49 protein-coding genes, 6 tRNA genes and 3 rRNA genes (2 of these 58 only partly in view) are annotated in these 57,671 nt (G+C 62.2%); 15 read left to right on the forward strand and 43 right to left on the reverse strand.

Annotated elements, in window-relative coordinates:
• From rpsN to JYG32_RS13215, 40 genes are all read right to left on the reverse strand, one after another.
• Positions 1 to 52: the 5' portion of a 30S ribosomal protein S14 gene (rpsN, locus tag JYG32_RS13020; RefSeq protein WP_006482884.1), read on the reverse strand. 254 nt of this gene lie to the left of the window's left edge; only the first 52 of its 306 coding nucleotides appear in the window; the start codon lies at positions 50 to 52; its stop codon lies beyond the left edge, outside the window.
• Positions 53 to 59: 7 nt separating this feature from the next.
• A complete protein-coding gene (gene rplE / locus JYG32_RS13025) occupies positions 60 to 599 on the reverse strand; it encodes a 50S ribosomal protein L5 (RefSeq protein ID WP_006477186.1) in 540 nt (179 codons plus the stop codon).
• 16 nt (positions 600 to 615) lie between these two features.
• The gene (rplX, locus tag JYG32_RS13030) at positions 616 to 924 is read right to left on the reverse strand and encodes a 50S ribosomal protein L24 (RefSeq protein WP_006477187.1); all 309 of its coding nucleotides are present in this window, start codon (positions 922 to 924) and stop codon (positions 616 to 618) included.
• Between the two features lie 9 nt (positions 925 to 933).
• The gene (rplN, locus tag JYG32_RS13035; protein WP_006482918.1) at positions 934 to 1,302 is read right to left on the reverse strand and encodes a 50S ribosomal protein L14; all 369 of its coding nucleotides are present in this window, start codon (positions 1,300 to 1,302) and stop codon (positions 934 to 936) included.
• Between the two features lie 309 nt (positions 1,303 to 1,611).
• Complete coding sequence (gene rpsQ, locus JYG32_RS13040; RefSeq protein ID WP_047899582.1) at positions 1,612 to 1,884, reverse strand: 30S ribosomal protein S17; 273 nt, start codon at positions 1,882 to 1,884, stop codon at positions 1,612 to 1,614.
• The gene (rpmC, locus tag JYG32_RS13045; protein WP_006400652.1) at positions 1,881 to 2,075 is read right to left on the reverse strand and encodes a 50S ribosomal protein L29; all 195 of its coding nucleotides are present in this window, start codon (positions 2,073 to 2,075) and stop codon (positions 1,881 to 1,883) included. The genes rpsQ and rpmC overlap by 4 nt, the downstream gene beginning before the upstream one ends.
• Before the next feature lie 9 nt (positions 2,076 to 2,084).
• Positions 2,085 to 2,501: a 50S ribosomal protein L16 gene (gene rplP, locus JYG32_RS13050; protein ID WP_006752927.1), complete on the reverse strand. Its 417-nt coding sequence runs from the start codon at positions 2,499 to 2,501 to the stop codon at positions 2,085 to 2,087.
• 2 nt (positions 2,502 to 2,503) lie between these two features.
• Positions 2,504 to 3,304: a 30S ribosomal protein S3 gene (gene rpsC / locus JYG32_RS13055; RefSeq protein ID WP_006482899.1), complete on the reverse strand. Its 801-nt coding sequence runs from the start codon at positions 3,302 to 3,304 to the stop codon at positions 2,504 to 2,506.
• Between the two features lie 11 nt (positions 3,305 to 3,315).
• On the reverse strand, positions 3,316 to 3,645 hold the full coding sequence (gene rplV / locus JYG32_RS13060) for a 50S ribosomal protein L22 (protein WP_007730533.1): 330 nt from the start codon (positions 3,643 to 3,645) through the stop codon (positions 3,316 to 3,318).
• Positions 3,646 to 3,657: 12 nt separating this feature from the next.
• The gene (gene rpsS, locus JYG32_RS13065; protein ID WP_004199273.1) at positions 3,658 to 3,933 is read right to left on the reverse strand and encodes a 30S ribosomal protein S19; all 276 of its coding nucleotides are present in this window, start codon (positions 3,931 to 3,933) and stop codon (positions 3,658 to 3,660) included.
• 10 nt (positions 3,934 to 3,943) lie between these two features.
• Positions 3,944 to 4,771, reverse strand: coding sequence for a 50S ribosomal protein L2 (gene rplB / locus JYG32_RS13070; protein ID WP_006482900.1), 828 nt, complete (start codon positions 4,769 to 4,771; stop codon positions 3,944 to 3,946).
• Positions 4,772 to 4,773: 2 nt separating this feature from the next.
• Positions 4,774 to 5,088, reverse strand: a complete 315-nt coding sequence (gene rplW, locus JYG32_RS13075; RefSeq protein ID WP_004199275.1) for a 50S ribosomal protein L23 — start codon at positions 5,086 to 5,088, stop codon at positions 4,774 to 4,776.
• The gene (gene rplD, locus JYG32_RS13080) at positions 5,085 to 5,705 is read right to left on the reverse strand and encodes a 50S ribosomal protein L4 (RefSeq protein WP_011350675.1); all 621 of its coding nucleotides are present in this window, start codon (positions 5,703 to 5,705) and stop codon (positions 5,085 to 5,087) included. Before rplD ends, rplW begins: the two co-directional genes overlap by 4 nt.
• Positions 5,705 to 6,355, reverse strand: a complete 651-nt coding sequence (rplC, locus tag JYG32_RS13085) for a 50S ribosomal protein L3 (protein WP_006482922.1) — start codon at positions 6,353 to 6,355, stop codon at positions 5,705 to 5,707. The genes rplD and rplC overlap by 1 nt, the downstream gene beginning before the upstream one ends.
• 177 nt (positions 6,356 to 6,532) lie before the next feature.
• The gene (gene rpsJ / locus JYG32_RS13090; RefSeq protein ID WP_004199280.1) at positions 6,533 to 6,844 is read right to left on the reverse strand and encodes a 30S ribosomal protein S10; all 312 of its coding nucleotides are present in this window, start codon (positions 6,842 to 6,844) and stop codon (positions 6,533 to 6,535) included.
• Positions 6,845 to 7,130: 286 nt separating this feature from the next.
• A complete protein-coding gene (tuf, locus tag JYG32_RS13095) occupies positions 7,131 to 8,321 on the reverse strand; it encodes an elongation factor Tu (protein WP_011350666.1) in 1,191 nt (396 codons plus the stop codon).
• 39 nt (positions 8,322 to 8,360) lie between these two features.
• Entirely contained in the window at positions 8,361 to 10,463 is a 2,103-nt protein-coding gene (gene fusA / locus JYG32_RS13100; RefSeq protein WP_174383385.1) for an elongation factor G, read from the reverse strand.
• Positions 10,464 to 10,586: 123 nt separating this feature from the next.
• The gene (rpsG, locus tag JYG32_RS13105; RefSeq protein WP_006477195.1) at positions 10,587 to 11,057 is read right to left on the reverse strand and encodes a 30S ribosomal protein S7; all 471 of its coding nucleotides are present in this window, start codon (positions 11,055 to 11,057) and stop codon (positions 10,587 to 10,589) included.
• A 172-nt stretch (positions 11,058 to 11,229) separates the two neighbouring features.
• Entirely contained in the window at positions 11,230 to 11,610 is a 381-nt protein-coding gene (rpsL, locus tag JYG32_RS13110) for a 30S ribosomal protein S12 (protein ID WP_006400662.1), read from the reverse strand.
• A gap of 227 nt (positions 11,611 to 11,837) precedes the next feature.
• Entirely contained in the window at positions 11,838 to 13,685 is a 1,848-nt protein-coding gene (gene recQ / locus JYG32_RS13115; RefSeq protein WP_174383384.1) for a DNA helicase RecQ, read from the reverse strand.
• A gap of 311 nt (positions 13,686 to 13,996) precedes the next feature.
• On the reverse strand, positions 13,997 to 18,244 hold the full coding sequence (gene rpoC / locus JYG32_RS13120; protein WP_174383383.1) for a DNA-directed RNA polymerase subunit beta': 4,248 nt from the start codon (positions 18,242 to 18,244) through the stop codon (positions 13,997 to 13,999).
• Between the two features lie 21 nt (positions 18,245 to 18,265).
• A complete protein-coding gene (gene rpoB / locus JYG32_RS13125; protein WP_174383382.1) occupies positions 18,266 to 22,372 on the reverse strand; it encodes a DNA-directed RNA polymerase subunit beta in 4,107 nt (1,368 codons plus the stop codon).
• A 377-nt stretch (positions 22,373 to 22,749) separates the two neighbouring features.
• On the reverse strand, positions 22,750 to 23,124 hold the full coding sequence (gene rplL / locus JYG32_RS13130; RefSeq protein WP_048252067.1) for a 50S ribosomal protein L7/L12: 375 nt from the start codon (positions 23,122 to 23,124) through the stop codon (positions 22,750 to 22,752).
• A 63-nt stretch (positions 23,125 to 23,187) separates the two neighbouring features.
• Positions 23,188 to 23,685, reverse strand: a complete 498-nt coding sequence (rplJ, locus tag JYG32_RS13135; RefSeq protein WP_027788582.1) for a 50S ribosomal protein L10 — start codon at positions 23,683 to 23,685, stop codon at positions 23,188 to 23,190.
• A 291-nt stretch (positions 23,686 to 23,976) separates the two neighbouring features.
• Complete coding sequence (gene rplA / locus JYG32_RS13140) at positions 23,977 to 24,675, reverse strand: 50S ribosomal protein L1 (RefSeq protein ID WP_006482906.1); 699 nt, start codon at positions 24,673 to 24,675, stop codon at positions 23,977 to 23,979.
• Positions 24,676 to 25,107: a 50S ribosomal protein L11 gene (gene rplK / locus JYG32_RS13145; protein WP_006753591.1), complete on the reverse strand. Its 432-nt coding sequence runs from the start codon at positions 25,105 to 25,107 to the stop codon at positions 24,676 to 24,678.
• 140 nt (positions 25,108 to 25,247) lie between these two features.
• Positions 25,248 to 25,805, reverse strand: coding sequence for a transcription termination/antitermination protein NusG (nusG, locus tag JYG32_RS13150; protein WP_006400672.1), 558 nt, complete (start codon positions 25,803 to 25,805; stop codon positions 25,248 to 25,250).
• Position 25,806: 1 nt separating this feature from the next.
• Positions 25,807 to 26,187 carry a preprotein translocase subunit SecE gene (secE, locus tag JYG32_RS13155; protein ID WP_174383381.1) on the reverse strand — a complete coding sequence of 127 codons (381 nt, stop codon included), beginning with the start codon at positions 26,185 to 26,187 and terminating at the stop codon, positions 25,807 to 25,809.
• 43 nt (positions 26,188 to 26,230) lie between these two features.
• Positions 26,231 to 26,306: transfer RNA gene (locus JYG32_RS13160), tRNA-Trp, on the reverse strand.
• Between the two features lie 59 nt (positions 26,307 to 26,365).
• Positions 26,366 to 27,556 carry an elongation factor Tu gene (gene tuf / locus JYG32_RS13165; RefSeq protein ID WP_011350666.1) on the reverse strand — a complete coding sequence of 397 codons (1,191 nt, stop codon included), beginning with the start codon at positions 27,554 to 27,556 and terminating at the stop codon, positions 26,366 to 26,368.
• A 64-nt stretch (positions 27,557 to 27,620) separates the two neighbouring features.
• Positions 27,621 to 27,695 (reverse strand) — tRNA-Thr (locus JYG32_RS13170).
• 25 nt (positions 27,696 to 27,720) lie between these two features.
• A tRNA-Gly gene (locus JYG32_RS13175) sits at positions 27,721 to 27,794 on the reverse strand.
• A 44-nt stretch (positions 27,795 to 27,838) separates the two neighbouring features.
• Positions 27,839 to 27,924 (reverse strand) — tRNA-Tyr (locus JYG32_RS13180).
• 1,779 nt (positions 27,925 to 29,703) lie between these two features.
• Positions 29,704 to 30,015, reverse strand: coding sequence for a hypothetical protein (locus JYG32_RS13185; protein ID WP_213263766.1), 312 nt, complete (start codon positions 30,013 to 30,015; stop codon positions 29,704 to 29,706).
• 202 nt (positions 30,016 to 30,217) lie between these two features.
• Positions 30,218 to 30,330, reverse strand: a 5S ribosomal RNA gene (rrf, locus tag JYG32_RS13190).
• Positions 30,331 to 30,484: 154 nt separating this feature from the next.
• Positions 30,485 to 33,366 (reverse strand): 23S ribosomal RNA (locus JYG32_RS13195).
• A 303-nt stretch (positions 33,367 to 33,669) separates the two neighbouring features.
• Positions 33,670 to 33,745: transfer RNA gene (locus JYG32_RS13200), tRNA-Ala, on the reverse strand.
• 86 nt (positions 33,746 to 33,831) lie between these two features.
• Positions 33,832 to 33,908, reverse strand: a tRNA-Ile gene (locus JYG32_RS13205).
• 63 nt (positions 33,909 to 33,971) lie between these two features.
• Positions 33,972 to 35,504, reverse strand: a 16S ribosomal RNA gene (locus JYG32_RS13210).
• Together the 16S, 23S and 5S rRNA genes with 2 tRNA genes alongside form the textbook arrangement of a ribosomal RNA operon.
• Positions 35,505 to 36,093: 589 nt before the next feature.
• Entirely contained in the window at positions 36,094 to 37,359 is a 1,266-nt protein-coding gene (locus JYG32_RS13215) for an SGNH/GDSL hydrolase family protein (RefSeq protein WP_213263767.1), read from the reverse strand.
• Between the two features lie 199 nt (positions 37,360 to 37,558).
• On the opposite strand from JYG32_RS13215, the gene paaA reads away from it, so the two are divergent.
• The 8 genes from paaA to JYG32_RS13255 all read left to right on the forward strand — a co-directional run bounded on the left by paaA (position 37,559) and on the right by JYG32_RS13255 (position 43,913).
• On the forward strand, positions 37,559 to 38,557 hold the full coding sequence (gene paaA, locus JYG32_RS13220) for a 1,2-phenylacetyl-CoA epoxidase subunit PaaA (RefSeq protein ID WP_047899576.1): 999 nt from the start codon (positions 37,559 to 37,561) through the stop codon (positions 38,555 to 38,557).
• Positions 38,558 to 38,593: 36 nt separating this feature from the next.
• Positions 38,594 to 38,878, forward strand: a complete 285-nt coding sequence (paaB, locus tag JYG32_RS13225; protein ID WP_010092957.1) for a 1,2-phenylacetyl-CoA epoxidase subunit PaaB — start codon at positions 38,594 to 38,596, stop codon at positions 38,876 to 38,878.
• Positions 38,879 to 38,888: 10 nt separating this feature from the next.
• Complete coding sequence (gene paaC, locus JYG32_RS13230) at positions 38,889 to 39,692, forward strand: 1,2-phenylacetyl-CoA epoxidase subunit PaaC (RefSeq protein WP_213263768.1); 804 nt, start codon at positions 38,889 to 38,891, stop codon at positions 39,690 to 39,692.
• 25 nt (positions 39,693 to 39,717) lie between these two features.
• Positions 39,718 to 40,281, forward strand: a complete 564-nt coding sequence (paaD, locus tag JYG32_RS13235; protein WP_213263769.1) for a 1,2-phenylacetyl-CoA epoxidase subunit PaaD — start codon at positions 39,718 to 39,720, stop codon at positions 40,279 to 40,281.
• Positions 40,282 to 40,312: 31 nt separating this feature from the next.
• Entirely contained in the window at positions 40,313 to 41,452 is a 1,140-nt protein-coding gene (gene paaE, locus JYG32_RS13240) for a 1,2-phenylacetyl-CoA epoxidase subunit PaaE (protein ID WP_213265432.1), read from the forward strand.
• A gap of 123 nt (positions 41,453 to 41,575) precedes the next feature.
• Positions 41,576 to 42,400, forward strand: coding sequence for a DUF1835 domain-containing protein (locus tag JYG32_RS13245; protein WP_174382526.1), 825 nt, complete (start codon positions 41,576 to 41,578; stop codon positions 42,398 to 42,400).
• Positions 42,401 to 42,416: 16 nt separating this feature from the next.
• Complete coding sequence (locus JYG32_RS13250) at positions 42,417 to 43,022, forward strand: TetR/AcrR family transcriptional regulator (RefSeq protein WP_174382527.1); 606 nt, start codon at positions 42,417 to 42,419, stop codon at positions 43,020 to 43,022.
• A 243-nt stretch (positions 43,023 to 43,265) separates the two neighbouring features.
• Positions 43,266 to 43,913 carry a GNAT family N-acetyltransferase gene (locus tag JYG32_RS13255; RefSeq protein ID WP_174382528.1) on the forward strand — a complete coding sequence of 216 codons (648 nt, stop codon included), beginning with the start codon at positions 43,266 to 43,268 and terminating at the stop codon, positions 43,911 to 43,913.
• Between the two features lie 70 nt (positions 43,914 to 43,983).
• Here JYG32_RS13255 and JYG32_RS13260 read toward each other — a convergent pair whose 3' ends face one another.
• Positions 43,984 to 44,508: an Lrp/AsnC family transcriptional regulator gene (locus JYG32_RS13260; RefSeq protein WP_213263770.1), complete on the reverse strand. Its 525-nt coding sequence runs from the start codon at positions 44,506 to 44,508 to the stop codon at positions 43,984 to 43,986.
• Positions 44,509 to 44,721: 213 nt separating this feature from the next.
• Between JYG32_RS13260 and hppD the strand changes: the two genes are divergently transcribed.
• Positions 44,722 to 45,819, forward strand: coding sequence for a 4-hydroxyphenylpyruvate dioxygenase (gene hppD, locus JYG32_RS13265; protein WP_213263771.1), 1,098 nt, complete (start codon positions 44,722 to 44,724; stop codon positions 45,817 to 45,819).
• 132 nt (positions 45,820 to 45,951) lie between these two features.
• On the opposite strand, the gene JYG32_RS13270 is transcribed toward hppD, so the two are convergent.
• Entirely contained in the window at positions 45,952 to 46,146 is a 195-nt protein-coding gene (locus JYG32_RS13270; RefSeq protein WP_174382531.1) for a hypothetical protein, read from the reverse strand.
• A 318-nt stretch (positions 46,147 to 46,464) separates the two neighbouring features.
• On the opposite strand from JYG32_RS13270, the gene JYG32_RS13275 reads away from it, so the two are divergent.
• Positions 46,465 to 50,055, forward strand: a complete 3,591-nt coding sequence (locus tag JYG32_RS13275; RefSeq protein WP_213263772.1) for an indolepyruvate ferredoxin oxidoreductase family protein — start codon at positions 46,465 to 46,467, stop codon at positions 50,053 to 50,055.
• A gap of 138 nt (positions 50,056 to 50,193) precedes the next feature.
• On the opposite strand, the gene JYG32_RS13280 is transcribed toward JYG32_RS13275, so the two are convergent.
• Positions 50,194 to 52,464, reverse strand: a complete 2,271-nt coding sequence (locus JYG32_RS13280) for an NADP-dependent malic enzyme (protein WP_213263773.1) — start codon at positions 52,462 to 52,464, stop codon at positions 50,194 to 50,196.
• Between the two features lie 460 nt (positions 52,465 to 52,924).
• Here JYG32_RS13280 and JYG32_RS13285 point away from each other — a divergent pair, with 460 nt between their 5' ends.
• The 5 genes from JYG32_RS13285 to JYG32_RS13305 all read left to right on the forward strand — a co-directional run.
• The gene (locus tag JYG32_RS13285; RefSeq protein WP_213263774.1) at positions 52,925 to 53,611 is read left to right on the forward strand and encodes an orotate phosphoribosyltransferase; all 687 of its coding nucleotides are present in this window, start codon (positions 52,925 to 52,927) and stop codon (positions 53,609 to 53,611) included.
• A gap of 240 nt (positions 53,612 to 53,851) precedes the next feature.
• Entirely contained in the window at positions 53,852 to 54,445 is a 594-nt protein-coding gene (locus tag JYG32_RS13290) for a YbhB/YbcL family Raf kinase inhibitor-like protein (protein WP_213263775.1), read from the forward strand.
• Between the two features lie 200 nt (positions 54,446 to 54,645).
• Positions 54,646 to 55,218 carry a flavodoxin family protein gene (locus JYG32_RS13295; protein WP_213263776.1) on the forward strand — a complete coding sequence of 191 codons (573 nt, stop codon included), beginning with the start codon at positions 54,646 to 54,648 and terminating at the stop codon, positions 55,216 to 55,218.
• A gap of 155 nt (positions 55,219 to 55,373) precedes the next feature.
• Positions 55,374 to 56,324, forward strand: coding sequence for an N-acetyl-gamma-glutamyl-phosphate reductase (gene argC, locus JYG32_RS13300; RefSeq protein ID WP_213263777.1), 951 nt, complete (start codon positions 55,374 to 55,376; stop codon positions 56,322 to 56,324).
• 430 nt (positions 56,325 to 56,754) lie between these two features.
• On the forward strand, positions 56,755 to 57,671 hold the 5' portion of the coding sequence (locus JYG32_RS13305; protein ID WP_174382537.1) for a DUF2957 domain-containing protein. 505 nt of this gene lie beyond the right edge of the window; the window shows 917 of its 1,422 coding nt (coding positions 1–917); the start codon lies at positions 56,755 to 56,757; its stop codon lies off the right edge, out of view.

The raw sequence follows: 57,671 nt of genomic DNA on the forward strand, positions 1-57,671 counted from the left end.
CGACCAGGCGGGCGCGCTTCTTTTCACGTTCGATCAGTGCCAGTTTAGCCACGGTAACCTCAGTTTCTGAACGGGAACTTGAAGCTGGCGAGCAGAGCCTTTGCTTCGTCGTCGGTCTTCGCAGTGGTCGTGATGCTGATGTTCAGCCCACGCAGTGCGTCGATCTTGTCGTAATCGATTTCGGGGAAAATGATCTGCTCTTTCACACCGATGTTGTAGTTGCCACGGCCATCGAAAGCACGACCCGACACGCCGCGGAAGTCGCGCACGCGCGGCAGTGCGACGGTCACGAAGCGGTCGAGGAATTCGTACATCGCCTGGCCGCGCAGCGTCACCATCGCGCCGATCGGGTAGCCCTGGCGGATCTTGAAGCCTGCGATTGCCTTGCGTGCCTTCGTCACGACCGGCTTCTGACCAGCGATCTTCGTGAGGTCGCCAACGGCGTTCTCGATGATCTTCTTGTCAGCGATCGCTTCGCCAAGACCCATGTTCAGCGTGATCTTGGTGATGCGCGGCACTTCCATGACCGACTTGTAACCGAACTTCTCGATCAGGCCGGGCACAACCTTTTCTTTGTAAAACTCTTGAAAACGAGCCATTTTTTACTCCGCTGCGTCAGGCGCTCAGTACGGCACCGGTCGTCTTCAGGAAGCGAACCTTCTTGCCTTCCTCGACCTTGATGCCAACACGCGACGCCTTGCCATTCGCGTCGACCAGTGCGACGTTCGAAATATGCAGGGGCATCGTCTTCGCTTCCACGCCGCCCGTCGTACCCTTCATCGGGTTCGGCTTCACATGCTTCTTGACGAGGTTGATACCTTCAACCGTCACATGTTCAGCACCGACAGCCAGCACGACGCCGCGCTTGCCCTTGTCCTTGCCAGTGACGACGATCACTTCGTCACCTTTGCGAATCTTGTTCATCGCGACTCCTTACAGCACTTCCGGCGCCAGCGAAACGATCTTCATGAATCGTTCGCTACGCAGCTCACGCGTCACCGGCCCGAAGATACGGGTGCCGATCGGCTCGAGCTTGTTATTCAAAAGCACAGCGGCGTTGCCGTCGAACTTGATCAGCGAGCCGTCTTGACGGCGCACGCCCTTAGCGGTGCGAACCACTACGGCGTTGTAGATTTCGCCTTTCTTCACGCGCCCGCGCGGCGTTGCCTCTTTGACGCTCACCTTGATGATGTCGCCAATGCCGGCATAACGACGCTTCGAGCCGCCGAGCACCTTGATGCACAGGACTTCACGTGCACCCGTGTTGTCGGCTACTTCGAGCCGAGATTCGGTCTGGATCATGGTTTGTCTTTCCCAACTTAATCCGGATGCACCACCATGATGCATTCGGTCAGTCTTGGTCCCGTCAGCCAATCGGCTGCTTGGGTTGGAACAGCAGCGACGGCAAACGAAACCCGCCATCGCAATTCGGTGAATCTTTCAGACAGGCTGGCGCCAGTCCGCTTCCCCCACCAATTTCGCCCGCGACGGGGCTCCCATAAAGAGGGAAGACCAGGATTATAACAAATAACCCTGGTCACGCAAGCAAAAACTTTGCGATTTCAAGCACTTCGTGGAGAAGTGCTTGTTACTGCCTACTGCACTGCCCGCTTAGATGACGCGAGCTGCTTCGACGAGGCGCGACACCGCCCAGGCCTTCGTCTTCGAAACAGGACGAGTTTCCTGGATTTCGACGAGATCGCCTTCGTTGCAGGTGTTCGCTTCATCGTGCGCGTGGTACTTCTTCGAGCGCACGACATACTTGCCGTAGATCGGATGCTTGACGCGGTGCTCGATCAGCACGGTGACGGTCTTGTCCATCTTGTTGCTGACGACCCGACCGACCAGCGTCCGCTTCAGCGAGGTTTTCACGCTATCGTTCATTTCTGGTTCGCCTTCTGAGTCATGACGGTCCGCACACGTGCGATGTCGCGACGAACCTTCTTCAGCTGGCTCGTGTTCGTGAGCTGCTGGGTCGCGAGTTGCATGCGCAGGCCGAATTGCGCCTTCAGCAGGTCCGCCAGCTCCTTGTTGAGCGCGGCCTGGTCTTTCTGGAGAAGTTCGGAAGCCTTCATATTTTCTCCTTAGGCGCCGAGCTGGCGCACGATGAACGCCGTCTTCAGCGGCAGCTTGGCTGCAGCCAGACGGAACGCTTCGCGTGCCAGTTCTTCGGTTACGCCGTCCATTTCATAGAGCATCTTGCCCGGCTGAATCTCGGCGACGTAGTACTCCGGGTTACCCTTACCGTTACCCATACGCACTTCGGCCGGCTTCTGCGAAATCGGCTTGTCCGGGAAAATCCGGATCCAGATGCGGCCGCCACGCTTGATGTGACGCGTCATTGCACGACGCGCCGCTTCAATTTGACGTGCGGTCAGACGACCGCGACCGATCGCCTTCAGGCCGAAATCACCGAACGACACTGCGTTGCCGCGCGTCGCCTTGCCGGTGTTACGACCCTTCTGCTCTTTACGATACTTCCTGCGTTTCGGTTGCAGCATCGTTATTCTCCAGTCTTGCCGTCTTCGGGCTTGCCGGCGCCACGGCGCGGTGCGCCACGGCGAGCACCCGGAGCGCCGCCTTCGCCATCACGGCGCGGACGACGGTCGCCCGGACGCGCATTGCGACGCGGACGCTTGTCTTCGGCTACTTCTTCCACCACCGGCGCGTCATTGCGGCCGAGCGTGTCGCCCTTGTACACCCACACCTTGACGCCGATGATCCCGTAGGTCGTCTTCGCTTCCGAAGTCGCGTAGTCGATGTCGGCACGCAGCGTGTGAAGCGGCACGCGACCTTCGCGATACCACTCCGTACGTGCGATTTCGATACCGTTCAGACGGCCTGCGCTCATGATCTTGATGCCCTGAGCACCCAGACGCATCGCGTTCTGCATCGCACGCTTCATCGCGCGACGGAACATGATCCGGCGCTCGAGCTGTTGCGTGATCGAGTCAGCGATCAGTTGCGCATCGGTTTCCGGCTTGCGGATCTCTTCGATGTTGACGTGAACCGGAACGCCCATGCGGCGTTGCAGTTCCGTCTTCAGCTGTTCGATATCCTCGCCCTTCTTGCCGATGACGACGCCCGGACGCGAGCTGTAAATCGTGATGCGCGCGTTCTTTGCCGGACGCTCGATGACGACCCGACCGACCGAAGCGTTCTTCAGCTTCTTCTTCAGGTATTCACGAACACCGATGTCTTCCTGCAGCATCGCCGCGAAATTGTTGTTGTTCGCGTACCAACGCGAAGCCCAATTACGGCTGACAGCCAGGCGGAAGCCAGTCGGATGAATTTTCTGTCCCATCGTATGGCTCCTTAATTCCCGACCGTCACAGTGATGTGACAGGATTGCTTCTCGATGCGGTTACCGCGGCCCTTGGCGCGCGCGGTGAAACGCTTGAGCGATGCAGCCTTGTCGACGTAGATGCTCGTGATCTTGAGCTCGTCGATATCGGCGCCTTCGTTGTGCTCCGCATTCGCGATTGCCGACAGCACAACCTTCTTCACGATGCCAGCCGCCTTCTTCGGCGAGAACGTCAGAACGTTCAGCGCCTTGTCGACCGGCAAACCGCGGATCTGGTCAGCCACAAGGCGCGTTTTTTGCGCCGAGATGCGGGCACCGCGATGAATTGCTTTCACTTCCATCTTGATTGCCCCTTATTTCTTGGCCTTCTTGTCGGCTGCGTGACCCTTGAACGTACGGGTCAGTGCGAACTCGCCAAGCTTGTGGCCGACCATGTTTTCCGAGATGTACACCGGAACGTGTTGACGGCCGTTGTGAACAGCGATCGTCAGGCCGATGAAATCCGGCAGAATCGTCGAGCGACGCGACCAGGTCTTGATCGGCTTTTTGTCGCGCGAAGCTGCAGCCGCCTCAACTTTCTTCAGCAAATGGGCGTCGCAGAACGGACCTTTTTTAACAGAACGTGCCATTGCCTACTCCTTAACGCTTGTGACGGCGCTGGACGATCATCGTCGTCGTGCGCTTGTTGCTGCGGGTGCGGTAACCCTTAGCCGGCGTACCCCACGGGCTCACCGGGTCGCGACCTGCAGCCGTCTTGCCCTCACCACCACCGTGCGGGTGATCGACCGGGTTCATCGCAACGCCACGCACCGTCGGGCGGATACCGCGCCAGCGGTTCGCGCCAGCCTTGCCGATCTGGCGCAGGCTATGCTCTTCGTTGCCGACTTCACCGATCGTTGCACGGCACTCGATGTGCACGCGGCGGATTTCGCCCGAACGCAGGCGAACCTGCGCGTAGACGCCTTCGCGCGCCAGCAGCATGGCCGACGTGCCAGCCGAACGCGCCATTTGCGCGCCCTTGCCCGGCAGCATCTCGATGCAGTGGATCGTCGTACCGACCGGAATGTTGCGGATCGGCAGCGTGTTGCCTGCACGGATCGGCGCTTCCGAACCCGACATCAGCTGTTGGCCGACGGTCAGGCCCTTCGGGGCGATGATGTAGCGACGCTCGCCGTCTGCGTAGAGCACCAGCGCGATGTTTGCGCTGCGGTTCGGGTCGTACTCGAGACGCTCGACCTTTGCCGGGATGCCATCCTTCGTGCGACGGAAATCGACGATACGATAGTGCTGCTTGTGACCACCGCCCTTGTGGCGCGTGGTGATGCGGCCGTTGTTGTTACGGCCGGCGGTCGAGCTCTGCGAGTCGAGCAGTGCCGCGAACGGCTTGCCCTGGTGCAGATTCTTGTTGACCACCTTGACCATCGCGCGGCGACCCGGCGAAGTCGGTTTAACTTTAACGATTGCCATGATTACTTGGCCTCCGCTTCAAAGTTGATTTCCTGGCCGGGCTTCAGGCAAACGTACGCCTTCTTCACGTCCTTGCGGCGGCCCATCGAACGGCCAAAGCGCTTCTGCTTGCCCTTCTGAACCAGCACGTTGACGGAGTCAACTTCAACCTTGAACAGCAGCTCGACAGCCGCCTTCACTTCCTGCTTCGTGGCATCCGGCGCGACTTCGAACACGACTTGCTCGTTCTTGTCGGCAACCAGCGTCGCCTTTTCCGAGATCACCGGTGCGAGCAGGACCTGCATCAAACGATGATCGTTCTTGCGAATCTCGCTCATGACAGCAACTCCTCGATCTGGGCGACCGCAGCCTTCGTGACCAGCACTTTCTTGAAGTAGATCAGCGACAGCGGGTCAGCGTAGCGCGGCTCGACAATTGCCACGTGCGGCAGGTTGCGCGAAGCCAGGTACAGGTTTTCGTCAACCGTGTCGGTAATGATCAGCACGGAGTCGAGACCCATGGTCTTGAATTTTTCGGCCAGCAGCTTGGTCTTCGGCGCTTCGAGGATGATGTCCTCGACGACCGACAGACGGCCTTCACGGGCCAGCTGCGAGAAGATCGAGCAGAGACCTGCGCGATGCATCTTCTTGTTGACCTTGTGCGAGAAGTTTTCTTCCGGCGAATTCGGGAAGATACGACCACCGCCACGCCACAGCGGGCTCGACGACATACCGGCACGAGCGCGGCCCGTACCCTTCTGGCGCCACGGCTTCTTGGTCGTGTGCTTGACCTGCTCGCGGTCCTTCTGCGCGCGGTTACCCTGGCGAGCATTCGCCTGGTAAGCGACGACGACCTGGTGGATCAGCGCTTCGTTGTAGTCACGACCGAACACGACGTCCGATGCGTTGACCACTGCACCTTCCTGACCATTTTCGTTCAGGAGCTTGAGTTCCATTATTTCGCCCCCTTGGTCTTGACGGCCGGCGTCACAAAAACCTTGCCGCCCTTCGCGCCCGGAATCGCGCCCTTGACGAGCAGCAGCTTGCGCTCTGCGTCGATACGAGCGATTTCGAGGTTCTGCACCGTCACCGTCACGTCACCCATGTGACCCGTCATGCGTTTACCCGGGAACACGCGACCCGGATCCTGCGCCATACCGATCGAGCCCGGCACGTTGTGCGAGCGCGAGTTACCGTGCGTGGCACGGCCGGAGGAGAAGTTGTAACGCTTGATCGTACCGGCGTAGCCCTTACCGATCGACACGCCTTGCACGTCGACCTTCTGGCCCACTTCGAAAAGATCTGCACCGACCACGGCGCCATTCGACAGCTCGGCTGCCTTGGCCGCGTCAATGCGGAATTCCTTGAGGATTTCACCGGCTTCAACACCGGCTTTGGCGAGATGACCTGCCAGCGGCTTCGTCACGCGCGATGCGCGGCGGGAGCCGAATGCAACCTGCACGGCCGTGTAGCCGTCGGTTTCAACAGTCTTGATCTGCGTCACGCGGTTGTCCGACACGTCCAGCACGGTGACGGGAATCGAATCCCCTTCCGCCGTGAAGATACGGGTCATGCCAACCTTGCGACCTACGAGTCCAAGGCTCATCATTTTCTCCATTCCCGACTGCGATTGGTCGGGGCTGATTTACAAAATGCCGGGCACGCAAGGCCCAACTTTTTTACGCGAATACGCGAAAAGCCAAGCAGTATAGCCCGATTCTTCGTTTTCCGCAAGCAATCAAAGACTTAGCGCCGCCCGGCAAGCCGATCGACGCTGGAAGCCTTACTGCAGCTTGATTTCCACGTCGACGCCAGCCGGCAGATCGAGCTTCATCAGCGCGTCAACCGTCTTGTCGGTCGGATCGACGATGTCCATCAGGCGCTGGTGGGTGCGGATTTCGAGCTGATCGCGCGACGTCTTGTTGACGTGCGGCGAACGCAGGATGTCAAAACGCTGAATGCGCGTCGGCAGCGGCACCGGGCCACGGACGATTGCGCCAGTCCGCTTCGCGGTATCGACGATCTCGGCAGCCGATTGATCGATCAGACGATAGTCGAAAGCCTTCAGGCGAATGCGGATTTTCTGTTGCTGCATGACGATTCCTTGAAAAGAGCGAGGCGATGTTGCATCGCCGAACATCAAAAGAACGTGAAACATGACGCCTGCGGGGAGCGAGGCACCAGGTTCCGGACGGTACTTCCACTGCTAAGCCCGCGATTCTACACGAAATTGTGGAACGGTGGTGTGGCTTTCTCACCTCATGCAACGCGGTACCGGAAAAACAAAACCGGGTGCCAGCGCAAGCTGGACACCCGGTTTCGACGGTACAACCGCATACCGCGGAATCGCGGACCCCGTCGGGATCCGCGGATCGTCGACCTTACTCGATGATCTTGGCGACGACGCCGGCGCCGACGGTACGGCCACCTTCGCGGATTGCGAAGCGCAGACCTTCTTCCATCGCGATCGGCGCAATCAGCTTCACCGTGATCGACACGTTGTCGCCCGGCATCACCATTTCCTTGTCCTTCGGCAGCTCGATCGAGCCCGTCACGTCCGTCGTACGGAAGTAGAACTGCGGACGGTAGTTGTTGAAGAACGGCGTGTGACGGCCGCCTTCGTCCTTGCTCAGCACGTACACTTCAGCCGTGAAGTGCGTGTGCGGCGTGATCGAACCCGGCTTCGCCAGAACCTGGCCACGCTCCACGTCTTCACGCTTCGTGCCGCGCAGCAGGATACCAACGTTGTCGCCTGCCTGACCTTGGTCCAGCAGCTTGCGGAACATTTCAACGCCCGTGCAGGTCGTCTTCACCGTCGGCTTGATACCGACGATTTCGATTTCTTCGCCGACCTTCACGATGCCGCGCTCGACACGACCCGTCACCACCGTACCACGGCCCGAGATCGAGAACACGTCTTCCACCGGCATCAGGAACGCGCCGTCAACTGCACGCTCCGGCGTCGGGATGTACGTGTCCAGCGCATCGGCCAGGCTCATGATCGCCACTTCGCCCAGCTCGCCCGTGTCGCCTTCCAGCGCCAGCTTCGCCGAACCCTTCACGATCGGCGTGTCGTCGCCCGGGAAGTCGTACTTCGACAGGAGTTCGCGAACTTCCATCTCGACCAGCTCGAGCAGTTCAGCGTCGTCCACCATGTCGCACTTGTTCAGGAACACGATGATGTACGGAACGCCAACCTGACGCGCCAGCAGGATGTGCTCACGCGTTTGCGGCATCGGGCCGTCTGCTGCCGAGCAAACCAGGATCGCGCCGTCCATCTGCGCCGCGCCCGTGATCATGTTCTTCACATAGTCAGCGTGGCCCGGGCAGTCGACGTGTGCGTAGTGGCGGTTTGCCGTTTCGTACTCGACGTGTGCCGTGTTGATCGTGATGCCGCGCGCCTTTTCTTCCGGCGCCGCGTCGATCTGGTCGTATGCCTTCGCTTCGCCGCCGAACTTCTTCGTCAGCACCGTCGTGATCGCTGCCGTCAGCGTCGTCTTGCCGTGGTCAACGTGACCAATCGTACCAACGTTCACGTGCGGCTTGGTCCGCTCGAATTTACCTTTTGCCATGATTCTCTTCTTTCAAAAATAATCGATTGTGATAGCGAATTACTTCGACTTCGCGCTGATGATCGCTTCTGCAACGTTCTTCGGAGCTTCAGCGTAGTGCTTGAACTCCATCGTGTACGTTGCGCGACCCTGCGTCAGCGAACGCAGCGACGTGGAATAGCCGAACATTTCCGACAGAGGCACTTCGGCGCGCACGATCTTGCCGCCGCCCACCATGTCGTCCATGCCCTGGATAATGCCGCGACGACCCGACAGGTCGCCCATCACGTTACCCATGAAGTCTTCCGGCGTTTCCACTTCCACGGCCATCATCGGTTCGAGCAGAACCGGATCCGCGCGGCGCATCGCTTCCTTGAACGCCATCGAACCAGCCATGCGGAACGCATTTTCGTTCGAGTCGACGTCGTGGTACGAACCGAACGTCAGCGTGACCTTCACGTCGACGACCGGGAAGCCTGCCAGCACGCCGCTCTTCAGCGTTTCCTGGATACCCTTGTCAACCGACGGAATGTATTCGCGCGGGATCACGCCGCCCTTGATCGCGTCGATGAACTCGTAGCCCTTGCCCAGTTCGCTGCGCTCGAGCGTAATGACCGCATGGCCATACTGACCACGGCCGCCCGACTGCTTGACGAACTTGCCTTCGACGTCCGCGGCCGACTTGCGAATGGTTTCGCGGTACGCCACCTGCGGCTTGCCGACGGTCGCTTCCACGCCGAATTCACGCTTCATCCGGTCGACGAGAATTTCGAGGTGGAGCTCGCCCATACCCGAAATGATCGTTTGACCCGATTCTTCGTCGGTCTGCACGCGGAACGACGGATCTTCCTGAGCGAGACGGTTGAGCGCCAGGCCCATCTTTTCCTGGTCAGCCTTCGTCTTCGGCTCGACTGCCTGCGAAATCACCGGCTCCGGGAAAATCATGCGCTCGAGCACGATCGGATGAGCCGGATCGCACAGCGTGTCGCCCGTGGTCGCTTCCTTCAGGCCGACCGCAGCAGCGATGTCGCCCGCGCGAACTTCCTTGATTTCTTCGCGCTGGTTCGCGTGCATCTGCAGAATACGGCCGAGACGTTCCTTCTTGTCCTTGGTCGCATTGAGCAGCGTGTCGCCCGAATTGACAACGCCCGAGTAGACGCGGAAGAAGATCAGCTGGCCGACGAACGGGTCGGTCATGATCTTGAACGCGAGTGCCGAGAACTTCTCGTCGTCGGCAGCACGGCGCTCCGTCTTCTCGCCATTTTCGAGCTCGCCCGTAACCGGCGGAATGTCGACCGGCGACGGCAGGAAATCGATCACGGCGTCGAGCATGCGCTGCACGCCCTTGTTCTTGAACGCGGTACCGCACAGCATCGGCTGGATTTCGCACGCGATCGTACGGTCGCGCAGACCCTTCACGATCTCGGCTTCGGTCAGTTCGCCCGCTTCCAGATACTTGTTCATCAGGTCTTCGTTCGACTCGGCAGCCGCTTCGACCATCTTTTCACGCCATTCGTTGCACGTGTCGACGAGTTCCGCCGGGATGTCGACGTAGTCGAACTTGGTACCTTGCGACGCCTCGTCCCAAATGATCGCCTTCATCTTGATCAGGTCGACGACGCCCTTGAAGCCTTCTTCCGCGCCGATCGGCACCACGACCGGAACCGGGTTTGCCTTCAGGCGCAGACGGAGCTGGTCGTAGACCTTGAAGAAGTTCGCGCCGGTACGGTCCATCTTGTTGACGAACGCGAGACGCGGCACCTTGTACTTGTTCGCCTGGCGCCACACCGTTTCCGACTGCGGCTGCACGCCGCCCACTGCGCAGTACACCATGCACGCGCCGTCGAGCACGCGCATCGAACGCTCCACTTCGATCGTGAAGTCGACGTGGCCCGGGGTGTCAATGATGTTGATGCGGTGTTCCGGATAGTTGCCGCCCATGCCCTTCCAGAAGGCCGTGGTAGCAGCGGACGTGATCGTGATGCCACGCTCCTGTTCCTGCTCCATCCAGTCCATCGTGGCTGCGCCGTCGTGGACTTCACCGATCTTGTGGTTCACACCGGTGTAAAACAGAATGCGCTCGGTCGTCGTCGTTTTGCCGGCGTCGATGTGAGCGCTAATACCGATATTGCGGTAGCGCTCGATAGGAGTCTTGCGAGCCACTTTGATCCTCTACTGGGATGACGCGATGCAGCCCTGCTGCATCACGCTTCAACACAAACGGGCGAGGCGCCTGAAAAGCGCACCCGCCCGGAATTTATTTCCGCTAACAGCCCAGCCAGGCGCTTAGAAACGGAAATGCGAGAACGCGCGGTTGGCTTCTGCCATGCGGTGAACTTCGTCGCGCTTCTTCATCGCGCCGCCACGGCCTTCGGCCGCTTCGGAGAGTTCACCTGCCAGGCGCAGAGCCATCGACTTCTCGCTGCGCTTCTTCGCAGCCTCACGCAGCCAGCGCATCGCCAATGCCATACGACGCGACGGGCGCACTTCGACCGGAACTTGATAGTTGGCACCACCAACGCGACGGCTCTTCACTTCGACCACCGGCTTCACGTTGTTGAGCGCAACCGTGAACACTTCCAGCGGGTCCTTGCCACCCTTGGTCTGGATCTGTTCGAATGCGCCATAAACGATGCGCTCTGCGACCGACTTCTTGCCGGACAGCATCAGCATGTTCATGAACTTGGCTACATCAACGTTGCCGAACTTCGGATCCGGCAACACTTCCCGCTTGGGGACTTCGCGACGACGCGGCATGATTCTTCCTTTACTTGTTCAGTTGGAGCTGTATCCAGCCCCGCGGCCACCAACTAACCCGATCACATCTTCACGACTAACCAGCTCGGCCGGGTGACCACTTACTCGACAGCACCGGCAATCCGGCACTCCCGCCTTGACCGCCCTGCGGCGATCCCTGATCAAAAACTGCTTACTTGGCAGCCTTTGCACGCTTCGCGCCGTACTTCGAGCGCGCTTGCTTACGGTCCTTGACGCCCTGGGTATCCAGCGAGCCGCGAACCATGTGGTAACGCACACCCGGCAAGTCCTTCACACGGCCGCCGCGGATCAGCACAACCGAGTGTTCCTGCAGGTTGTGGCCTTCACCGCCGATGTACGAAATCACTTCGAAGCCGTTCGTCAGACGAACCTTGGCGACCTTACGGAGTGCCGAGTTCGGCTTCTTCGGCGTCGTCGTGTACACACGGGTGCACACGCCGCGACGCTGGGGGCAGTCCTGCAGGGCCGGGCTCTTGCTCTTCGTCGTTTCCGACTGACGGCCTTTGCGAACCAGTTGGTTGATGGTTGGCATTGTTTATTCCTGAAATTGAACAAAATCCGCGCATCGATTTCGGGCAAAGCGAGAATCGACACACAGTTGACTTCCGAACCGGCGAAACGGACGCGAACCTTCGAACGCGACTCGGCCCACCGAATACCGGAACCAAACATCATATTCCGGAAATACCAACTAAGTCAACGGCTTGCGTGATTTACCGGACGGCCGCGCGGTTTACCGGAAGGGTCGGAACACCTGTGTCAGGCCGATTCGACGACGTCGATGATCTCGTCGCCGAAGCGCTCGAGCTTGCGCACGCCCATGCCGGGGATATGGCGCAGGTCGTCGATCGACTCCGGCGCATTGCGCGCGATTTCCGCGAGCGTCGCGTCGTGGAAGATCACGTAGGCCGGCACGCCGTCCGTCTTTGCGGTTTCCGCGCGCCACGCGCGCAGCGCATCCCACCGTGCGCGCTCCCGCGGGCCCATGCCGGCCGTCGGATCGACGCGCGTGCCGCTGCGGCTCGACGACTGGCGCGTGCGTTGCGGCTTCACGTAGCGACGCAGCGTGACCTTTTCCTCGTTCTTCAGCACGGGCTTCGCGGCCTCGGTCAGCATGAGCGCGCCGAAGCCGCCATGGTCGACGGCCAGGTAGCCGTACGCGACGAGCTGCCGGAAAATCGCGCGCCACTCGGGCTCGGACAGCGACGCGCCGATCCCGAACGTCGTGAGCTGGTCGTGGCCGCGCTGCAACACCTTCTCGGTGCGCCCGCCGCGCAGGATCTCGATCAGGTGGCTCGAGCCGAAATTGAAGCCGCTCGCGCGCTGCGCGCGGAACACGCACGACAGCGCCATCTGCGCCTCGCGCGTCGCGTCCCACGAATCGGGCGGCTCGATGCACGTGTCGCAGTTGCCGCACGGCTGGCTCGCCTCGCCGAAGTAATTCAGCAGCCGCACGCGGCGGCACGAGATCGTCTCGCACAGCCCGAGCAGCGCGTCGAGCTTCGACGTCTGAACGCGCTTGTGCGCGTCATCCGCATCGGACTCGTCGATCATCTTGCGTTGCTGGACGACGTCGCCGAGGCCATACGCCATCCACGCATTCGCCGGCATCCCGTCGCGGCCCGCGCGACCGGTTTCCTGGTAGTAGCCTTCGACGCTTTTCGGCAGGTCCAGGTGCGCAACGAAGCGCACGTCGGGCTTGTCGATGCCCATGCCGAACGCAATCGTCGCGCACATCACGATGCCTTCCTCGCGCTGGAACATTTCCTGGTGCTTCTGCCGCACCTCGAACTCCATCCCCGCGTGATACGGCAGCGCACGCACGCCCTGCGCCTTCAGCCACTCGGCCGTTTCCTCGACCTTGCGACGCGACAGGCAATAGACGACGCCCGCATCCGTCGTACCGTCGGCGTTCGTGTGTTCGGCGCGAATGAAGTCGAGCAGCTGCGAACGCGCATTGTCCTTTTCGACGATCCGGTAGCGGATGTTCGGGCGATCGAAGCTCGATATGAACACGCGCGCGTCGTCGAGCGCGAGGCGGTGGATGATCTCGTCGCGCGTGATCGCATCGGCCGTGGCGGTCAGCGCGATGCGCGGCACCGACGGGAACCGCTCGTGCAGCACCGACAGCTGGATGTATTCCGGGCGGAAATCGTGCCCCCATTGCGACACGCAGTGCGCTTCATCGATCGCGAACAGGCCGATCTTCGCGCGCTCGAGCAGATCGAGGAAGCGCCCCGTCATCAGCCGTTCGGGCGCGACGTACAGCAGGTCGATCTCGCCTTCGCGCAGCGCGCGCTCGGTCGCCGCGGCTTCGGCGCCCGACAGCGTCGAATTCAGGTACGCCGCGCGCACGCCGACTTCGCGCAGCGCGGCGACCTGGTCCTGCATCAGCGCGATCAGCGGCGACACGACGATGCCGGCGCCCTGCCCGGTTTCGCGGCGCAGCAGTGCCGGAATCTGGTAGCACAGCGACTTGCCGCCGCCGGTGGGCATCAGCACGAGACAATCGCCGCCGGTGGCGACGTGTTCGACGATCTCGCCCTGCTGGCCGCGGAATGCGGAATAACCAAAGACTTCGTCGAGGATTTCGAGGGCGCGGGACATGAATGAGCACGAGGACGGCAGAACGATGACCGCAAGTTTAACAACCCGCTCGCGCGACGCGTGGCGAATCGTGCAATGTTGGCCAATCGGACAGGGTTCGTTCGCGTGCATGACGGGCCTGCCGCGGCCGCGCCGCAAGCGATCGCGGTGCATGCCGCCGCACCTGCAGCGATGTGACGCACCGCTCGCAAGCAGCCGTGGCCGGCAATGCGCAGGCGCGTCATGCGCGTGAACAAAGGATAAAAAAAACCGCCCGGCAGAACCGGGCGGTTTCGATGACAGCGAGGCGAGGCGGCTCGCGCCGCCTGCGCTTACTCGGCTGCCGGGTGCTGTTGCGGCTCTTCCGCAGCAGGCGTGCTCGGCGTGCCGAAATCGAACGCCTCTTCCGCTGCGATCTGGTCGAAACGCTCGCGATCCGACGATTCCTTCGCCTTGCGTGCCTTATGGAACGCGAGACCCGTACCGGCCGGAATCAGACGGCCGACGATCACGTTTTCCTTCAGGCCGCGCAGATCGTCGCGCTTGCCCATGATCGCCGCTTCGGTCAGCACGCGGGTCGTTTCCTGGAACGATGCCGCGGAGATGAACGAGTCGGTCGACAGCGACGCCTTCGTGATACCGAGCAGCACGTTGTCGTACGAAGCCGGACGCTTGTCCTCGGCGATCATGCGATCGTTCTCGTCCAGCATGTCGGAACGTTCGACCTGTTCGCCCGGGATGAAGCGCGTATCGCCGTTGTCGGTGATCTGCACACGACGCAGCATCTGGCGAACGATCACCTCGATGTGCTTGTCGTTGATCTTCACGCCCTGCAGACGATACACGTCCTGCACTTCGTCGACGATGTAGCGCGACAGCGCCTCGATACCCTGCAGACGCAGGATGTCGTGCGGATCGGCCGGACCGTCCACGATCATTTCGCCCTTGTTGACGACCTGAGCATCGTGGACCAGCACCTGCTTTTCCTTCGCGATCAGGAACTCGTGCTGGTTGCCCTCGAGATCCGTGATGACGAGACGCTGCTTGCCCTTCGTGTCCTTACCGAACGACGTCGTACCGGTGACTTCCGCGAGAATGCCGGCATCCTTCGGCGAACGCGCTTCGAACAGTTCCGCCACCCGCGGCAGACCGCCGGTAATGTCACGCGTCTTCTGCGCTTCGGTCGGGATACGTGCGAGCACTTCACCGACCTGCACCTGCTGGCCATCCTTCACGGTGATCAGTGCGCCGACCTGGAAGCCGATCTGCACTGCGTGCTCCGTGCCCGGAATCTTCACTTCGTCGCCGTTCGCGTCGAGCAGCTTCACCTGCGGACGCACGCTCTTCGAAGCCTGCGAACCGCGACGCTTCACGTCGATCACGACCAGCGTCGACAGGCCGGTCACGTCGTCGATCTGCTTCGCGACCGTCACGCCTTCCTCGACGTTCTCGAACTTCACCGTACCACCGTACTCGGTGATGATCGGTCGCGTCAGCGGATCCCACGTGGCGAGCTGCGTGCCGGCCTTGATGGTCGCGCCGTCGAGCTGCAGCAGCGTCGCGCCGTACGGCACTTTGTGACGCTCGCGCTCGCGACCGAAGTCGTCGGTGATCATCGCTTCGCCCGAACGGGAAATGACGATCTGCTCGCCCTTCGCGTTCGTGACGTAGCGCATCGTGGCCGTGAAGCGCACGATACCGTTGCTCTTCGCTTCGACCGACGAAGCCACTGCCGCACGCGATGCCGCACCACCGATGTGGAACGTACGCATCGTCAGCTGCGTGCCCGGTTCACCGATCGACTGTGCCGCGATCACGCCGACTGCTTCGCCGACGTTCACGAGCGAGCCGCGGCCGAGGTCACGGCCGTAGCAGGCTGCGCACAGGCCGTAACGCGTTTCGCAGGTCAGCGGCGTGCGCACGCGCACTTCGTCGATGCCGAGGCGTTCGATTTCCTCGACCGCCGTTTCGTCGAGCAGCGTGCCCGATTCGTACAGCGTTTCCTGCGTTTCCGGGTTCACGACGTCCGCGACCGCGACGCGGCCGAGGATACGGTCGCGCAGCGCTTCGACGACTTCACCGCCTTCGACCAGCGCCTTCATCGCGACGCCGTTCGACGTGCCGCAATCGTCCTCGACCACGACCAGATCCTGCGTGACGTCGACCAGACGACGCGTCAGGTAACCCGAGTTCGCGGTCTTCAGTGCCGTATCAGCCAGACCCTTACGTGCGCCGTGGGTCGAGATGAAGTACTGCAACACGTTCAGGCCTTCGCGGAAGTTCGCGGTAATCGGCGTCTCGATAATCGAGCCGTCCGGCTTCGCCATCAGGCCACGCATACCGGCCAGCTGACGAATCTGCACCGCCGAACCCCGGGCGCCCGAGTCGGCCATCATGTAGATCGAGTTGAACGACTCCTGGCGCGTCTCTTTGCCGTCGCGGTCCGTCACCGGTTCCGTCGACAGCTGCTCCATCATCGCCTTGCCGACCGCTTCCGACGTCGCCGACCAGATGTCGACCACGTTGTTGTAGCGTTCCTGCGCGGTGACGAGACCCGACATGTACTGGCGGTCGTACTCCTTCACCTTCTTCGCGGCGTCGCCGACGATCGTTTCCTTCTGCGGCGGCACGAGCATGTCGTCCACGCAGATCGAAATGCCGGCGCGCGTCGCGAGACGGAAACCCGACTGCATCAGCTGGTCGGCAAACACCACCGTCGCGCGCAGACCGCACTTGCGGAACGCCGTGTTGATCAGGCGCGAGATTTCCTTCTTCTTCAGCGGCTTGTTCAGCACCGAGAACGGCAGGCCGTGCGGCAGGATCTCCGACAGGATCGCGCGACCGACGGTCGTCGCGTACAGCGAGATCTTCGGCACGAATTCCGGCGCGCCTTCCGACGTGTCCTCGTTGCGGACCATTTCGGTGATCCGCACGTTGACGCGCGATGCGAGCTCGACTTCCTTGTTCTCGTACGCGCGGATCGCTTCCGACACGCCCGTGAACGACAGGCCTTCGCCCTTGCCGTTGATCGCTTCGCGGGTCGCGTAGTACAGACCCAGCACGATATCCTGCGACGGCACGATCGACGGATCGCCGTTGGCCGGGAACAGCACGTTGTTCGACGCGAGCATCAGCGTACGCGCTTCCATCTGCGCTTCGAGCGACAGCGGCACGTGAACGGCCATCTGGTCACCGTCGAAGTCGGCGTTGAACGCCGCGCAGACGAGCGGGTGCAGCTGGATCGCCTTGCCTTCGATCAGCACGGGCTCGAACGCCTGAATACCGAGACGGTGCAGCGTCGGCGCACGGTTCAGCATCACCGGGTGCTCGCGGATCACCTCTTCGAGGATGTCCCACACCACCGGCGTCTGGTTCTCGACTTCCTTCTTCGCAGCCTTGATGGTCGTAGCTACCCCCATCACTTCCAGCTTGTTGAAGATGAACGGCTTGAACAGCTCGAGCGCCATCAGCTTCGGCAGACCGCACTGATGCAGCTTCAGCGTCGGGCCGACCACGATGACCGAACGGCCCGAGTAGTCGACGCGCTTGCCCAGCAGGTTCTGACGGAAACGACCGCCCTTGCCCTTGATCATGTCGGCGAGCGACTTCAGCGGACGCTTGTTCGCGCCCGTCATCGCCTTGCCGCGACGACCGTTGTCGAGCAGCGAGTCGACGGCTTCCTGCAGCATCCGCTTTTCGTTGCGGACGATGATTTCAGGTGCCTTCAGCTCGAGCAGACGCTTCAACCGGTTGTTACGGTTGATCACGCGGCGATACAGGTCGTTCAGGTCCGACGTCGCGAAACGGCCGCCGTCCAGCGGCACGAGCGGACGCAGTTCCGGCGGCAGCACCGGCAGCACTTCGAGGATCATCCACTCGGGCTTGATGCCCGAGCGCTGGAATGCCTCGAGGACCTTCAGGCGCTTCGCGTACTTCTTGATCTTCGCTTCCGAGCCGGTGTTCTTCAGCTCGGTGCGCAGCGTCTCGACCTGCTCGTCGATGTTGATCGCGCGCAGCAGTTCACGCACGCCTTCCGCGCCCATCTCGGCACGGAATTCGTCGCCGTATTCCTCGACCTTGTTGTAGTAATCCTCTTCGGTCATGATCTGCCGCGCCTTCAGCGGCGTCATGCCCGGTTCGATCACCACGTACGCTTCGAAGTACAGCACGCGTTCGATGTCGCGCAGCGTCATGTCGAGCACCATGCCCAGACGCGACGGCAGCGACTTCAGGAACCAGATGTGCGCGACCGGCGAGGCCAGCTCGATGTGGCCCATGCGCTCGCGACGCACCTTCGCCAGCGTCACTTCGACGCCGCACTTCTCGCAGATCACGCCGCGATGCTTCAGGCGCTTGTACTTGCCGCACAGGCACTCGTAGTCCTTGATCGGCCCGAAGATCTTCGCGCAGAAGAGACCATCACGTTCCGGCTTGAACGTACGGTAGTTGATGGTCTCCGGCTTCTTCACTTCACCGAACGACCACGAACGGATCTTGTCAGGCGAAGCCAGACCGATCTTGATCGCGTCGAAAACTTCTTCCTGTTGGACTTGCTTGAATAGATCGAGCAGAGCTTTCATTGCTTTCTCTCCGTAGTCCGATTAATTGCGGTCGAGATCGATATCGATACCGAGCGAGCGGATTTCCTTCACGAGCACGTTGAAGGATTCCGGCATGCCTGCATCGATGACGTGATCGCCCTTGACCAGGTTCTCATAGACCTTGGTCCGGCCGTTCACGTCGTCCGACTTCACCGTCAGCATTTCCTGCAGCACGTAGGACGCGCCGTACGCTTCGAGTGCCCACACTTCCATTTCACCGAAACGCTGGCCACCGAACTGCGCCTTACCGCCCAACGGCTGCTGCGTGACGAGCGAGTACGGGCCCGTCGAACGCGCGTGCATCTTGTCGTCGACCAAGTGGTGCAGCTTCAGGTAGTGCATGTAGCCAAGCGTCACGCGACGTTCGAACATTTCACCCGTGCGGCCGTCGTACAGACGGACCTGGTTCTTCGACGGGTTCATGCCGAGCTGTTCGGCGATGTCGTCCGGGAAGGCCAGATCGAGCATCTTGCCCATTTCTTCCTCGGTCGCACCGTCGAACACCGGCGTTGCGAACGGCACGCCTTCGCGCAGGTTCTTCGCGAGTTCGAGGATCTCGTCGTCGGTGAAGCTTTCCAGATCTTCCTGGCGGCCCGAGTCGTTGTAGATCTTCGTCAGGAACACGCGCATTTCCTCGATCTTCGCCTGACGCTGCAGCATTTCGCCGATACGCCAGCCGAGGCCCTTCGCGGCCCAGCCGAGGTGCACTTCCAGAACCTGACCCACGTTCATCCGCGACGGCACGCCGAGCGGGTTCAGCACGACGTCTGCCGGACGGCCGTCGGCCATGTACGGCATGTCTTCGATCGGGACGATCTTCGACACGACACCCTTGTTACCGTGACGGCCTGCCATCTTGTCGCCAGGCTGCAGACGGCGCTTCACCGCAAGGTACACCTTGACCATCTTCAGCACGCCCGGCGGCAGTTCGTCGCCTTGCGTGAGCTTCTTGCGCTTCTCTTCGAACGCGAGGTCGAACTGGTGACGCTTTTCTTCGATCGAGTTCTTGATCGCTTCGAGCTGCGCCGCTGCTTCGTCGTCCGCGAGGCGGATGTCGAACCAGTGGTAGTGGTCGAGGTCTTCCAGGTATGCCTGGTCGATCTTCGTGCCCTTCGCGAGCTTCTTCGGACCGCCGTTCGCGACCTTGCCCACGAGCATGCGCGCGAGACGCTGGAACGCGTCGCCTTCCACGATGCGCAGCTGGTCGTTCAGGTCGAGACGGTAGCGCTTCAGTTCGTCGTCGATGATCTGTTGCGCACGCTTGTCGCGCTGGATGCCTTCACGCGTGAACACCTGGACGTCGATCACGGTACCGCTCATGCCCGACGGCACGCGCAGCGACGTGTCCTTCACGTCCGAAGCCTTCTCGCCGAAGATCGCGCGCAGCAGCTTCTCTTCCGGCGTCAGCTGGGTCTCGCCCTTCGGCGTGACCTTGCCGACCATCACGTCGCCCGCTTCGACTTCCGCACCGATGTACACGATGCCCGATTCGTCGAGACGGCCGAGCTGGACTTCCGCCAGGTTCGAGATGTCGCGCGTGATTTCTTCCGGCCCGAGCTTCGTGTCGCGTGCAACGACGTTCAGCTCTTCGATGTGGATCGACGTGTAGCGATCGTCGGCCACGACCTTCTCCGAGATCAGGATCGAATCCTCGAAGTTGTAGCCGTTCCACGGCATGAACGCGATCAGCATGTTCTGGCCGAGCGCGAGCTCGCCCAGGTCCGTCGAGGCGCCGTCGGCCAGCACGTCGCCGCGCGAGACCTTGTCGCCCATCTTCACGATCGGACGCTGGTTGATGTTCGTGTTCTGGTTCGAACGCGTGTACTTGATCAGGTTGTAGATGTCGACACCGACTTCACCTGCGACCGCTTCATCGTCGTTCACGCGAATCACGATACGGCCTGCGTCGACATAGTCGACGACGCCGCCGCGGAACGCCTGAACCGTCGTGCCCGAGTCGACCGCGCAGGTACGCTCGATGCCCGTACCGACGACCGGCTTTTCCGGACGCAGACACGGCACGGCCTGACGCTGCATGTTCGAGCCCATCAATGCACGGTTCGCATCGTCGTGCTCGAGGAACGGAATCAGCGAGGCTGCGACCGACACGATCTGCGACGGCGCGACGTCCATGTACTGGATGCGGTCCGGCGTGACCATCATCGTTTCGCCGGCTTCACGCGACGACACGAGTTCGTCGATCAGCGTGCCGTTCTCGTCGATCGCGGCGTTCGCCTGCGCGATCATGTAGCGGCCTTCCTCGATCGCCGACAGGTAGTCGATCTGGTCGGTCACCTTGCTGTCCACGACCTTGCGGTACGGCGTCTCGAGGAAGCCGTACTCGTTCAGGTGCGCGTACAGTGCGAGCGAGTTGATCAGGCCGATGTTCGGACCTTCCGGCGTTTCGATCGGGCACACGCGGCCGTAGTGGGTCGGGTGCACGTCGCGGACTTCGAAGCCTGCGCGTTCGCGCGTCAGACCGCCCGGGCCCAGTGCGGAAACCCGGCGCTTGTGCGTGATTTCCGACAGCGGGTTGGTCTGGTCCATGAACTGCGACAGCTGCGACGAACCGAAGAACTCGCGGATCGCCGACGAAATCGGCTTCGAGTTGATCAGGTCGTGCGGCATCAGGTTTTCGCTTTCGGCCTGGCCGAGGCGCTCCTTGACCGCGCGCTCGACACGCACGAGACCGGCGCGGAACTGGTTTTCCGCCAGTTCGCCGACACAACGCACGCGACGGTTGCCGAGGTGGTCGATGTCGTCCACTTCGCCCTTGCCGTTGCGCAGCTCGACGAGGATCTTGATCGTCGCGAGGATGTCGTCGTCCTGCAGCGTCATCGGGCCGGTGATCTCGTCACGGCTGACGCGGCGGTTGAACTTCATGCGGCCGACCTTCGACAGGTCGTACGCTTCTTCGCTATAGAACAGACGGTTGAACAGTGCCTCGACCGCTTCTTCGGTCGGCGGCTCGCCCGGACGCATCATGCGGTAGATCGCGATGCGCGCGGCCGTCTTGTCGGTCGTTTCGTCGACACGCAGCGTCGACGAGATGTACGGGCCCTGGTCCAGATCGTTCGTGTAGAGCGTCTGGATGTCCTTGATGCCCGCTTCGCGCAGCTTCTCGAGCACGCTTTCCGTGACTTCGTCGTTCGCGCTCGCGATCACTTCGCCGGTATCGCCGTCGACGACGTTCTTCGCCAGCACGCGGCCGAGCAGATAGTCTTCCGGCACCGAGATGAACTTGGTCTTCGCGGCTTCGAGGTCGCGAATGTGCTTTGCGTTGATCCGCTTGTCCTTCTGGACAATGACCTTGCCATCACGATCCGTGATGTCGAAACGCGCGACTTCACCACGCAGGCGCTCGGGCACGAACTCGAGTTGCGCGCCTTCGTCCATCAGCGTGAAGTTGTCGAACACGAAGAAGTTCGCGAGGATCTGTTCCGGCGTCAGGCCGATGGCCTTCAGCAGGATCGTGACCGGCATCTTGCGGCGACGGTCGACGCGGAAGTACAGGATGTCCTTCGGATCGAATTCGAAGTCGAGCCACGAGCCGCGGTACGGAATGATCCGTGCCGAGAACAGCAGCTTGCCCGAGCTGTGCGTCTTGCCCTTGTCGTGTTCGAAGAACACGCCCGGCGAACGGTGCAGCTGCGAGACGATGACACGCTCGGTGCCGTTGATGACGAACGAGCCCGTCGGCGTCATGAGCGGAATTTCGCCCATGTACACTTCCTGCTCCTTCACTTCCTTGACGACCGGCTTGTTCGGCGATTCCTTGTCGAGGATGACAAGGCGCACCTTCGCGCGCAGCGCGGAACAGTACGTCAGGCCCCGCTGCTGGCATTCCTTGATGTTGAACGCCGGCGAGGACAGCGCATAGCTCACGAACTCGAGGCGCGCGAAGCCGTTGTGCGAAACAATGGGAAATACCGATGTGAACGCGGCCTGCAAACCTTCAGGCTTGCGTTGCGTCGCGAGCACATCGGCTTGCAGAAACGTGCTGAATGATTCAAGCTGGGTAGCCAGCAAGAAAGGAACTTGGTGAACGATGGGGCGCTTCGCGAAACTCTTGCGAATGCGCTTCTTCTCGGTGAAGGAATATTGCATACGATCTCCGAATCACGGCGGGTGCTATCGAGGCGGAATACCTGGACGTTTCAAACCCGAGTGTTCACCGACTGAGACCCGATGGCCGTCCGACGGCTTGAACGAGCCGAGAAGCTTGGTGGTTGGCCGCTACCAACCGCTGGCTGACGGCAGCGGATGCCTGTGTTGCCCGCTACCCGACCAAACTTGCCTTCTGCAGTCGCTTCAGAAGACAAAGAGAAACGCCAATCGTGACCAATGACAACGATTAGACGGTTATCTTTGGCTTCTGGGGCCAATTATTCGGGCTCCCGAATGAGTGCCAGAATAACGTCCCCACAAAGCACAAAAAGGCCGGCGGTGAAAATACCGCCAGCCTTCGCACAGCGCGTCGAAACTTACTTGATTTCGACCTTCGCGCCTGCTTCTTCCAGCTTCTTCTTGGCTTCTTCAGCAGCAGCCTTGTCGACGCCTTCCTTGACGGGCTTCGGTGCACCGTCAACCAGGTCCTTCGCTTCCTTCAGGCCCAGGCCCGTCAGTTCGCGAACGGCCTTGATCACGCTGACCTTGTTGCTACCGGTTTCAGCCAGAACGACCGTGAATTCGGTCTTCTCTTCAACAGCAGCAGCAGCGCCGCCGCCTGCCGGGCCAGCGACTGCCACTGCAGCTGCCGACACGCCAAACTTCTCTTCGAACGCCTTGACCAGCTCGTTCAGTTCCAGAACGGTCATCCCTTCGACTGCTGCCAGGATGTCTTCTTTTGCGATTGCCATTTGAAATACTCCTAAATTGAATTCGGATACAGCCAGCGATCAATGACGCTGATGCACGTTCGATTACGCAGCTTCCGCTTGCTTCTTCTCGGCCAGCGCAGCGAGAGCACGCGCGAAGCCCGAAACAGGCGATTGCATAACGAACAGCAGCTTCGAGAGCAGTTCTTCGCGGCTCGGGATGCTTGCCAGCGCTTGCACGCCAGCCTTGTCCATCACCTTGCCATCGAACGAACCAGCCTTGATGACCAACTTGTCATTGCTCTTGCTGAAGTCGTTGACGACCTTAGCAGCAGCAATTGCATCTTCCGAGATGCCGTAGATCAACGGGCCAGTCATCTGCTCTGCCAGCGGAGCAAACGGCGTACCTTCAACAGCGCGACGCGCCAGCGTGTTCTTCAACACGCGCAGGTAAACCTGTTGCTCACGCGCTTGCGCGCGCAGCTTGGTCAGATCGCCAACCGCAATTCCACGATACTCAGCCAGCACAACGGTCTGGGCCTTCGCGACTTGCGCGGAAACCTCAGCGACGACGGCTTGCTTGTCTTCTCTATTAAGCGGCACGGTTAGCCTCCAGAAACGATACGTTCGGCACGAAACCTCACGTACCTCGTTCAACAACGGCGTCCGACCTCGTTAGGAGTATTTCCACCTCACGCCGCGAATCGCTTCACGGCCTGCGGCTTCACCACTGCAAAACTTTTTCGGGTTCGCCATCTGCGTTGGCTTGAATTAAGGGATCACCTGACTGCTGCGCCCCACCAACGGTCTTTGATAACCGGTTGTCCGCCTTGCTGCACGAACAACCGCCCAAAGCCCATGAAGGCCGCTTCGCGAGCGAAGCGGCCTGAATACTTACTGTGCTGCCAGCGTAGCCTGGTCGACACGCACGCCGACGCCCATCGTGCTCGACAGTGCGATCTTGCGCAGGTACACGCCCTTGCTCGTTGCCGGCTTCGCCTTCTGCAGCGCTTCGATCAGCGCCGACAGGTTCGAACGCAGCGCGGTCGGCTCGAACGATGCACGGCCGATGGTCGCGTGGATGATACCGGCCTTGTCGACACGGAATTGCACCTGACCAGCCTTCGCGTTCTTGACGGCGGTTGCGACGTCCGGCGTGACCGTACCGACCTTCGGGTTCGGCATCAGGCCGCGCGGGCCGAGGATCTGGCCGAGCGTACCGACGATACGCATCGTGTCCGGCGAAGCGATCACGATGTCGAAGTCCATCTGGCCAGCCTTGATCTGCTCAGCCAGGTCTTCCATACCGACGATTTCCGCGCCTGCTGCACGAGCCTGCTCGGCCTTCTCGCCTTGCGCGAACACGGCAACGCGAACCGACTTGCCCGTACCTGCCGGCAGAACGACCGAACCACGAACGACCTGGTCCGACTTCTTTGCATCGATGCCGAGCTGGACTGCGACGTCGATCGACTCGTCGAACTTCGCGCTCGCGCATTCCTTCACGAGGCTCAGTGCGTCTTCGATCGCGTACAGCTTCTGGCGATCAACCTTGGCGGCAAATGCCTGACGGCGCTTGGAGATCTTAGCCATTTACACGCCCTCCACAGTGATGCCCATCGAGCGTGCGCTACCAGCGATGGTGCGAACGGCTGCGTCCAGATCAGCTGCCGTAAGGTCCGGCATCTTGGTCTTCGCGATTTCTTCAGCTTGAGCGCGCGTGATCGAACCGACCTTGTCGGTATGCGGCTTGCTCGAGCCCTTGTCCACCTTCGCCGCCTTCTTGATCAGGACGGTCGCCGGCGGCGTCTTCATCACGAACGTGAAGCTCTTGTCAGCAAATGCCGTGATGACCACCGGCACCGGCAGACCCGGCTCCATGCCTTGAGTCTGCGCGTTGAACGCCTTGCAGAACTCCATGATGTTCAGGCCGCGCTGGCCCAGTGCCGGACCGACCGGCGGCGACGGGTTGGCTTTACCTGCAGGGATCTGCAGCTTGATAAAGCCGACAATCTTCTTTGCCATTTGTAAACCTCGTTGGAACGCCAAGCGGCGTTCGGTGAGTGATAACGCGCGTTCGCCGCTGGCTACTGACGCTCCTCAACGGCCATAACGCGGGCCATAAGCGCGAAGGTGGGCAGCCGAGGCTGCCCACCGAATCGGGATCAAACTTTTTCGACCTGGCCGAACTCGAGCTCGACCGGGGTTGAGCGGCCAAAGATGGTGACCGACACACGCACGCGCGATTTTTCGTAGTTGACTTCCTCGACGGTGCCATTGAAGTCCGTGAACGGGCCTTCCTTGACACGCACCATCTCGCCAACTTCGAACAGGGTCTTCGGGCGCGGCTTTTCGACGCCTTCCTGCATCTGCGACATGATCTTCTCGACTTCCTTCGGGGAAATCGGGGTCGGGCGGTTACGCGCACCGCCGACGAAGCCGGTGACCTTCGCGGTGTTCTTCACGAGGTGCCACGTTTCGTCCGTCATTTCCATTTCCACCAGCACGTAGCCAGGGAAGAAACGACGCTCGGTCACAGCCTTGTGGCCGCCTTTGACTTCGACCACTTCTTCGGTCGGAACCAGGATCTGACCGAATTTGTCCTGCATGCCAGCACGTTCGATGCGCTCCTGAAGCGCACGTTGCACGCTCTTCTCCATACCGGAGTAGGCGTGCACGACGTACCAACGTTTTCCGCTCGGGGATGCCGGAGTATCGCTCATATCATTTCCAACCCAGAATCGCCGAGAAAATTACCCACTCGATCGATTTGTCACTCAACCAGAGGAAAATCGCCATCACGAGCACGAAACCGAACACGACGAGTGTTGTTTGCGTTGCTTCCTTGCGGGTGGGCCAAACGACCTTCCGGACTTCCTTGTACGAATCCTTGGCAAAGGCGATGAGGCCCTTGCCAGGTGCGGACATCAGCCCGACGGCCACGCCAGCGATGACACCTACCGCCAACGCCGCACCGCGGACATACCACTGCTGATTGGCCAGCCAGAAGAAGCCCACGAATCCGGCCAACACCAGCAATACGCCCAGGGCCAGCATTAGCTTATCGCCGGAGGTATTTACAGTTTCGACGGATGGATTCGCCATAACACCTTAAAACAAATGCCACGTAGAACACGTGGCTATTTTTTGGCAGGGGCAGAGGGAATCGAACCCCCAACCTTCGGTTTTGGAGACCGACGCTCTGCCAGTTGAGCTATACCCCTAAACCATGCTGGGGCTGGCTGTTGCCAGCCCCAAAACTGTCGATCAACGAATAACTGGCTTACTCGATGATCTTGGCGACGACGCCGGCGCCGACGGTACGGCCACCTTCGCGGATTGCGAAGCGCAGACCTTCTTCCATCGCGATCGGCGCAATCAGCTTCACCGTGATCGACACGTTGTCGCCCGGCATCACCATTTCCTTGTCCTTCGGCAGCTCGATCGAGCCCGTCACGTCCGTCGTACGGAAGTAGAACTGCGGACGGTAGTTGTTGAAGAACGGCGTGTGACGGCCGCCTTCGTCCTTGCTCAGCACGTACACTTCAGCCGTGAAGTGCGTGTGCGGCGTGATCGAACCCGGCTTCGCCAGAACCTGGCCACGCTCCACGTCTTCACGCTTCGTGCCGCGCAGCAGGATACCAACGTTGTCGCCTGCCTGACCTTGGTCCAGCAGCTTGCGGAACATTTCAACGCCCGTGCAGGTCGTCTTCACCGTCGGCTTGATACCGACGATTTCGATTTCTTCGCCGACCTTCACGATGCCGCGCTCGACACGACCCGTCACCACCGTACCACGGCCCGAGATCGAGAACACGTCTTCCACCGGCATCAGGAACGCGCCGTCAACTGCACGCTCCGGCGTCGGGATGTACGTGTCCAGCGCATCGGCCAGGCTCATGATCGCCACTTCGCCCAGCTCGCCCGTGTCGCCTTCCAGCGCCAGCTTCGCCGAACCCTTCACGATCGGCGTGTCGTCGCCCGGGAAGTCGTACTTCGACAGGAGTTCGCGAACTTCCATCTCGACCAGCTCGAGCAGTTCAGCGTCGTCCACCATGTCGCACTTGTTCAGGAACACGATGATGTACGGAACGCCAACCTGACGCGCCAGCAGGATGTGCTCACGCGTTTGCGGCATCGGGCCGTCTGCTGCCGAGCAAACCAGGATCGCGCCGTCCATCTGCGCCGCGCCCGTGATCATGTTCTTCACATAGTCAGCGTGGCCCGGGCAGTCGACGTGTGCGTAGTGGCGGTTTGCCGTTTCGTACTCGACGTGTGCCGTGTTGATCGTGATGCCGCGCGCCTTTTCTTCCGGCGCCGCGTCGATCTGGTCGTATGCCTTCGCTTCGCCGCCGAACTTCTTCGTCAGCACCGTCGTGATCGCTGCCGTCAGCGTCGTCTTGCCGTGGTCAACGTGACCAATCGTACCAACGTTCACGTGCGGCTTGGTCCGCTCAAATTTACCCTTGGCCATTTTCGACTCCCAAAAGGAATTTCACAGGTTGCGCCGCGCGCAAACAGACACTGACTTTTACTGCTGGTGCCCATGGGCAGGATCGAACTGCCGACCTCTCCCTTACCAAGGGAGTGCTCTACCACTGAGCCACATGGGCGCTTTTACGCTTCAACTTCACGGTCTGGAGCGGGTGAAGGGAATCGAACCCTCGTCATAAGCTTGGAAGGCTTCTGCTCTACCATTGAGCTACACCCGCACGGGCTACTAACGATTCCCTACCGCTCTTTCAGCTGATGTTCTTGGTGGAGGAGGTTGGATTCGAACCAACGTAGGCGTAAGCCAACAGATTTACAGTCTGCCCCCTTTAGCCACTCGGGCACCCCTCCGTAGAGAACTGACGATTATGGGGGTGCATCGCACTCGTGTCAAGCACATCCGGAAGATTATTTTCACTCTCTTCCCGACACTTGCCCTACCACCGATCCTCTGCCCTTGCCCGGCTAAGGCAAGCACGAGATATTGCCGATCGGCGCCACATCTTCGTCAGACTCCGCCTTCAGCGCTGATCTGCATCTGCGCTAAAAACGAAAGACCGCCATCATACGACCTCTCGTGCACAATGCCAAGCGGGTAGACGCAAAATTTCCGCAAATTTCGTGCCGGGCAGCTTCGACGATCCCGCAAGCCGAGTTCGTGAGCGTTTGCAGCCCGACTAGTGGCGGGGAACAAGGACATCGCATCCGGCGCCCCGAGGATGCCTGGTCGCGACCCGCAAGCGGTACACGCAACAGGGCTTTCGTCCGTTTCGCGGCAGTTGCATCCAAGACCTGGCCCGGGCTTCCAGCCCGGAATCGTAGCCCCCTTCCCTCTGTCTCAGCCGACTTCGCCGGACCGCGCTATACCGTCCCTAGTCGCCCGCCAGTTTCCGGTGCAGCCCCTCATGCGCGTGATCGCTCTTGTGATGGCCGATATGGCTTTGACCACACATGCCGCCGGTCCGGCATATGTCTGGTGTCGCTCGAGCACGATCGCGAAGATCCGCCGACAGGTATCGGTCGACAGCCAGGCTCCGGGACACCCGACGAAATCCGCCGCACTTGCTGCCTGTCAGCGGCTGGAACCTGACCTCGACGCGGGTTGCCTTGGCTCGACAGGCGTCGCGGCATCGCGATGGCGCGCCATGAGCCGGGATGCAATCGCGTACGCGTGGCTGCTCAACGATGCATCGGCGGACCTCGTCGCAGAAGGCGCCGGCAATGACGCGCCGCGATATGAGTCCGGCAGCCCGACCTGCCTCGACATGCCGCAGCCGATGCTTGGCGACGATACGTGTGCCCGTACCGGATTGCCTCGCAACCTCAGCGCCGCCGTCACGGCGAACGCTCAGCAATTCGGCGCCCGTTGCGTCGACTCGTCGTACAAACCGGCCAACATCGGAATCTGGTCGGCCCATCGCATCGAATCCGTGGCGTACACACGGCATCCCGCCTGTCCGTACGATGCCCGCCCCCGTTCAACTGAACGCGGATGTATACATTGGCTTCGACGCACGAGCTTTCGCCACGCCTCGTACGTCCGAGAACGCCGGAAAGCCGACGTGCGACGCGCAGTAGTCCACGTCCTCGCTACTGCCCGGCCATGCTCGTGCTGGTGCGGGATCACGACCAGAAAACGATCCGTCGGTTTCCGCGGGCCGAACTCTCTGCACTCGGCGATCCGCGTATCGCATGCAAAGTGCGATCGACCACTATCGGCGCCGGCGGCACGCCCTTGCGTTGACGGACGCAGGTCGGGACTGCTGGCGGATCCGCCCATCCGCTCATCGAGAAGATCTACGTGTTGCGAGACGGTCAGCCGGTGCTGGCCAAGAGCAACAGCGCGGATTTTTGAGGGACGCCTGCTCACGAGCTCGCAGGTGGGGCGCTGTAGCCCGATTTTTTAGCGTCCGGCCACATACCCCCGTCGAGCCCAACGATCAAGCTTGACAGAAAAAACAGTGATTTTGAGCGTGAAATGGCGCTCGATGGCGACACGATGCTGACCTTGATGCTACGCAACCGCTCAACCTTATGTGGCGCCGGTTGTTCAAGACTTGCAGCAAGAACACTCCCGAAAATCGGGCATGCGGCAATTATTGCTTGGTTCACTCGAACGGTGCAAATCGATCAGTGATCGGCGGATGATTCTTCGTGTTGAGCGTCGATGCCATCGATATGGCGAGGCGGCTCGGGACGCATAGGGCGCCCCAAAACCGTTACGGAACAATTGCGATTTTTGACGGGAATCTGCCCGATATGCCGGCGATTACGACGAGATGGCTGATCGTTGAAAGGCAAGACGGCGCTGCGCCAGGCCACACCCGGTGACGGGTAGATCCGTAAAGGAGGTTGCAACGAAGAAGTTGCCGGGCGCTTGATTGGCCAGGTCGCCGAGCTGATCGCCGTCGGGCGAGCAGTAGATGAGGCGATGATGGTCACGACAGCTCGAGCCGCCATCGTGTGGGCCGACCTGGTTGGCCTGAGCGCGTATTTGCCAATCGTGCGGATGGACAGCACTGCCCGGATCGACGCCTGCGGGACCCCGCTCCGACCACGCTGCCCCTTGCTCGGCCGACCTGCATTTTGGCCGCGCCAATGCAAAAACCCCCGCCTGGTCGGGCGGGGGTTCTTGGCTTAGGGAGCCTGACGATTACCTACTTTCACACGGGAATCCGCACTATCATCGGCGTAGAGTCGTTTCACGGTCCTGTTCGGGATGGGAAGGGGTGGGACCGACTCGCTATGGTCATCAGGCAAAGAGGGGTGTTCTGCTGGCGTGGCCAACAGAACCAATCTGGGAAGAAGCAGTAATTTAGGTTGTGTGTATCACACACGAGAATCCAACCCGTCTCTCTCGGATGGCAGCATGTGCATCGCACGGCGCTCATCTACAAGGCAGACTTGTTATAGGATCAAGCCTTACGGGCAATTAGTATCAGTTAGCTGAACGCATTACTGCGCTTACACACCTGACCTATCAACGTCCTGGTCTCGAACGACCCTTCAAGGGGATCTAGTCCCCAGGGATATCTCATCTTAAGGCGAGTTTCCCGCTTAGATGCTTTCAGCGGTTATCTCTTCCGAACATAGCTACCCGGCGATGCCACTGGCGTGACAACCGGTACACCAGAGGTTCGTCCACTCCGGTCCTCTCGTACTAGGAGCAGCCCCCTTCAAATATCCAACGCCCACGGCAGATAGGGACCAAACTGTCTCACGACGTTTTAAACCCAGCTCACGTACCTCTTTAAATGGCGAACAGCCATACCCTTGGGACCGGCTACAGCCCCAGGATGAGATGAGCCGACATCGAGGTGCCAAACACCGCCGTCGATATGAACTCTTGGGCGGTATCAGCCTGTTATCCCCAGAGTACCTTTTATCCGTTGAGCGATGGCCCTTCCATACAGAACCACCGGATCACTATGACCTGCTTTCGCACCTGCTCGACTTGTCGGTCTCGCAGTTAAGCACGCTTATGCCATTGCACTATCAGCACGATTTCCGACCGTACCTAGCGTACCTTCGTACTCCTCCGTTACGCTTTGGGAGGAGACCGCCCCAGTCAAACTGCCTACCATGCACTGTCCCCGACCCGGATCACGGGCCAAGGTTAGAACCTCAAACAAACCAGGGTGGTATTTCAAGGACGGCTCCACCGAAACTAGCGTTCCGGTTTCATAGCCTCCCACCTATCCTACACAGATCGGTTCAAAGTCCAATGCAAAGCTACAGTAAAGGTTCATGGGGTCTTTCCGTCTAGCCGCGGGTAGATTGCATCATCACAAACACTTCAACTTCGCTGAGTCTCGGGAGGAGACAGTGTGGCCATCGTTACGCCATTCGTGCAGGTCGGAACTTACCCGACAAGGAATTTCGCTACCTTAGGACCGTTATAGTTACGGCCGCCGTTTACCGGGACTTCAATCAAGAGCTTGCACCCCATCATTTAATCTTCCGGCACCGGGCAGGCGTCACACCCTATACGTCCACTTTCGTGTTTGCAGAGTGCTGTGTTTTTATTAAACAGTCGCAGCCACCAGTTTATTGCAACCCCTTCACCCTTTGCCCGCAGGGGCATCAAGCTACAAGGGCGTACCTTATCCCGAAGTTACGGTACCAATTTGCCGAGTTCCTTCTCCCGAGTTCTCTCAAGCGCCTTAGAATACTCATCTCGCCCACCTGTGTCGGTTTGCGGTACGGTCATCGTTAGACTGAAGCTTAGAGGCTTTTCTTGGAACCACTTCCAATTGCTTCGCTTCCTAAGAAGCTCGCGCCACACCCTTGAATTCCGCGCCCGGATTTGCCTAAGCGCCTTCTCCAATGCAGCGACCGGGACTTCCAACACCCGGACAACCTTCCGCGATCCGTCCCCCCATCGCATCTAACAATGGTGCAGGAATATTGACCTGCTTCCCATCAGCTACGCATTTCTGCCTCGCCTTAGGGGCCGACTCACCCTACGCCGATGAACGTTGCGTAGGAAACCTTGGGCTTACGGCGAGGGGGCCTTTCACCCCCTTTATCGCTACTCATGTCAGCATTCGCACTTCCGATACCTCCAGCACGCTTTTCAACGCACCTTCGCAGGCTTACGGAACGCTCTCCTACCATGCGAGCATAGCTCGCATCCGCAGCTTCGGTATATAGCTTAGCCCCGTTACATCTTCCGCGCAGGACGACTCGATCAGTGAGCTATTACGCTTTCTTTAAAGGGTGGCTGCTTCTAAGCCAACCTCCTGACTGTTTTAGCCTTCCCACTTCGTTTCCCACTTAGCTATATTTGGGGACCTTAGCTGGCGGTCTGGGTTGTTTCCCTCTTGACACCGGACGTTAGCACCCGATGTCTGTCTCCCGTGATTGCACTCTTCGGTATTCGGAGTTTGCTATGGCGGGGTAATCTGCAATAGACCCCCCAACCATGACAGTGCTCTACCCCCGAAGGTGAGACACGAGGCACTACCTAAATAGTTTTCGGAGAGAACCAGCTATTTCCAAGTTTGTTTAGCCTTTCACCCCTATCCACAGCTCATCCCCTAACTTTTCAACGTTAGTGGGTTCGGACCTCCAGTACGTGTTACCGCACCTTCATCCTGGCCATGGATAGATCACTTGGTTTCGGGTCTACGCCCAGCAACTGAACGCCCTATTCGGACTCGCTTTCGCTACGCCTGCCCTATACGGTTAAGCTTGCTACTGAACGTAAGTCGCTGACCCATTATACAAAAGGTACGCCGTCACCCCTTGCGAGGCTCCGACTGTTTGTATGCATGCGGTTTCAGGATCTATTTCACTCCCCTCCCGGGGTTCTTTTCGCCTTTCCCTCACGGTACTGGTTCACTATCGGTCGATCACGAGTATTTAGCCTTGGAGGATGGTCCCCCCATCTTCAGACAGGATTTCACGTGTCCCGCCCTACTTGTCGTACACTTAGTTCTTTCATACTGTTTTCGCCTACAGGGCTATCACCTGCTATGGCCGCACTTTCCAGAGCGTTCGGCTAACAATACAAATAAAGAGTACAAGGCTCATCCCATTTCGCTCGCCACTACTTTGGGAATCTCGGTTGATTTCTTTTCCTGCGGTTACTTAGATGTTTCAGTTCACCGCGTTCGCTTCACTGGACCTATGTATTCAGTCCAGGATGACCCAAAAGGGCCGGGTTTCCCCATTCGGACATCTACGGATCAAAGCTCGTTTGCCAGCTCCCCGTAGCTTTTCGCAGGCTACCGCGTCCTTCATCGCCTGTGATCGCCAAGGCATCCACCACATGCACTTGTTCGCTTGACCCTATAACGAGTCTGTCTCTTCGACAGTCGCTACAGGTTGAGTTCTCGCGTTGTGCCGTATTCCAATCGAGTCGAACATGAAGTTCGAATCATCTTGAGATACATCGATACAATCACAACCCGGATAGTTTTCACGTCCATCTCAAGACGCTTCCGCTATCCAAATTACTTGCTTCTTCCAGATTGTTAAAGAACGACAGCCGATATGGTGTTACTCATATCACTCTGACTGGCTCAATCGCCAATGGCAAATGCTCGTCTCACACGTCACTTTCGTGTGATCCAAACGCTTCCCATTGAAGATTGGTGGAGGCAGACGGGATCGAACCGACGACCCCCTGCTTGCAAAGCAGGTGCTCTCCCAGCTGAGCTATGCCCCCATGTACAGAGAATCTCAGGTGTTAGCCGGTCGGCTTGGGGTACGCGTAAGCGCTAAAGCGCTAACGATCACCGACACGTCAGACAATGGTGGGTCTGGTTGGATTCGAACCAACGACCCCCGCCTTATCAAGACGGTGCTCTAACCGACTGAGCTACAGACCCCTGAGTCTGTCTTTAATTTACAGCCGATAAGCGTGAGCGCTCAACTTCGCGAGATAGCTCTGGAAAGGAGGTGATCCAGCCGCACCTTCCGATACGGCTACCTTGTTACGACTTCACCCCAGTCATGAATCCTACCGTGGTGACCGTCCTCCTTGCGGTTAGACTAGCCACTTCTGGTAAAACCCACTCCCATGGTGTGACGGGCGGTGTGTACAAGACCCGGGAACGTATTCACCGCGGCATGCTGATCCGCGATTACTAGCGATTCCAGCTTCATGCACTCGAGTTGCAGAGTGCAATCCGGACTACGATCGGTTTTCTGGGATTAGCTCCCCCTCGCGGGTTGGCAACCCTCTGTTCCGACCATTGTATGACGTGTGAAGCCCTACCCATAAGGGCCATGAGGACTTGACGTCATCCCCACCTTCCTCCGGTTTGTCACCGGCAGTCTCCTTAGAGTGCTCTTGCGTAGCAACTAAGGACAAGGGTTGCGCTCGTTGCGGGACTTAACCCAACATCTCACGACACGAGCTGACGACAGCCATGCAGCACCTGTGTATCGGTTCTCTTTCGAGCACTCCCGCCTCTCAGCAGGATTCCGACCATGTCAAGGGTAGGTAAGGTTTTTCGCGTTGCATCGAATTAATCCACATCATCCACCGCTTGTGCGGGTCCCCGTCAATTCCTTTGAGTTTTAATCTTGCGACCGTACTCCCCAGGCGGTCAACTTCACGCGTTAGCTACGTTACTAAGGAAATGAATCCCCAACAACTAGTTGACATCGTTTAGGGCGTGGACTACCAGGGTATCTAATCCTGTTTGCTCCCCACGCTTTCGTGCATGAGCGTCAGTATTGGCCCAGGGGGCTGCCTTCGCCATCGGTATTCCTCCACATCTCTACGCATTTCACTGCTACACGTGGAATTCTACCCCCCTCTGCCATACTCTAGCCTGCCAGTCACCAATGCAGTTCCCAGGTTGAGCCCGGGGATTTCACATCGGTCTTAGCAAACCGCCTGCGCACGCTTTACGCCCAGTAATTCCGATTAACGCTCGCACCCTACGTATTACCGCGGCTGCTGGCACGTAGTTAGCCGGTGCTTATTCTTCCGGTACCGTCATCCCCCGGCTGTATTAGAACCAGGGATTTCTTTCCGGACAAAAGTGCTTTACAACCCGAAGGCCTTCTTCACACACGCGGCATTGCTGGATCAGGCTTTCGCCCATTGTCCAAAATTCCCCACTGCTGCCTCCCGTAGGAGTCTGGGCCGTGTCTCAGTCCCAGTGTGGCTGGTCGTCCTCTCAGACCAGCTACTGATCGTCGCCTTGGTAGGCCTTTACCCCACCAACTAGCTAATCAGCCATCGGCCAACCCTATAGCGCGAGGCCCGAAGGTCCCCCGCTTTCATCCGTAGATCGTATGCGGTATTAATCCGGCTTTCGCCGGGCTATCCCCCACTACAGGACATGTTCCGATGTATTACTCACCCGTTCGCCACTCGCCACCAGGTGCAAGCACCCGTGCTGCCGTTCGACTTGCATGTGTAAGGCATGCCGCCAGCGTTCAATCTGAGCCAGGATCAAACTCTTCAGTTTAAACCTGTTACTGTTTTCGGTTCAGTTAAGAACCGGTCGCTCACTCAAAGCTGACAGGAATATGAATTGCTTCATAAACCTGACTTACTTTAGTGTGAGACTCTTGATACTTTCGCTATCTGATCCGAAGATCAGCTCGCTTCCATCAAGCGCCCACACTTATCGGCTGTTAATTTTTAAAGAGCGGTTCTGCGAGAAATTCGGCGTTGGCTTCGTTTCCCGGCAGCGCTGCGTTTTCAGCAGCAGAGAAGCGAGATTATGAACCGTGTTTCGCAGCGCGTCAACAACTTTCTGAACGACTTCGTTGCGACTGCGGGGCCCATCTTCCGTCGCCAGCCGTGCGCCCAACCTGCTGCACACCACCGACTCCGCTTCCCTCTCCCGCGCCGCGTTTCCGTGAGCGCGAAAGAGGCGTGATTCTATGCAGCCCGCCCCCTTCGCGCAAGCCCCTTTGTGAAAATATTTTGAAAAAGCCACCGTGCGCTCGCGCGCACGGTGGCTTGGGGCTCGACGGACCGGGTATCGCCATTGGCCTCCAGGCCGCCGGCAACGCTTCCTCTCCCTCTCTATATATAGGAGCAGGAGCGCGTCACTTGCCGCCCACGGCAGCCCTCAACTGCTCGACCGGCACCGCGTCGGCCATGGTCGTGTAACCGGCGTCGCTCGGGTGGATCCCGTCGCCGCTGTCATATCGGCGCTGCAGCACGCTCGGGTGCGCCGGATCGCGCAGCACCGCGTCGAAGTCGACCACGCCGTCGAACCCGCCACCGGTCCGGATCCACCGGTTCACCTCGAGCCGGATCGCCTCGCGTCCGGCCGGCAGCCCGGCCGGTGTGAGCGTCGCGCCGAAGACCTTCACGCCCTGGCGGTGTGCCGCCTCGATCAGCCGGCGATAGCCGTCGATCAGCGACGCGGCCGTGACCTGCGTATGCGGATGGTCGCAATCGAGCCCCGCACGCGGCGGCATCGCCGCGAAATTGATGTCGTTGATCCCGATCAGCACGACCGCTGCCTTCACGCCCGAGCGCGACAGCGCATCGCGCTCGAACCGCGACGCCAGCGACGTGCCGTAGCACGCGGAATCGCTGAGCAGCCGGTTCCCGCTGATGCCCAGATTCACGACGCCGATCGAATCGGCGCCCGACGCCGTCAGCCGACGCGTCAGCGCGTCCGGCCAGCGGCGGTTCCGGTTCACGCTCGAGCGCAGCCCGTCGGTGATCGAATCGCCGATCGCAGCTACGCTGGCGCGCGCGGAACCGGCCTCGACGGCCAGTTCGGTCACCCATGCATATTGGGTAAAACGGGTGCGGAACGTGGCGGCACCCGGATCGTTCACGTGATCGCCCGGCGCAGAGACATAGTTGAACTGGTTCGACACGCGGTGCCAGACCGTCATCCGCTGGCCCGGTCCCATCTGGAAACTGATTGCATACGGCTGCCCGGCCGTCACGTCGATCGCAACCGGATCGCTTTCGCGTTCCTGGCCCGGCGCGAGCGTGACCGACGCCTTGCCGCCGAACCGGACCGGCACGGCCGCGCCGCCGGCGAGCGCAGCCCCGTCGCCGGCGCGCGCGAGGCTCGCCGCCTCGACGACCAGTGGTGCGTGACCATATGCATTGCTCACGCGAATCCGCGCGGCCCGCCCCGACACCGCCGGGTAGACGATCTGGCGCACGGTCCGCCCGGCCACGTCGGGCGCGCGATAGAGCGGCGGCGGCGCGGCAAGATCGGGAATCGGCTGCAGCGCGGTTGCCCACGCAGCAACCCATCCTGCCGGCGCGGCGAAAGCCGCGAGCGGCGACACGAAAACGGCCGCGCCCAGCACGGCCGCGGCGAAACTGCTTCGAAATGACATCGGCAAAATCCTCATCGGAAAGCGGGCATTGTGCCGCAGAAGACGCGGGACTCACGCGCCGGTCCGCGCTTGCGACGCCCGATCGCGCCCCGACGTCCCTCGTTTACCCGAGTCCCGCCGCAAATCCACAACAAATTTATTAACCGACCGGTCGGTTGGTTTATACTTCGCACACATTCAACCGGACGAGAACCTCGCCATGTACACGCAATCCCTCGACATCCCCGGCAACGTCGCGCCGCTCGACGCCGCAGCCGAGTCGCCCGAGCAGGCGCGGTTCGATGCGGTGATGGCCGCGGACGGCAAGATCGAACCGCAAGACTGGATGCCCGACGCGTATCGCAAGACCCTGGTTCGCCAGATCTCGCAGCACGCGCATTCGGAAGTCGTCGGCATGCTGCCGGAAGGCAACTGGATCTCGCGCGCGCCGAGCCTGAAGCGCAAGGCGATCCTGCTCGCGAAGGTCCAGGACGAAGCCGGCCACGGCCTCTATCTTTATAGCGCGGCCGAAACGCTCGGCGTGTCGCGCGATTCGTTGATCGACGCACTGCACGCAGGCAAGGCGAAATACTCGAGCATCTTCAACTACCCGACGCCGACCTGGGCCGACGTCGGCGTGATCGGCTGGCTCGTCGACGGCGCCGCGATCATGAACCAGATCCCGCTGTGCCGCTGCACGTACGGCCCGTACGCGCGCGCGATGATCCGCGTGTGCAAGGAAGAGTCGTTCCATCAACGCCAGGGTTTCGACGCGCTGCTGTCGATGATGAAGGGCAGCGACGCACAGCGCGCGATGGTCCAGCAGGCCGTGAACCGCTGGTGGTGGCCGGTGCTGATGATGTTCGGCCCGAGCGACGCCGATTCGGTCCACAGCAGCCAGTCCGCGAAATGGGGCATCAAGCGGATCTCCAACGACGACCTGCGGCAGAAGTTTGTCGATGCGACGGTCGACCAGGCGAAGGTGCTCGGCGTGACGCTGCCCGATCCCGACCTGAAGTGGAACGACGCTCGCGGCCACCATGACTACGGCACGATCGACTGGGACGAATTCTGGCGCGTGGTCAACGGCGACGGCCCGTGCAACAAGGAACGTCTCGCGACCCGCGTGAAAGCGCACGAGGACGGCGCATGGGTGCGCGAAGCCGCGCTCGCGCACGAAGCGAAGCGCCGCGCCCGCGCCGAACAGCACGCCGCCTGAGCGGCAACCATCGAATTCAGGAATCAGGAGAAAGTGATGAACAAGGAATGGCCGATCTGGGAAGTGTTCGTGCGCAGCAAGCAGGGCCTCGACCACAAGCATTGCGGCAGCCTGCACGCCGCCGACGCGTCGATGGCGCTGCGCATGGCGCGCGACGTCTACACGCGCCGCCAGGAAGGCGTGAGCATCTGGGTGGTGCCGTCGTCGGCGATCACCGCGTCGGATCCGAACGAGAAGGCCGAACTGTTCGAGCCGGCGGGCGACAAGATCTACCGTCACCCGACGTTCTACACGCTGCCCGACGAAGTCAACCACATGTAACGCCCGCGCCATGACGATCACGCCCGAACACCTCTCCTACGTGCTGCGCCTCGCGGACAACGCGCTGATCCTCGGTCAGCGCAACGCCGAATGGTGCGGCCACGGCCCGATCCTCGAGGAAGACATCGCGCTCACCAACATGAGCCTCGACCTCATCGGCCAGTCGCGCATGCTGTATGCGCACGCGGCCGAGCTCGAACGCCAGCTCAACGGCGCGGCGAAGACGGAAGACGACTACGCGTACTTCCGGACCGAGCGCGAGTTCGCGAACTTCACGCTCGTGGAACTGCCGCACTACGGCCCGCTCGCGGGTACCGCGCATGCCGACAAGGACTACGCGGTCACGATCGTGCGCAACTTCCTCTACGCGGCGCTGATGCTGCACGTGTGGACCGCGCTGGAAACGTCGGCCGACACGCAGCTCGCCGCGATCGCCGCGAAATCGGTGAAGGAAACCCGCTATCACGTGCAGCACGCACGCGAATGGCTCGTTCGCCTCGGCGACGGCACCGACGAATCGCACCGCCGCGCACAGGACGCGCTCGACTACCTGACCCCTTACACGCGCGAATTCTTCGCAGCCGATGCGATCGACGACGCGATCGCCGCATCGGGCATCGGCTCGGCACCGGCCGCGATCGAAGCCGCATGGCGCGCGGACGTGGACGATGCGCTCGCCGAAGCGACGCTCACGCTGCCGGCGCCCGTGAACCACGTGACGACCGGCAAGCAGGGCGAGCACTCGGAGCACATGGGCTACCTGCTCGCGGAAATGCAGAGCCTCGCGCGCCAGCACCCCGGCGCGACCTGGTAACCGGCCAACGCCACGGAGCCCGACGATGTCCGTTCAGACCGCAGCCCCCGCCAACGCCGCGCCCGCCGCGCGTCACGACGATCCGCTGCTCGCCCGCGCATGGGACGTGCTGGAAGCCGTGCCCGATCCGGAGATCCCGGTCGTGTCGATCCGCGAGCTCGGCATCCTGCGCGACGTCCGCCGCGCGGACGACGGCCTGCTCGAAGTCGTGATCACGCCGACCTACTCGGGCTGCCCGGCCATGTCGCAGATCGCCGAGGACGTCGCTGCCGCCCTGCAGGCGGCCGACCTCCCGCCGCACCGGATCGCAACGGTGCTCGCCCCCGCGTGGACGACCGACTGGATCACGCGGGAAGCGCGCGACAAGCTGCGCGCGTACGGCATCGCGCCGCCGGTCGGTCAGTGCGGCAGCGCCGCGCCGCGGGAAAACGTCGTGCGTTTCGTGCCGCGGCCCGTCGCGGCGCCCGCCTGCCCGCGCTGCGGCTCCGCCCGCACCGAGCGTCTCGCGCAATTCGCGTCCACGGCCTGCAAGGCACTGTATCGCTGCGTCGACTGCCGCGAACCCTTCGACTACTTCAAACCCTATTGAGATGAAACAGCCCCCACGCTCTCTTCGTTCGCTGCCCCCCGAGGGGGCGGACGCCCCCCTTGGGGCGGCCCGACGGGGGTCGTCGTCGACCCCGCAATTTCATCCGCTGCGTATCCGCGACGTGCGGCCCGAGACCGCCGACGCCGTTACCGTCTCCTTCGACGTGCCGCCCGAACTGCGCGACGCGTACCGCTTCACGCAGGGTCAGTTCGTCACGCTGAAGACCCACATCGACGGCGAGGAGACGCGCCGCTCGTATTCGATCTGCGTCGGCACGACGGACTACGACCGTGACGGCGAACTGCGCATCGGCATCAAGCGCGTGCGCGGTGGCCGCTTCTCGAACTTCGCGTTCGATTCGCTGAAGCCGGGCCACACGATCGACGTGATGACGCCGGACGGCCGCTTCTTCACGCACCTGAATGCCGACCACGGCAAGCAGTACATCGCGTTTTCCGGTGGCTCGGGGATCACGCCCTTGCTCGCGATCGTGAAGACGACGCTCGAACTCGAGCCGCGCAGCACGTTCACGCTGATCTACGGCAACCGCAGCGTCGACGCGATCATGTTCGCGGAGGAGCTCGAGGACCTGAAGAACCGCTACATGAACCGCTTCGTCCTCTATCACGTGCTGTCGGACGACCAGCAGGACGTCGAGCTGTTCAACGGCGTGCTCGACCAGGCGAAATGCACGGCATTCCTCGACACGCTGATGCCGGCCGACGCGATCGACGAAGCGTTCATCTGCGGCCCCGCGCCGATGATGGACGCGGCCGAAGCGGCGCTGAAGGCAGCCGGCGTGCCGCAGGCGAAGGTGCATGTCGAGCGCTTCGGCACGCCGCTGCCGCAGGCCGGCGCGCCGGTCGTCGAGATCACCGACCAGACGCCGGCCGCCGACCTGGAAATCGTGCTCGACGGCAAGAAGCGCAAGCTGCGCCTGCCGTACGAAGGCGTGAGCCTGCTCGATGTCGGCCTGCGCGCGGGCCTCGCGCTGCCTTACGCGTGCAAGGGCGGCGTGTGCTGCACGTGCCGTGCGAAGGTGATCGAGGGCGAAGTGCGAATGGAGAAGAACTACACGCTCGAGGAGCACGAAGTGAAGGACGGTTTCGTGCTCACGTGCCAGTGCCATCCGGTCAGCGACAAGGTCGTCGTGAGCTACGACGAACGTTGAGCGGCGGCGCGGCGCCGGACGGTTTCTCGCCGTCACACATCTCGCTTACACTAGGGGCCGCCGGCCGGCTGGACATCGCAGCGTCCGCCCGGCCGGCGGTTTTCTTTTGTTGACGACAGGCCGATGAGTACCATTCATGTGATTCAGGGCGGCACCGCCGCCGCGTCGCTGCGCGAGGCACTCGCGCAAGCCGGACGCGACGAGCGCGTCGTCGGATTGCTCGACGATCTCGGCGTCGGGCCGCTCAAGGGCGCCGACGAGACGCCCGACACGCGCGCCGCCTTCTGGCAGCACGTGCTCGGCGACCAGATCCCCGACTGGAACGCGGAAATCGAAGACGAATTCGCGCGCCTCGACCAGCTCGCGACGGAGTCGGGCCAGGTGGTCGTCTGGCACGCGCCGAGCGTCGGCGACAAGCTGCTGCTGCGCCGCGTCGCCTATCACCTGCGCAATGTCCCGCAGCGCCTGAACGAGGTGCGACTGTCGGCCGCCGATCTCGACACGGCGCAGCGTGCGTCGTTGTCGCGCACCGACCAGGCGTGCTCGACAGGGATGTTCTCGCCCGCGGAACTCGCGCGGAAACGGCCGGTGGCCGCGCCGATCTCGGTGCTGCGCATCGGCCGCCTCGCGCTCGAATGGCAGGAGGCGAAACACCTGAACGCCGAACTTCGTTACTGGGTCAGCAACACGATCAAGAGCGGCTACTACGCCGATCTCGACGCGCTGATCGTCGCCCGCGCGGAAACCGACTGGCTGCCCGCGCGGCGCCTCGTCGGCGGCATCATGGCCGACGCCGACCGCGGCGGCCTGTTCGTCAGCGATTCGATTGCCTGGTGGCGCTGCCGCGAACTCGCGGCGGCCGGCCGGCTCGAGCTGCAGGACGACGCGCCCGCCGCCCTCTCTTCCACGCAGGTGCGCGCGGCCCGCGCGGCCACCGCGCACCGCTAATCTTCCGCAATCGACCATGGCCCGTACCCGAGCGCCCGACCACGAATCCCAGCGCGAGCAGATCCTCGATCTCGCCGCCGAGAAATTCGCGCAGACGAGCTACCCGAGCACGTCGATGTCCGATCTCGCGACTGCGAGCGGCACGTCGAAGGCACGCCTCTATCACTACTACGAGAGCAAGGAAGCGATCCTGTTCGACCTGCTCGACCGCTACACGAAGCGGCTGATGCTGATCATCGCCGAGGTCGAAGGGGCGAGCCAGAGGCGCGGCCTCGGCGAGCGCGACGCGTTCGCTGAGCTCGTACGCGCGTTCCTCGCCGAATACGAGACGTCGCACAGCCGTCATGTCGCGCTGCTCAACGACGTGAAGTATCTCGAGGACGCACAGCGCGAAATCGTGCTCGACCGCCAGCGCGATATCGTCGCCGCGTTCACGCGGCAGCTCGCGCGCGCGTACCCGGACCGCATCTCGAAGGAAAACCAGACATCCGTGACGATGATGGTGTTCGGGATGATCAACTGGACGTTCACGTGGCTGAAGCCGGGCGGCCGCCTCGGCTACCGCGACTTCGCCGAACAGGTGATCGACCTGATCGAGCGCGGGCTGTCGACGGCGGCCTGATTGCCGCACAGCAACAAGCGTTGTGTGACGGGCACACTGCGATCGCCCGCCGCGCATTTCATATGATGAATTTTAAATCAGTTTAAAATCAAATAGATACGAGATTAACTAAGCGGATTTAGAATTCATCCTCCAGCATAAATAAGGTTAAATACGGGTTTTCCCCAATCCGGGGGCTGACGGTCGGGTAAAATGCTGCTGCATTGCACAACCCGCTGTACGGTCACATTTGAGGAACCCACGATGAACACGCAATTGAACGGCAATGCCGATGTCGTCGGCACCGCCGGTAGTGCGCCGGTTCTCGTCAGGGAACTGGCTTCCAAAGATCGTGAGCAGATGCTCACCCACTTTCTCTCGCTCGACGAAGAGGACCGCCTGCTGCGCTTCGGCCAAATGGTACCCGACCACGTGATCGAGAACTATGTCCGCACGATCGACTTCGGTCGCGACACCGTGTTCGGCGTGTTCGACCACGAACTCGAACTGATCGGCGTCGGCCACCTGGCCTACCTGCCGGCCGAGGGCGACAAGCGCACGGCCGAATTCGGCGTGTCGGTGCTCGAAAGCGCACGCGGCCGCGGCGTCGGCTCGAAGCTGTTCGAGCGCGCAGCGATCCGCAGCCGCAACACGCGCGTGACGATGCTGTACATGCACTGCCTGTCGCGTAACGCGACGATGATGCACATCGCGAAGAAATCCGGGATGCGGATCGAGTATGCATACGGCGAAGCCGATGCGTACCTGTCGCTGCCGCCGGCCGACCACTCGACGATCATCGCCGAGATGCTGCAGGAACAGGCCGCGGTGTTCGACTACGCGCTGAAGCGCCAGGCGCACCGCACGTCGAAGTTCATCGAATCGCTGATGCCCGCCGCGCTGACGGCGTAACATCGGCCGACCGGGCCGCCGCTGCGGCGCGCCCGGCCTCCCCTTCCCCTCCCTCCGCCATCGCGGCGCGCTAGCGTACCGAACGAATCGGCAACGCCGTCGTCTCCTTGAAGCATTCGAGCGAAAAGCTCGTCTTCACGTCGATGACCGACGGGTGATGCAGCAAATGCTCCTGCACGAAGCGGGAGAAATGCGCCATGTCCTCGACCTGCACGCGCAGCAGGTAATCCATGTCTCCCGTCATCGCGTGGCACGCGACCACTTCGGGCCACGTCTGCACGGCCGCGCGAAACAGCTCCGCATGGGTCGCGCCCGCGCGCGCCGACGTCTCGTCGACCCGGATCGGCGCGAGGCCGCCGCGCTTCTCGAGCCGCACGCTCACGTAAGCGAGCAGGTCGAGCCCGAGCTTCTGCGGGTTCAGCAGCGCGACATAACCGGTGATCACGCCGATCTCCTCGAGCCGCCGGATTCGCCGCAAGCACGGGCTCGGCGACAGGTTCACGCGCTCGGCGATCTCCTGGTTCGACAGGCGCCCGTTCTCCTGAAGAATCGCGAGAATCCGCCGGTCGATGGCATCCAATTCGGCTTGCGCCATCTTCTGCCCTCCAATGATTATTTAGAGACTGGAAATTGCGTCATCGTAGGCACGGACGATTAAGTTCGCAAGTTTCCGCTCGCGGCCGCCCGCTACACTCTGTCGCACGTACCGATTCGTTGCGCACGCCGACACGTGTGCCGCCGTCGACATCGAACCGGGCCGGGCACGCGCACATCGCCCCGGCCGATCGCCAAGCACAGGAGACACGCCATGCAGATCCCCAACTGGGACAACCCCGTCGGCACCGACGGCTTCGAATTCATCGAATACACGGCACCGGACCCGAAAGCGCTCGGACAACTGTTCGAACGGATGGGTTTCACCGCGATCGCGCGCCACCGCCACAAGGACGTGACGGTGTACCGCCAGGGCGACATCAACTTCATCATCAACGCCGAACCCGACTCGTTCGCGCAACGCTTCGCGCGCCTGCACGGCCCGTCGATCTGCGCGATCGCGTTCCGCGTGCAGGACGCCGCGAAGGCATACAAGCACGCGCTCGAACTCGGCGCATGGGGTTTCGACAACAAGACCGGCCCGATGGAGCTGAACATCCCGGCGATCAAGGGCATCGGCGATTCGCTGATCTATTTCGTCGACCGCTGGCGCGGCAAGAACGGCGCGCAGCCGGGCTCGATCGGCGACATCAGCATCTATGACGTCGACTTCGAACCGATCGCCGGCGCGAACCCGAACCCGGCCGGTCACGGCCTCACCTACATCGACCACCTGACGCACAACGTGCATCGCGGCCGCATGCAGGAATGGGCCGAGTTCTACGAACGCCTGTTCAACTTCCGCGAAGTGCGCTACTTCGACATCGAAGGCAAGGTGACGGGCGTGAAGTCGAAGGCAATGACGTCGCCGTGCGGCAAGATCCGCATCCCGATCAACGAGGAAGGCTCGGACACGGCCGGCCAGATCCAGGAATACCTCGACGCGTATCATGGCGAAGGCATCCAGCACATCGCGCTCGGCACCAACGACATCTACGGCGCGGTCGACGGCCTGCGCGGCAAGGAAGTGAAGCTGCTCGACACGATCGATACGTATTACGAGCTGGTCGATCGTCGCGTACCGAACCACGGTGAATTGCTGGACGAACTGAAGAAGCGCAAGATCCTGATCGACGGCGCGCGCGACGACCTGCTGCTGCAGATCTTCACCGAGAACCAGATCGGGCCGATCTTCTTCGAGATCATCCAGCGCAAGGGCAACCAGGGCTTCGGCGAAGGCAACTTCAAGGCGCTGTTCGAATCGATCGAGCTTGACCAGATCCGCCGCGGCGTCGTGCAGGACAAGGCCTGACGGATCCGGTGCGCGGCGGCACGGGGCAACCGGGCCGGCCGCACGATCCGGCGTCACAAAGAAAAAGGGCGGGAATTCTTGGATTCCCGCCCTTTTTGCATTCCGGCGCGGCCCGCAGGCCGCGCGACCGGATCAACGCGCGTTCGCCTTCGACTCGACGGCGCGCTCGGCCGACGGCTGCGCGACGGCGTCCTGGGCCGGCACGATCTGAAGCATCTGCGCGCCGGCTGCCGCCAGTGCGCTCGCGCCTTGCGCGCGCACCGGGCCGGTCATCGCGAAAAACGCGGCGGACACGATCAGGAAACTCTGGATATGACGTGTGTTCATTGCACCTCCTGTAAAACTGCCGGCGCCTCTCCGATTGCATCGAAACGAACCGACGCGGCCGGGCACCTCCGGCAGGCCGACAAGATTAACGGTATTTGCCGGGAGATCGAGCCGGCTTTACACGCTTTTACATGATGTAACGCATCATCCAGCCCTTTTTCCCCCGTGCGCCGCCGCATTCCGGCCGACGGGCGGCGGGTTTGCCCCAGTGCTACCATCACTTAAAACCGGCCAATATGCCGGCCACTGCCGACGCGTTCACAAGACGCCGGAGCAGTCGAGTTTTGGTGATCCCAAACTGGGTGGAGGAGACTGTTAATGAATGCCCCGCTAGACGCAGGCCAACGCGCGTCGCTAGAAGCCGCGCTGAAGTCCGTCACGCTTGATGACAAATACACACTGGAACGCGGTCGCGCGTACATGAGCGGCATCCAGGCCCTCGTACGCCTGCCGATGCTCCAGCAGGAACGCGACCGCGCCGCCGGTCTCAATACGGCCGGCTTCATCTCCGGCTATCGCGGTTCGCCGCTCGGCGGCCTCGATCTGTCGCTCTGGAAAGCCAAGCAGTACCTGGCGGCCCACCAGATCGTCTTCCAGCCCGGCATCAACGAAGATCTCGCCGCCACCGCCGTGTGGGGCTCGCAGCAGGTGAACCTGTATCCCGGCGCGAAGCACGACGGCGTGTTCGGCATGTGGTACGGCAAGGGCCCGGGCGTCGACCGCACCGGCGACGTGTTCAAGCACGCGAACTCGGCCGGCTCGTCGCAGCACGGCGGCGTGCTGGTGCTCGCCGGCGACGACCACGCGGCGAAATCGTCGACGCTCGCGCACCAGTCCGAGCACATCTTCAAGGCCTGCGGGCTGCCGGTACTGTTCCCGTCCAACGTGCAGGAATATCTCGATTTCGGCCTGCACGGCTGGGCGATGAGCCGCTACTCGGGCCTGTGGGTCGCGCTCAAGTGCGTGACGGACGTCGTCGAATCGTCGGCGTCGGTCGACATCGACCCGCATCGCACCGAGATCGTGCTGCCGACCGACTTCATCCTGCCGGACGGCGGCCTGAACATCCGCTGGCCCGACCCGCCGCTCGTGCAGGAAGCGCGGCTGCTCGACTACAAGTGGTACGCGGCGCTCGCCTATGTGCGCGCGAACAAGCTCGACCGGATCGAGATCGACTCGCCGAGCGCGCGCTTCGGGATCATGACCGGCGGCAAGGCGTACCTCGACGTGCGCCAGGCGCTGACCGATCTCGGCCTCGACGACGAAACCTGCGCGCGGATCGGCATCCGGCTCTACAAGGTCGGCTGCGTGTGGCCGCTCGAAGCGCAGGGTGCGCAGGCATTCGCGCGCGGCCTCGACGAAATCCTGGTGGTCGAGGAAAAGCGCCAGATCCTCGAATACGCGATCAAGGAAGAGCTGTACAACTGGCCCGACGGGCAACGGCCGCGCGTGTTCGGCAAGTTCGACGAGAAGGACGGCGCCGGCGGCGAATGGTCGGTGCCGATGGGCAACTGGCTGCTGCCCGCGCACTACGAACTGTCGCCCGCGATCATCGCGAAGGCGATCGCGACGCGCCTCGAGAAGTTCGAGCTGCCGTCCGACGTGCGCGCACGCATCGCCGCGCGGCTCGCGGTGATCAACGCGAAGGAAATGGCGCTCGCGAAGCCGCACGTGCAGACCGAGCGCAAGCCGTGGTTCTGCTCGGGCTGCCCGCACAACACGTCGACCAACGTGCCGGAAGGCTCGCGCGCGATCGCCGGCATCGGCTGCCACTACATGACCGTGTGGATGGATCGCAGCACGAGCACCTTCAGCCAGATGGGCGGCGAAGGCGTGCCGTGGATCGGCCAGGCGCCGTTCACGGACGAGAAGCACGTGTTCGCGAACCTCGGCGACGGAACCTATTTCCACTCGGGCCTGCTGGCGGTGCGCGCGGCGATCTCGTCGAAGGCGAACATCACCTACAAGATCCTCTACAACGACGCGGTCGCGATGACGGGCGGCCAGCCGGTCGACGGCGTGCTGACGGTGCCGCAGATCACGCACCAGCTCGCGTCCGAAGGCGCGAAGAAGATCGTGATCGTCACCGACGAGCCGGAGAAGTACGACAGCCAGAAGGCGCTGCTCGCGCCGGGCGTGACGATCCATCACCGCGACCAGCTCGACGACGTGCAGCGCGAGCTGCGCGAGATCGCCGGCACGACGATCCTGATCTACGACCAGACCTGCGCGACCGAGAAGCGCCGCCGCCGCAAGCGCGGCACCTATCCGGACCCGGCGAAGCGCGTCGTGATCAACGAAGCGGTGTGCGAAGGCTGCGGCGACTGCTCGGTGCAGTCGAACTGCCTGTCGGTCGAGCCGCTGGAAACCGAGTTCGGCACGAAGCGCCAGATCAACCAGTCGAGCTGCAACAAGGACTTCTCGTGCGTGAAGGGCTTCTGCCCGAGCTTCGTCACGGTCGAGGGCGGCCAGTTGAAGAAGCCGAAGGCGGTTTCGGTCGACGGCAATGCGCTGCCGCCGATCCCGGAACCCACGCTGCCGGACATCGACCGCGCGTACGGCGTGCTCGTCACGGGTGTAGGCGGCACGGGCGTCGTCACGATCGGCGCGCTGCTCGGGATGGCCGCGCACCTCGAGAACAAGGGCGTGACCGTGCTCGACGTCACCGGCCTCGCGCAGAAGGGCGGCGCCGTGATGAGCCACGTGCAGATCTCGCACGCGCCGACCGACATCCACGCGACGCGGATCGCGATGGGCGAAGCCGACCTCGTGATCGGCTGCGACGCGATCGTCACGGCGGGCGACGAGTGCACGTCGCGGATGCGGCACGACACGACGCGCGTGGTCGTCAACAGCGCGCAAACGCCGACCGCCGAGTTCATCAAGAACCCGAACTGGACGTTCCCCGGCGTATCCGCGGAGAACGACATCCGCGCGGCGGCAGGCGTTGCCGTCGATTTCATCGACGCGAACCGCTTCGCGGTCGCGCTGCTCGGCGACGCGATCTACACGAACCCGTTCGTGCTCGGCTACGCGTGGCAGAAAGGCTGGCTGCCGCTCACGCTCGCGTCGCTCGAACGCGCGATCGAGCTGAACGCGGTGTCGGTCGAGAAGAACCGCGCGGCCTTCGACTGGGGCCGGCGCGCCGCGTACGACCTGGCAAGCGTGAAGCACGCCGCGGCCGGCGATGCGCGCTCCGCGCAAGGCGCCACGGTGATCGCGCTGCACACGAAGAAGGCGGTCGACGCACTGATCGCGAAGCGCGTGGAATTCCTCACCGCGTACCAGAACGCCGCGTACGCATCGCGCTATGCGGCGTTCGTCGACAAGGTGCGCGCGGCCGAGCGCGCGCTGGCGGACGGCGACACGGTGCAGGAGCAACTGACCGAAGCGGTCGCGCGCAACCTGTTCAAGCTGATGGCCTACAAGGACGAATACGAGGTCGCGCGGCTGCAGTCCGATCCCGCATTCCTCGCACGTTTGTCCGCGCAGTTCGAAGGCGACTGGAAGCTGAAATTCCACCTCGCGCCGCCGCTGTTCGCGAAGACGGACGCGCACGGCCATCTCGTGAAGAAGGCGTACGGCCCGTGGATGATGTCGGCGTTCCGGCTGCTCGCGAAGGCGAAGTTCCTGCGCGGCACGGGGCTCGACCCGTTCGGTCGCACCGGGGAGCGCCGCACCGAGCGCGCGCTGATCGGCGAGTACGAAGCGCTGATCGACGAGGTGACGGCCAAGCTGAACGCGGCCAACCGCCCGCTCGCACTCGAGCTCGCGGCGCTGCCGGACGGCATTCGCGGCTACGGCCACGTGAAGGAGAACAACCTGCGCGCGGTACGCCAGAAGTGGAACACGCTGCTCACGAAGTGGCGTTCGCCGGCGGGCGGCCAGTCGCATCAGCAGGTCGCGTAACGGCACGCGGCGGGTATTCGCAGCTCGGACGCCCGCCCGCGCCGGCAGCGGTTCACGATAAAAAAACGCCACGGAACGCGGGTTCCGTGGCGTTTTTCATTGCGCCGCGCCTGAAGCGCGGCACACGCAGGCGCGAACTTACTTCGTGTTCACGTTCGCGGCGGCGACGGCCGTCATGTTGATGATCCGGCGCACGGTCGCGGCCGGCGTCAGGATGTGGACCGGCTGCGCGGCGCCGAGCAGGAACGGGCCGACCGTCACGCCTTCGCCGCCGACCATCTTCAGCAGGTTGTACGCGATGTTCGCGGCTTCGACGTTCGGCATGATCAGCAGGTTCGCTTCGCCCGACAGCGTCGTGCCCGGGAAGGCCTGCTTGCGGATCACTTCCGACAGCGCTGCGTCGCCGTGCATTTCGCCGTCGACTTCCAGGTTCGGCGCACGTTCGACGATCAGCTTGCGGGCCTCGGCCATCCGGCGCGACGACGACGACGGCGCACTGCCGAAGTTCGAGTTCGACAGCAGCGCAGCCTTCGGCGCGATGCCGAAGCGCTCGATCTCGGCCGCGGCCTGGATCGTCATGTCGGCGAGCTGTTCGGCGCTCGGCTGCTCGTTCACGTACGTGTCGCACAGGAACAGGTTGCGGCCCGGCAGCATCAGCAGGTTCATCGCCGCGAAATGCTCGGCGCCCTGCGCACGGCCCAGCACCTGCTCGATGAACTTCAGGTGGCTGTGGAACGTGTCGATCATCCCGCAGATCATCCCGTCCGCATCGCCCAGGTGCACGAGCATCGCGCCGATCAGCGTGTTGAACTTGCGCATCGCGGCCTTCGCGACTTCCGGCGTCACGCCGTCGCGCGCAGCGATGTCGTGGTACGCCTGCCAGTAGCGGTGGTAGCGCGTGTCGTCTTCCGGATTGACGATTTCGAAATCGACACCGGCCTTCAGCTTCGAGCCGATCTTCGCGAGGCGCATCTCGACGACCGACGGACGGCCGACGATGATCGGCTGCGCGATCTTTTCCTGCAGCACGAACTGCGCGGCGCGCAGCACGCGCTCGTCCTCGCCCTCGGCGAACACGACGCGGGCCTGCTTCTTCTTCGCGGTCGCGAACACCGGGCGCATCACCATGCCGGTGCGGTAGACGGTCGCGCCGAGCTGCTCGCGGTACGCGTCCATGTCCTGGATCGGACGCGTCGCGACGCCCGAATCCATCGCAGCCTGCGCGACGGCCGGCGCGATCTTGATGATCAGGCGCGGGTCGAACGGCTTCGGAATCAGGTAGTCCGGCCCGAATTCGAGCGAGTGGCCTTCATACGCCTTCGCGACTTCCTCGCTCTGGTCGGTTTCCTGGGCCAGCTCGGCGATCGCGCGCACGCACGCGAGCTTCATTTCTTCCGTGATCGTCGTCGCGCCGACGTCGAGCGCGCCGCGGAAGATGAACGGGAAGCACAGCACGTTGTTGACCTGGTTCGGGTAGTCCGAACGGCCGGTCGCGACGATCGCGTCCGGGCGCACGGCCTTCGCGTCTTCCGGGCGGATTTCCGGTTCCGGGTTCGCGAGCGCCAGGATCAGCGGCCGGTCGCCCATCGTCTTGACCATGTCCTGCTTCAGCACGCCCGCGCTCGAGCAGCCGAGGAACACGTCCGCGCCGACGATCGCGTCGGCGAGCGTACGCGCGTCGGTGGTCGCCGCATAGCGCTGCTTCGACGGATCGAGATTGCCGCGCCCTTCGTAGATCACGCCCTTCGAATCGGCGACGAGGATGTTCGACTTCGTCAGGCCGAGATTCACCAGCAGGTCCAGACACGCGATGGCCGCAGCGCCGGCGCCCGAGCACACGAGCTTCACTTCGGACAGCTTCTTGCCGACGACCTTCAGGCCGTTCAGGATCGCGGCCGACGCGATGATCGCGGTGCCGTGCTGGTCATCGTGGAAGACGGGGATCTTCATGCGCTCGCGCAGCTTCTGCTCGATGTAGAAGCATTCCGGCGCCTTGATGTCCTCGAGGTTGATGCCGCCGAGCGTCGGCTCGAGCATCGCGATCGCATCGACGAGCTTGTCGGGGTCGGACTCCGACAGTTCGATGTCGAACACGTCGATGCCCGCGAACTTCTTGAAGAGGCAGCCCTTGCCCTCCATCACCGGCTTCGCGGCGAGCGGGCCGATGTTGCCGAGACCGAGCACGGCCGTGCCGTTCGTGATGACGCCGACGAGGTTGCCGCGCGACGTGTACTTCTGCGCGTCGAGCGGATCGGCGTGGATCGCCTCGCACGCAGCGGCGACGCCCGGCGAATACGCGAGCGACAGGTCGAGCTGGTTCGACAGCGGCTTGGTGGGGGTGACCGAAATCTTGCCGGGTTTCGGGTTCAGGTGATAAGCGAGAGCGGCCTGCTTCAGTTGTTCGTCCATGATTGACCTGCGAGAGACATGCGAAATTTTGACGGTTCAGTACACAGCACCTTGGGCCGCGTCTGCCTGAATCGAGGGGATGGTCGACTGCGAGACGGCACGCGACGCGCCGGGTGGGCACGCCATCGAACCTTGGCGGGTGGCAAGAGGAAAGTACAAAGTACTGAACGATTTCTAAGGGTCGCCTAGTGTACACCCCGCGCATGACACATGTTGGTGCAGCGCGGCATCCCCGGCATCGGCACGCGAGCGGTCCGCCCCCGCTTGTTTCACCGGTGGTGAGCCGCATCGCGAACCTGCGCGAATTCCGCCGAAAACCGGCCTGAATCGGGTAAAATGTCGGGCTACGCGCGCAGCGATGCGATTGGTCCTCCGATCGCGCCCCGGCCCTCTGGGCAGGTTCCCCTTGCTGCGCCACCGGGCCCGCGCCCGCTCCTCGCTCAACACCCAAGGAATGCCCATGACAGGCTACGATCGTCAGTCGATCTCGGATACGACCGCCAAAATGCTGCTCGAAGTGCAGGCGGTGCACTTCAACGCCGAAAAACCCTTCGTCTTCACGTCGGGCTGGGCAAGCCCCGTTTATATCGACTGCCGCAAGCTGATCTCGTATCCGCGTGTGCGCCGCGGCCTGATGGAAATGGCGGAAACGACGATCCTGCGCGACATCGGTTTCGAGCAGATCGACGCGGTGGCGGGCGGCGAAACGGCCGGCATCCCGTTCGCGGCGTGGATCGCGGACCGGATGATGGTGCCGATGCAGTACGTGCGCAAGAAACCGAAGGGTTTCGGCCGCAACGCGCAGATCGAAGGCCATCTGGAAGAAGGCTCGCGCGTGCTGCTGGTGGAAGACCTGACGACCGACAGCCGCAGCAAGATCAACTTCATCAACGCGCTGCGCACCGCGGGCGCGACGGTGAACCACTGCTTCGTGCTGTTCCACTACAACATCTTCAAGGAAAGCGTGTCGGTCCTGAAGGACATCGACGTCGACCTGCACGCGCTGGCGACGTGGTGGGACGTGCTGCGCATCGCGAAGGCATCGGGCTACTTCGAGACGAAGACGCTCGACGAAGTCGAGAAGTTCCTGCACGCGCCGGCCGAGTGGTCGGCCGCGCACGGCGGCGCGACGGGCGCCCAGGAGTGACGCCGCGCCGGCACGCATGCCGGCGCCCTGGCTGAACAAGCCGCCTGCTTCACCGCAGGCGGCTTTTTTTCGTCCCTCGTCCCGCGCAGGAACCGGTCGCGACCGCGGGTCGCGGTGTGCATCGCTCATCGAACCCTAATGCTAGACTTGATCCATCGTCGCCATCAGCGACGCGGGCAACGCACAACGCCAACAACGCCGGGAGCATCGGCCCGGCCCACGTGACGGGAGAAGCGCCATATGCGTGTGGATCGCCGGATCACTCCGCCTGCGCCATCGGGTCGCCCGTCTCCGTTCCTCGCCCTCCTCCTTTGCAGCGCCGTCTTCGCGGCGCTGCCCGCGCATCCGGAAGGCCCGTTCACCGTGTCGAGCGACGACCTGACGCCCGGCGGGCGCGTCCGCGCCGCGAACGTGTTCGATCGCGGCGACTGCAAGGGCGCGAACCGCTCGCCGCAACTCAGCTGGCACAACCCGCCGCCCGGCACGCGCGGCTACGCGGTCACGATCTTCGATCCCGACGCGCCCGGGCACGGCTGGTGGCACTGGGCCGTGGCGGTCATCCCGGCCACGGTCACGAGCCTGCCCGCCGACGCGAGCGCGTCCGGCTTCCTGCGGCGCATCGGCGCGAGCGAGGCGCGCAACGATTTCGGGATCGACGGCTACGGCGGCCCGTGCCCGCCGCCCGGCAAGCCGCATCGCTACGTGATCACCGTCTACGCGCTGAAGGGCAGCGACCTGCGCGTCGCGCAGGGCCGCCCCGCGCCGATGTTCGAGCACGAGATCGGCACGCTCGCGATCGGCACCGCGCAATTCACCGTCAGCTACGGGCAGTGACGGACGCCGCGCCGCGATTGCCGGCCACAGTGAATTTCAGTGCGCCGCATGCGCGCGTTTTCCCGTCATTTCGGCTTGCTAGACTCGTCGTCACCGGTCGCGGCCCCACACGCCGCGCATCGGTCGCGCCGCCCGCCGGCGACGCGTGACGCGGCAGGCCGCTGCGGCCGCCGTTCCCGTCCCTTTCCGGAGAACGCTTCATGTCGAACATCGTCATCGTCTATCACAGCGGCTACGGTCACACGCAGAAACTGGCCGAGGCCGTTCACGCGGGCGCGCAGGACGCCGGCGCGACCGTACGCCTGATCGCCGTCGGCGACCTCGACGACGCGGGCTGGGCCGCCCTCGACGCGGCCGACGCGATCGTCTTCGGCGCGCCGACCTACATGGGCGGCCCGTCGGCACAGTTCAAGCAGTTTGCCGACGCGACGTCGAAAGCGTGGTTCACGCAGAAGTGGAAAGACAAGATCGCCGCGGGCTTCACGAACTCCGCGACGATGAACGGCGACAAGTTCTCGACGATTCAATATTTCGTCACGCTGTCGATGCAGCATGGGATGGTGTGGGTCGGCACGAGCCTGATGCCGGCCAACTCGAAGGCGGCCACGCGCAACGACATCAACTACCTCGGCGGCTCCACGGGCCTGCTCGCGCAGTCGCCGGCGGATGCGACGCCCGACGAGGGCCCGCTGCCGGGCGACCTCGAGACCGGGAAGGCATTTGGCCGGCGCGTCGCCGAAGCGACGGCACGCTGGGTTGCCGGCAGCCGCTGAGCCGGCCCCGGGCGCCCGCGCCGGCGGGCGTCAAAGGGACACAAGACGGCCCGCCGGCCGTCTTTTTTTCGCCCCGCGCGGTGCAGGCCCGCCGGATGACGTCTTAAAATGGCGGTTTCCGGGCGCGGGCCCCCGTTTCATTCAGTGAGAGCGAAATGAGCACCAAAGTTTTTGTCGACGGCCAGGAAGGCACGACCGGCCTCAAGATCTTCGAATACCTGTCGGCGCGCAACGACATCGAGATCCTGCGCATCGATGAAGCGAAGCGCAAGGACGTCGACGAGCGCCGCCGCCTGATCAACGCGTCGGACGTCACGTTTCTGTGCCTGCCGGACGTCGCGTCGCGCGAATCGGCCTCGCTCGTCGAGAACCCGAACACGACGCTGATCGACGCGAGCACCGCGTTCCGCACCAGCGCCGACTGGGCCTACGGCCTGCCCGAACTGACCCGCGCGCAGCGCGAGAAGATTCGCACGTCGAAGCGCGTCGCAGTGCCGGGCTGCCACGCATCGGCCTTCGTGCTCGCGATGCGCCCGCTCGTCGATGCGGGCATCGTCGCACCGACGTTCGCCGCGCACAGCTACTCGATCACCGGCTACAGCGGCGGCGGCAAGTCGATGATCGCCGACTACGAGAACGCGGCACCGGGCGGCAAGCTCGCGAGCCCGCGCCCGTACGCGCTCGGCCTCACGCACAAGCACCTGCCGGAAATGGCCGCGCACACGGGCCTCGCGAACCCGCCGATCTTCACGCCGATCGTCGGCCCGTTCCTGAAGGGTCTCGCTGTGACGACCTATTTCACGCCCGACCAGCTCGCGAAGCGCGCGACGCCGCAGGACGTGCAGCGCGTGTTCGCCGAGTACTACGCGAACGAAGCGTTCGTGCGCGTCGCGCCGTTCGACGCGGACGCCAACCTCGACAGCGGCTTCTTCGACGTGCAGGCGAACAACGACACGAACCGGGTCGACCTGTTCGTGTTCGGCAACGAAGAGCGCTTCGTCACGGTCGCGCGCCTCGACAACCTCGGCAAGGGTGCGTCGGGCGCCGCGATCCAGTGCATGAACCTCGCCATCGGCTCGGCCGAGGACGCGGGCCTCACGCGCTGATCATCCTCTCTTGCGATGCAAAGCCGGCCGCTGGCCGGCTTTTTATTTACCCGTATCAGGCAATAAATAAAATCCTGTTCGCGCATTTACAAATATTTACAAGCTTTCCATTGCGCGATTACCAGCGAATTAACCAACCGCCTCTTTATCCAGTCAATCCCGAATAGGGATAAACCGGATACCGCTGCTTTAAACGCTGCCGTTATACGCGGGAAGGCCCTTCGACAGCCTGCCCGGCGTCGCACATTCCCCACTCCGGCAGCTTTCGGCAGCCCCTCGCCCGTTTTAATTCTTACTGAATGCCATGTCGGACAAGGATTGAAAACGCGACACCCGTTTCAATCGCCTTTTTTAGACGGGTTCATCAATTGACAGCAAAAATCCAGGCGGCGACATTAGCTCGCACAATTAAACGATTGGAGACAGCGGCATGTCGCACGCCTTATCGAAGGGGGTGGCAACGGCCTTTGCCATTGCCCCTTTCCTGGTTGCATGTGGTGGAGGGGATTCCGGCGGCGCGCTCGCGCCGATCAATGCGCCCCAATGTTCCGGATCGAGCTGCGGCACGCAAGGGCCGCCGCCGTCACAACCCGTCAACGGTTCACTGTGTCCGGCCAACGCCGACATCGTGAAGAGCACGTATCTCGGCGGTGCCGGTAGCGGCGAGATCGTCAGCGTCAACATCGACGCGGTCGCGATGACGTACACGCTCAAGTGGCTCGAATCGCCGATTCCGCTGAAGACGGGCACCGTCACGCCCAGCCGCGTCGGCACGACGATCACCGGCAAGGTCATCCACCCGCCGACCGGCACGCTGCCGACCGCCGAGCAGACGCGCTGCGCGTTCGTCCTCACGCCGGGCACGGGCCCCGCGCCGGACGGCTCGACCTACTCGACGGCCGCCGACTTCAACCAGGCGAACCCGCCGATGCTGCTCGTCGGCATGGGCGTCGCGGGCGGCGGCATTCCCGGCGCGACGATCCAGTACGACGGGCTGACGATCATCCCGGGCGTCGTGCAGAACGTCGGCCAGGTGCCGAACCGCCACTTCGATTTCTATCCGTTCCTCGGTTTCGCGAACACGACGACCGACCTGTCGAAGCTGCCGGGCACGTACAACGCGCTGATCTACCACCTCGTGCCGTCGGGCAACTACGCGACGAAGGGCTCGAACTCGAGCGAGACGTTCGACGCGAACGGCGCATGCACGTCGGCCGGTTCGGGCGGCTGCCAGACGACCGGCGACCCGTGGAAGACGAGCGCGAAAGGCGGCTACTTCGACAGCACGAAGGCACCGCAGACGCTGCCGCAGACGCAACTGCCGATCGTCGGCGCGACCGGCAAGTC

This window comes from Burkholderia pyrrocinia, from assembly GCF_018417535.1.
GTDB lineage: Bacteria > Pseudomonadota > Gammaproteobacteria > Burkholderiales > Burkholderiaceae > Burkholderia > Burkholderia pyrrocinia_E.

Bases quoted from the DNA above. Each gene is read 5' to 3' on its own strand.
- rplK (WP_006753591.1), bottom strand. From the start codon at position 25,107: ATGGCAAAGAAGATTGTCGGCTTTATCAAGCTGCAGATCCCTGCAGGT.
- JYG32_RS13280 (WP_213263773.1), bottom strand. From the start codon at position 52,464: ATGGACGAACAACTGAAGCAGGCCGCTCTCGCTTATCACCTGAACCCG.
- JYG32_RS13245 (WP_174382526.1), top strand. From the start codon at position 41,576: ATGAGTACCATTCATGTGATTCAGGGCGGCACCGCCGCCGCGTCGCTG.
- paaD (WP_213263769.1), top strand. From the start codon at position 39,718: ATGTCCGTTCAGACCGCAGCCCCCGCCAACGCCGCGCCCGCCGCGCGT.
- secE (WP_174383381.1), bottom strand. From the start codon at position 26,187: ATGGCGAATCCATCCGTCGAAACTGTAAATACCTCCGGCGATAAGCTA.
- rplB (WP_006482900.1), bottom strand. From the start codon at position 4,771: ATGGCAATCGTTAAAGTTAAACCGACTTCGCCGGGTCGCCGCGCGATG.
- nusG (WP_006400672.1), bottom strand. From the start codon at position 25,805: ATGAGCGATACTCCGGCATCCCCGAGCGGAAAACGTTGGTACGTCGTG.
- JYG32_RS13260 (WP_213263770.1), bottom strand. From the start codon at position 44,508: ATGGCGCAAGCCGAATTGGATGCCATCGACCGGCGGATTCTCGCGATT.
- rplC (WP_006482922.1), bottom strand. From the start codon at position 6,355: ATGAGCCTTGGACTCGTAGGTCGCAAGGTTGGCATGACCCGTATCTTC.
- paaC (WP_213263768.1), top strand. From the start codon at position 38,889: ATGACGATCACGCCCGAACACCTCTCCTACGTGCTGCGCCTCGCGGAC.
- tuf (WP_011350666.1), bottom strand. From the start codon at position 8,321: ATGGCAAAAGGTAAATTCGAGCGGACCAAGCCGCACGTGAACGTTGGT.
- rpsS (WP_004199273.1), bottom strand. From the start codon at position 3,933: ATGGCACGTTCTGTTAAAAAAGGTCCGTTCTGCGACGCCCATTTGCTG.
- rpsL (WP_006400662.1), bottom strand. From the start codon at position 11,610: ATGCCAACCATCAACCAACTGGTTCGCAAAGGCCGTCAGTCGGAAACG.
- argC (WP_213263777.1), top strand. From the start codon at position 55,374: ATGAGCACCAAAGTTTTTGTCGACGGCCAGGAAGGCACGACCGGCCTC.
- rpmC (WP_006400652.1), bottom strand. From the start codon at position 2,075: ATGAAGGCTTCCGAACTTCTCCAGAAAGACCAGGCCGCGCTCAACAAG.
- rpoB (WP_174383382.1), bottom strand. From the start codon at position 22,372: ATGCAATATTCCTTCACCGAGAAGAAGCGCATTCGCAAGAGTTTCGCG.
- rplA (WP_006482906.1), bottom strand. From the start codon at position 24,675: ATGGCTAAGATCTCCAAGCGCCGTCAGGCATTTGCCGCCAAGGTTGAT.
- rplP (WP_006752927.1), bottom strand. From the start codon at position 2,501: ATGCTGCAACCGAAACGCAGGAAGTATCGTAAAGAGCAGAAGGGTCGT.
- JYG32_RS13285 (WP_213263774.1), top strand. From the start codon at position 52,925: ATGACAGGCTACGATCGTCAGTCGATCTCGGATACGACCGCCAAAATG.
- JYG32_RS13250 (WP_174382527.1), top strand. From the start codon at position 42,417: ATGGCCCGTACCCGAGCGCCCGACCACGAATCCCAGCGCGAGCAGATC.
- rpsJ (WP_004199280.1), bottom strand. From the start codon at position 6,844: ATGCAGCAACAGAAAATCCGCATTCGCCTGAAGGCTTTCGACTATCGT.
- paaB (WP_010092957.1), top strand. From the start codon at position 38,594: ATGAACAAGGAATGGCCGATCTGGGAAGTGTTCGTGCGCAGCAAGCAG.
- JYG32_RS13255 (WP_174382528.1), top strand. From the start codon at position 43,266: ATGAACACGCAATTGAACGGCAATGCCGATGTCGTCGGCACCGCCGGT.
- JYG32_RS13295 (WP_213263776.1), top strand. From the start codon at position 54,646: ATGTCGAACATCGTCATCGTCTATCACAGCGGCTACGGTCACACGCAG.
- tuf (WP_011350666.1), bottom strand. From the start codon at position 27,556: ATGGCCAAGGGTAAATTTGAGCGGACCAAGCCGCACGTGAACGTTGGT.
- rpoC (WP_174383383.1), bottom strand. From the start codon at position 18,244: ATGAAAGCTCTGCTCGATCTATTCAAGCAAGTCCAACAGGAAGAAGTT.
- recQ (WP_174383384.1), bottom strand. From the start codon at position 13,685: ATGTCCCGCGCCCTCGAAATCCTCGACGAAGTCTTTGGTTATTCCGCA.
- rplE (WP_006477186.1), bottom strand. From the start codon at position 599: ATGGCTCGTTTTCAAGAGTTTTACAAAGAAAAGGTTGTGCCCGGCCTG.
- rpsC (WP_006482899.1), bottom strand. From the start codon at position 3,304: ATGGGACAGAAAATTCATCCGACTGGCTTCCGCCTGGCTGTCAGCCGT.
- rplD (WP_011350675.1), bottom strand. From the start codon at position 5,705: ATGGAACTCAAGCTCCTGAACGAAAATGGTCAGGAAGGTGCAGTGGTC.
- rplX (WP_006477187.1), bottom strand. From the start codon at position 924: ATGAACAAGATTCGCAAAGGTGACGAAGTGATCGTCGTCACTGGCAAG.
- rplW (WP_004199275.1), bottom strand. From the start codon at position 5,088: ATGAGCGAGATTCGCAAGAACGATCATCGTTTGATGCAGGTCCTGCTC.
- JYG32_RS13270 (WP_174382531.1), bottom strand. From the start codon at position 46,146: ATGAACACACGTCATATCCAGAGTTTCCTGATCGTGTCCGCCGCGTTT.
- rplV (WP_007730533.1), bottom strand. From the start codon at position 3,645: ATGGAAGTGAAAGCAATTCATCGCGGTGCCCGCATCTCGGCGCAAAAA.
- paaA (WP_047899576.1), top strand. From the start codon at position 37,559: ATGTACACGCAATCCCTCGACATCCCCGGCAACGTCGCGCCGCTCGAC.
- JYG32_RS13275 (WP_213263772.1), top strand. From the start codon at position 46,465: ATGAATGCCCCGCTAGACGCAGGCCAACGCGCGTCGCTAGAAGCCGCG.
- rpsQ (WP_047899582.1), bottom strand. From the start codon at position 1,884: ATGAACGATAGCGTGAAAACCTCGCTGAAGCGGACGCTGGTCGGTCGG.
- hppD (WP_213263771.1), top strand. From the start codon at position 44,722: ATGCAGATCCCCAACTGGGACAACCCCGTCGGCACCGACGGCTTCGAA.
- JYG32_RS13290 (WP_213263775.1), top strand. From the start codon at position 53,852: ATGCGTGTGGATCGCCGGATCACTCCGCCTGCGCCATCGGGTCGCCCG.
- rpsG (WP_006477195.1), bottom strand. From the start codon at position 11,057: ATGCCGCGTCGTCGCGAAGTCCCCAAGCGGGAAGTGTTGCCGGATCCG.
- JYG32_RS13215 (WP_213263767.1), bottom strand. From the start codon at position 37,359: ATGTCATTTCGAAGCAGTTTCGCCGCGGCCGTGCTGGGCGCGGCCGTT.
- rplL (WP_048252067.1), bottom strand. From the start codon at position 23,124: ATGGCAATCGCAAAAGAAGACATCCTGGCAGCAGTCGAAGGGATGACC.
- rplN (WP_006482918.1), bottom strand. From the start codon at position 1,302: ATGATCCAGACCGAATCTCGGCTCGAAGTAGCCGACAACACGGGTGCA.